The sequence below is a fragment of the Streptomyces sp. NPDC055243 genome (genome assembly GCF_044544025.1).
Taxonomy (GTDB): domain Bacteria; phylum Actinomycetota; class Actinomycetes; order Streptomycetales; family Streptomycetaceae; genus Streptomyces.
Genome location: NZ_JBITWR010000008.1, coordinates 108,973 through 163,504 on the forward strand (window position 1 = coordinate 108,973; position 54,532 = coordinate 163,504).

At 70.1% G+C, this 54,532-nt stretch carries 59 protein-coding genes and 1 pseudogene; 35 read left to right on the forward strand and 25 right to left on the reverse strand.

Features of this window, described 5'->3' with window-relative positions:
• Positions 1-6: 6 nt before the first annotated feature.
• From ACIGXX_RS23635 to ACIGXX_RS23655, 5 genes are all read right to left on the reverse strand, one after another.
• Entirely contained in the window at positions 7-501 is a 495-nt protein-coding gene (locus ACIGXX_RS23635; protein ID WP_361471289.1) for a MarR family transcriptional regulator, read from the reverse strand.
• Between the two features lie 58 nt (positions 502-559).
• Positions 560-997, reverse strand: coding sequence for an STAS domain-containing protein (locus ACIGXX_RS23640; RefSeq protein WP_383822096.1), 438 nt, complete (start codon positions 995-997; stop codon positions 560-562).
• On the reverse strand, positions 994-2,088 hold the full coding sequence (locus ACIGXX_RS23645; protein ID WP_351168148.1) for a cobalamin-dependent protein: 1,095 nt from the start codon (positions 2,086-2,088) through the stop codon (positions 994-996). The genes ACIGXX_RS23640 and ACIGXX_RS23645 overlap by 4 nt, the downstream gene beginning before the upstream one ends.
• Positions 2,085-3,689, reverse strand: coding sequence for a SpoIIE family protein phosphatase (locus ACIGXX_RS23650; protein ID WP_351168281.1), 1,605 nt, complete (start codon positions 3,687-3,689; stop codon positions 2,085-2,087). Before ACIGXX_RS23650 ends, ACIGXX_RS23645 begins: the two co-directional genes overlap by 4 nt.
• 254 nt (positions 3,690-3,943) lie before the next feature.
• Positions 3,944-5,146 (reverse strand): erythromycin esterase family protein, encoded by a 1,203-nt coding sequence (locus tag ACIGXX_RS23655; RefSeq protein WP_399978448.1) that lies wholly within the window; start codon positions 5,144-5,146, stop codon positions 3,944-3,946.
• A 58-nt stretch (positions 5,147-5,204) separates the two neighbouring features.
• On the opposite strand from ACIGXX_RS23655, the gene ACIGXX_RS23660 reads away from it, so the two are divergent.
• A complete protein-coding gene (locus ACIGXX_RS23660) occupies positions 5,205-5,957 on the forward strand; it encodes a TioE family transcriptional regulator (RefSeq protein WP_399978451.1) in 753 nt (250 codons plus the stop codon).
• An 87-nt stretch (positions 5,958-6,044) separates the two neighbouring features.
• On the opposite strand, the gene ACIGXX_RS23665 is transcribed toward ACIGXX_RS23660, so the two are convergent.
• Entirely contained in the window at positions 6,045-7,055 is a 1,011-nt protein-coding gene (locus ACIGXX_RS23665; protein ID WP_399978454.1) for an NADP-dependent oxidoreductase, read from the reverse strand.
• Between the two features lie 115 nt (positions 7,056-7,170).
• Here ACIGXX_RS23665 and ACIGXX_RS23670 point away from each other — a divergent pair, with 115 nt between their 5' ends.
• On the forward strand, positions 7,171-7,740 hold the full coding sequence (locus ACIGXX_RS23670) for a TetR/AcrR family transcriptional regulator (RefSeq protein WP_351168156.1): 570 nt from the start codon (positions 7,171-7,173) through the stop codon (positions 7,738-7,740).
• Between the two features lie 99 nt (positions 7,741-7,839).
• Here ACIGXX_RS23670 and ACIGXX_RS23675 read toward each other — a convergent pair whose 3' ends face one another.
• Positions 7,840-8,232: a hypothetical protein gene (locus ACIGXX_RS23675; protein WP_351168283.1), complete on the reverse strand. Its 393-nt coding sequence runs from the start codon at positions 8,230-8,232 to the stop codon at positions 7,840-7,842.
• A 132-nt stretch (positions 8,233-8,364) separates the two neighbouring features.
• Entirely contained in the window at positions 8,365-9,660 is a 1,296-nt protein-coding gene (locus tag ACIGXX_RS23680) for a PAS domain S-box protein (protein ID WP_366463091.1), read from the reverse strand.
• A gap of 366 nt (positions 9,661-10,026) precedes the next feature.
• On the opposite strand from ACIGXX_RS23680, the gene ACIGXX_RS23685 reads away from it, so the two are divergent.
• From ACIGXX_RS23685 to ACIGXX_RS23705, 5 genes are all read left to right on the forward strand, one after another.
• Entirely contained in the window at positions 10,027-11,400 is a 1,374-nt protein-coding gene (locus ACIGXX_RS23685) for an acetyl-CoA carboxylase biotin carboxylase subunit family protein (RefSeq protein ID WP_399978458.1), read from the forward strand.
• Positions 11,397-13,421, forward strand: coding sequence for a PEP/pyruvate-binding domain-containing protein (locus ACIGXX_RS23690; protein ID WP_399978460.1), 2,025 nt, complete (start codon positions 11,397-11,399; stop codon positions 13,419-13,421). The genes ACIGXX_RS23685 and ACIGXX_RS23690 overlap by 4 nt, the downstream gene beginning before the upstream one ends.
• On the forward strand, positions 13,418-14,806 hold the full coding sequence (locus ACIGXX_RS23695) for an MFS transporter (protein WP_399978463.1): 1,389 nt from the start codon (positions 13,418-13,420) through the stop codon (positions 14,804-14,806). The genes ACIGXX_RS23690 and ACIGXX_RS23695 overlap by 4 nt, the downstream gene beginning before the upstream one ends.
• A gap of 164 nt (positions 14,807-14,970) precedes the next feature.
• Positions 14,971-15,705 (forward strand): hypothetical protein, encoded by a 735-nt coding sequence (locus tag ACIGXX_RS23700; RefSeq protein WP_366463094.1) that lies wholly within the window; start codon positions 14,971-14,973, stop codon positions 15,703-15,705.
• Between the two features lie 181 nt (positions 15,706-15,886).
• Positions 15,887-16,345: a nitroreductase family deazaflavin-dependent oxidoreductase gene (locus tag ACIGXX_RS23705; RefSeq protein ID WP_351168166.1), complete on the forward strand. Its 459-nt coding sequence runs from the start codon at positions 15,887-15,889 to the stop codon at positions 16,343-16,345.
• An 87-nt stretch (positions 16,346-16,432) separates the two neighbouring features.
• Here ACIGXX_RS23705 and ACIGXX_RS23710 read toward each other — a convergent pair whose 3' ends face one another.
• Together ACIGXX_RS23710 and ACIGXX_RS23715 are read right to left on the reverse strand one after the other, a co-directional pair.
• Positions 16,433-17,359 carry a bile acid:sodium symporter family protein gene (locus ACIGXX_RS23710; protein WP_351168168.1) on the reverse strand — a complete coding sequence of 309 codons (927 nt, stop codon included), beginning with the start codon at positions 17,357-17,359 and terminating at the stop codon, positions 16,433-16,435.
• A gap of 221 nt (positions 17,360-17,580) precedes the next feature.
• The gene (locus tag ACIGXX_RS23715) at positions 17,581-18,240 is read right to left on the reverse strand and encodes a hypothetical protein (RefSeq protein ID WP_399978468.1); all 660 of its coding nucleotides are present in this window, start codon (positions 18,238-18,240) and stop codon (positions 17,581-17,583) included.
• Between the two features lie 300 nt (positions 18,241-18,540).
• Here ACIGXX_RS23715 and ACIGXX_RS23720 point away from each other — a divergent pair, with 300 nt between their 5' ends.
• From ACIGXX_RS23720 to ACIGXX_RS23735, 4 genes are all read left to right on the forward strand, one after another.
• The gene (locus ACIGXX_RS23720; protein WP_399978471.1) at positions 18,541-19,125 is read left to right on the forward strand and encodes an RNA polymerase sigma factor; all 585 of its coding nucleotides are present in this window, start codon (positions 18,541-18,543) and stop codon (positions 19,123-19,125) included.
• Complete coding sequence (locus ACIGXX_RS23725; RefSeq protein ID WP_399978474.1) at positions 19,122-19,928, forward strand: hypothetical protein; 807 nt, start codon at positions 19,122-19,124, stop codon at positions 19,926-19,928. The genes ACIGXX_RS23720 and ACIGXX_RS23725 overlap by 4 nt, the downstream gene beginning before the upstream one ends.
• A gap of 56 nt (positions 19,929-19,984) precedes the next feature.
• Entirely contained in the window at positions 19,985-20,368 is a 384-nt protein-coding gene (locus ACIGXX_RS23730; protein ID WP_399978477.1) for a hypothetical protein, read from the forward strand.
• Between the two features lie 233 nt (positions 20,369-20,601).
• On the forward strand, positions 20,602-21,390 hold the full coding sequence (locus ACIGXX_RS23735; protein WP_399978480.1) for a sulfite exporter TauE/SafE family protein: 789 nt from the start codon (positions 20,602-20,604) through the stop codon (positions 21,388-21,390).
• Positions 21,391-21,486: 96 nt separating this feature from the next.
• Here the strand turns inward: ACIGXX_RS23735 and ACIGXX_RS23740 are convergent.
• The 3 genes and pseudogenes from ACIGXX_RS23740 to ACIGXX_RS23750 all read right to left on the reverse strand — a co-directional run.
• Positions 21,487-22,637: pseudogene (locus ACIGXX_RS23740) on the reverse strand (MFS transporter); the annotation flags it as partial.
• Complete coding sequence (locus ACIGXX_RS23745; RefSeq protein WP_399978484.1) at positions 22,634-23,992, reverse strand: NAD(P)-binding domain-containing protein; 1,359 nt, start codon at positions 23,990-23,992, stop codon at positions 22,634-22,636. The pseudogene ACIGXX_RS23740 and the gene ACIGXX_RS23745, both read right to left, overlap by 4 nt.
• A gap of 33 nt (positions 23,993-24,025) precedes the next feature.
• On the reverse strand, positions 24,026-24,163 hold the full coding sequence (locus ACIGXX_RS23750; protein ID WP_399978487.1) for a hypothetical protein: 138 nt from the start codon (positions 24,161-24,163) through the stop codon (positions 24,026-24,028).
• Positions 24,164-24,221: 58 nt separating this feature from the next.
• Here ACIGXX_RS23750 and ACIGXX_RS23755 point away from each other — a divergent pair, with 58 nt between their 5' ends.
• Positions 24,222-24,587: a metalloregulator ArsR/SmtB family transcription factor gene (locus ACIGXX_RS23755; protein WP_351168182.1), complete on the forward strand. Its 366-nt coding sequence runs from the start codon at positions 24,222-24,224 to the stop codon at positions 24,585-24,587.
• Between the two features lie 31 nt (positions 24,588-24,618).
• On the opposite strand, the gene ACIGXX_RS23760 is transcribed toward ACIGXX_RS23755, so the two are convergent.
• From ACIGXX_RS23760 to ACIGXX_RS23770, 3 genes are read right to left on the reverse strand one after another with little or no spacing between them, the layout of a single operon-like run.
• The gene (locus ACIGXX_RS23760; RefSeq protein ID WP_351168184.1) at positions 24,619-24,750 is read right to left on the reverse strand and encodes a hypothetical protein; all 132 of its coding nucleotides are present in this window, start codon (positions 24,748-24,750) and stop codon (positions 24,619-24,621) included.
• Complete coding sequence (arsB, locus tag ACIGXX_RS23765; RefSeq protein WP_351168186.1) at positions 24,747-25,862, reverse strand: ACR3 family arsenite efflux transporter; 1,116 nt, start codon at positions 25,860-25,862, stop codon at positions 24,747-24,749. The genes ACIGXX_RS23760 and arsB overlap by 4 nt, the downstream gene beginning before the upstream one ends.
• Entirely contained in the window at positions 25,862-26,167 is a 306-nt protein-coding gene (locus ACIGXX_RS23770) for a metalloregulator ArsR/SmtB family transcription factor (RefSeq protein ID WP_351168188.1), read from the reverse strand. Before ACIGXX_RS23770 ends, arsB begins: the two co-directional genes overlap by 1 nt.
• 241 nt (positions 26,168-26,408) lie before the next feature.
• Here ACIGXX_RS23770 and ACIGXX_RS23775 point away from each other — a divergent pair, with 241 nt between their 5' ends.
• A complete protein-coding gene (locus tag ACIGXX_RS23775) occupies positions 26,409-26,828 on the forward strand; it encodes an arsenate reductase ArsC (protein WP_351168190.1) in 420 nt (139 codons plus the stop codon).
• A gap of 50 nt (positions 26,829-26,878) precedes the next feature.
• On the opposite strand, the gene ACIGXX_RS23780 is transcribed toward ACIGXX_RS23775, so the two are convergent.
• On the reverse strand, positions 26,879-28,354 hold the full coding sequence (locus tag ACIGXX_RS23780) for an FG-GAP-like repeat-containing protein (RefSeq protein ID WP_399978494.1): 1,476 nt from the start codon (positions 28,352-28,354) through the stop codon (positions 26,879-26,881).
• 424 nt (positions 28,355-28,778) lie between these two features.
• Positions 28,779-29,639: a sigma-70 family RNA polymerase sigma factor gene (locus ACIGXX_RS23785; RefSeq protein WP_399978971.1), complete on the reverse strand. Its 861-nt coding sequence runs from the start codon at positions 29,637-29,639 to the stop codon at positions 28,779-28,781.
• Positions 29,640-29,818: 179 nt separating this feature from the next.
• Between ACIGXX_RS23785 and ACIGXX_RS23790 the strand changes: the two genes are divergently transcribed.
• From ACIGXX_RS23790 to ACIGXX_RS23815, 6 genes are all read left to right on the forward strand, one after another.
• A complete protein-coding gene (locus ACIGXX_RS23790) occupies positions 29,819-30,268 on the forward strand; it encodes a carboxymuconolactone decarboxylase family protein (protein WP_399978497.1) in 450 nt (149 codons plus the stop codon).
• A gap of 355 nt (positions 30,269-30,623) precedes the next feature.
• Positions 30,624-31,097: a DUF6174 domain-containing protein gene (locus ACIGXX_RS23795; protein WP_399978500.1), complete on the forward strand. Its 474-nt coding sequence runs from the start codon at positions 30,624-30,626 to the stop codon at positions 31,095-31,097.
• 323 nt (positions 31,098-31,420) lie between these two features.
• Entirely contained in the window at positions 31,421-33,469 is a 2,049-nt protein-coding gene (locus ACIGXX_RS23800) for an ATP-binding protein (protein ID WP_399978503.1), read from the forward strand.
• A gap of 437 nt (positions 33,470-33,906) precedes the next feature.
• Positions 33,907-34,341, forward strand: a complete 435-nt coding sequence (locus ACIGXX_RS23805; RefSeq protein WP_399978506.1) for a hypothetical protein — start codon at positions 33,907-33,909, stop codon at positions 34,339-34,341.
• Between the two features lie 129 nt (positions 34,342-34,470).
• Complete coding sequence (locus ACIGXX_RS23810; RefSeq protein WP_399978509.1) at positions 34,471-35,610, forward strand: PLP-dependent cysteine synthase family protein; 1,140 nt, start codon at positions 34,471-34,473, stop codon at positions 35,608-35,610.
• Positions 35,607-36,863, forward strand: coding sequence for an MFS transporter (locus ACIGXX_RS23815; protein WP_366463108.1), 1,257 nt, complete (start codon positions 35,607-35,609; stop codon positions 36,861-36,863). Before ACIGXX_RS23810 ends, ACIGXX_RS23815 begins: the two co-directional genes overlap by 4 nt.
• A gap of 111 nt (positions 36,864-36,974) precedes the next feature.
• Here the strand turns inward: ACIGXX_RS23815 and ACIGXX_RS23820 are convergent, their stop codons facing one another.
• Positions 36,975-37,868: an NADP-dependent oxidoreductase gene (locus ACIGXX_RS23820; RefSeq protein WP_366463109.1), complete on the reverse strand. Its 894-nt coding sequence runs from the start codon at positions 37,866-37,868 to the stop codon at positions 36,975-36,977.
• Between the two features lie 70 nt (positions 37,869-37,938).
• Here ACIGXX_RS23820 and ACIGXX_RS23825 point away from each other — a divergent pair, with 70 nt between their 5' ends.
• The 8 genes from ACIGXX_RS23825 (at position 37,939) to ACIGXX_RS23860 (ending at position 43,239) form a co-directional block, all read left to right on the forward strand.
• A complete protein-coding gene (locus ACIGXX_RS23825) occupies positions 37,939-38,556 on the forward strand; it encodes a helix-turn-helix domain-containing protein (protein ID WP_361471242.1) in 618 nt (205 codons plus the stop codon).
• A 132-nt stretch (positions 38,557-38,688) separates the two neighbouring features.
• Positions 38,689-38,871: a hypothetical protein gene (locus ACIGXX_RS23830; RefSeq protein ID WP_399978514.1), complete on the forward strand. Its 183-nt coding sequence runs from the start codon at positions 38,689-38,691 to the stop codon at positions 38,869-38,871.
• A gap of 125 nt (positions 38,872-38,996) precedes the next feature.
• Positions 38,997-39,359, forward strand: a complete 363-nt coding sequence (locus ACIGXX_RS23835; protein WP_351168212.1) for a DUF2089 domain-containing protein — start codon at positions 38,997-38,999, stop codon at positions 39,357-39,359.
• Complete coding sequence (locus ACIGXX_RS23840) at positions 39,356-39,616, forward strand: hypothetical protein (RefSeq protein WP_351168214.1); 261 nt, start codon at positions 39,356-39,358, stop codon at positions 39,614-39,616. The genes ACIGXX_RS23835 and ACIGXX_RS23840 overlap by 4 nt, the downstream gene beginning before the upstream one ends.
• A 41-nt stretch (positions 39,617-39,657) precedes the next feature.
• Entirely contained in the window at positions 39,658-40,092 is a 435-nt protein-coding gene (locus ACIGXX_RS23845; protein WP_399978519.1) for an SHOCT-like domain-containing protein, read from the forward strand.
• Between the two features lie 378 nt (positions 40,093-40,470).
• The gene (locus tag ACIGXX_RS23850) at positions 40,471-41,457 is read left to right on the forward strand and encodes an ATP-binding cassette domain-containing protein (RefSeq protein ID WP_399978974.1); all 987 of its coding nucleotides are present in this window, start codon (positions 40,471-40,473) and stop codon (positions 41,455-41,457) included.
• Positions 41,454-42,245, forward strand: coding sequence for an ABC transporter permease (locus ACIGXX_RS23855; RefSeq protein WP_366463112.1), 792 nt, complete (start codon positions 41,454-41,456; stop codon positions 42,243-42,245). The genes ACIGXX_RS23850 and ACIGXX_RS23855 overlap by 4 nt, the downstream gene beginning before the upstream one ends.
• 169 nt (positions 42,246-42,414) lie before the next feature.
• Positions 42,415-43,239, forward strand: a complete 825-nt coding sequence (locus ACIGXX_RS23860; protein WP_361473916.1) for a DUF3592 domain-containing protein — start codon at positions 42,415-42,417, stop codon at positions 43,237-43,239.
• A gap of 136 nt (positions 43,240-43,375) precedes the next feature.
• On the opposite strand, the gene ACIGXX_RS23865 is transcribed toward ACIGXX_RS23860, so the two are convergent.
• Positions 43,376-44,488, reverse strand: a complete 1,113-nt coding sequence (locus ACIGXX_RS23865; protein ID WP_399978524.1) for an ABC transporter substrate-binding protein — start codon at positions 44,486-44,488, stop codon at positions 43,376-43,378.
• 261 nt (positions 44,489-44,749) lie between these two features.
• Between ACIGXX_RS23865 and ACIGXX_RS23870 the strand changes: the two genes are divergently transcribed.
• Positions 44,750-45,628 (forward strand): endonuclease/exonuclease/phosphatase family protein, encoded by an 879-nt coding sequence (locus ACIGXX_RS23870; protein WP_399978527.1) that lies wholly within the window; start codon positions 44,750-44,752, stop codon positions 45,626-45,628.
• A 62-nt stretch (positions 45,629-45,690) separates the two neighbouring features.
• Entirely contained in the window at positions 45,691-45,882 is a 192-nt protein-coding gene (locus ACIGXX_RS23875) for a hypothetical protein (protein ID WP_351168224.1), read from the forward strand.
• Positions 45,883-45,968: 86 nt separating this feature from the next.
• Here ACIGXX_RS23875 and ACIGXX_RS23880 read toward each other — a convergent pair whose 3' ends face one another.
• On the reverse strand, positions 45,969-46,100 hold the full coding sequence (locus tag ACIGXX_RS23880; protein WP_366463117.1) for a hypothetical protein: 132 nt from the start codon (positions 46,098-46,100) through the stop codon (positions 45,969-45,971).
• A gap of 213 nt (positions 46,101-46,313) precedes the next feature.
• On the opposite strand from ACIGXX_RS23880, the gene ACIGXX_RS23885 reads away from it, so the two are divergent.
• From ACIGXX_RS23885 to ACIGXX_RS23910, 6 genes are all read left to right on the forward strand, one after another.
• A complete protein-coding gene (locus ACIGXX_RS23885; protein WP_399978532.1) occupies positions 46,314-46,832 on the forward strand; it encodes a hypothetical protein in 519 nt (172 codons plus the stop codon).
• Between the two features lie 206 nt (positions 46,833-47,038).
• Complete coding sequence (locus ACIGXX_RS23890; RefSeq protein WP_399978535.1) at positions 47,039-47,809, forward strand: methyltransferase domain-containing protein; 771 nt, start codon at positions 47,039-47,041, stop codon at positions 47,807-47,809.
• Between the two features lie 152 nt (positions 47,810-47,961).
• The gene (locus ACIGXX_RS23895) at positions 47,962-48,219 is read left to right on the forward strand and encodes a hypothetical protein (protein WP_366463120.1); all 258 of its coding nucleotides are present in this window, start codon (positions 47,962-47,964) and stop codon (positions 48,217-48,219) included.
• Between the two features lie 179 nt (positions 48,220-48,398).
• Positions 48,399-48,857 (forward strand): SRPBCC family protein, encoded by a 459-nt coding sequence (locus tag ACIGXX_RS23900; RefSeq protein ID WP_351168232.1) that lies wholly within the window; start codon positions 48,399-48,401, stop codon positions 48,855-48,857.
• Between the two features lie 179 nt (positions 48,858-49,036).
• Positions 49,037-50,212: an acyltransferase family protein gene (locus ACIGXX_RS23905; RefSeq protein ID WP_399978539.1), complete on the forward strand. Its 1,176-nt coding sequence runs from the start codon at positions 49,037-49,039 to the stop codon at positions 50,210-50,212.
• Positions 50,213-50,417: 205 nt separating this feature from the next.
• Positions 50,418-51,278 carry a SigB/SigF/SigG family RNA polymerase sigma factor gene (locus ACIGXX_RS23910; protein WP_399978542.1) on the forward strand — a complete coding sequence of 287 codons (861 nt, stop codon included), beginning with the start codon at positions 50,418-50,420 and terminating at the stop codon, positions 51,276-51,278.
• 73 nt (positions 51,279-51,351) lie between these two features.
• Here ACIGXX_RS23910 and ACIGXX_RS23915 read toward each other — a convergent pair whose 3' ends face one another.
• From ACIGXX_RS23915 to ACIGXX_RS23930, 4 genes are all read right to left on the reverse strand, one after another.
• Complete coding sequence (locus tag ACIGXX_RS23915) at positions 51,352-51,705, reverse strand: STAS domain-containing protein (protein ID WP_351168235.1); 354 nt, start codon at positions 51,703-51,705, stop codon at positions 51,352-51,354.
• Positions 51,702-52,979 (reverse strand): SpoIIE family protein phosphatase, encoded by a 1,278-nt coding sequence (locus tag ACIGXX_RS23920; protein WP_399978546.1) that lies wholly within the window; start codon positions 52,977-52,979, stop codon positions 51,702-51,704. The genes ACIGXX_RS23915 and ACIGXX_RS23920 overlap by 4 nt, the downstream gene beginning before the upstream one ends.
• Positions 52,979-53,782, reverse strand: coding sequence for an alpha/beta hydrolase (locus tag ACIGXX_RS23925; protein WP_351168239.1), 804 nt, complete (start codon positions 53,780-53,782; stop codon positions 52,979-52,981). Before ACIGXX_RS23925 ends, ACIGXX_RS23920 begins: the two co-directional genes overlap by 1 nt.
• 342 nt (positions 53,783-54,124) lie before the next feature.
• The gene (locus tag ACIGXX_RS23930; RefSeq protein ID WP_361473889.1) at positions 54,125-54,328 is read right to left on the reverse strand and encodes a cold-shock protein; all 204 of its coding nucleotides are present in this window, start codon (positions 54,326-54,328) and stop codon (positions 54,125-54,127) included.
• Positions 54,329-54,532: the final 204 nt, after the last annotated feature.

Sequence of the window (54,532 nt, forward strand, 5' to 3'; positions counted from 1 at the left end):
TCAGGGTCAGGCCACCGTGACGAAGCCGGGTCTGCTCTCGTCGGCGTCCGCGGTGAGTTGGGTGTGGAGTCCTGCGAGTCCCTTGGCCAGGGCGCGGCGGTCGGCCGGGGTCAGGGCGTTGATGGCGTGATGCAGGGTCTTCTCGCGCTGCTCGCGGATGCGTTGCAGGTGAACCTTGCCCTCGGGGGTCAGCCGCAGGGTGACTTCCCGTCCGCTGGCGGGAGACGGCAGCCGCTCCAGGAAGCCGATGGCTTGCAGGCGGTCGCACATGCGGGTGACGGAGGGAGGGGCCGTGGCGAGCCGTTTGCACAGAGTCCGCATGCGTATCCCCTCGTCGCGGTCGACGAGGTACATCAGGCGCAGTTGCGAGGTGGAGGCGGGGGCGGTGGTGGTGGATTCCCTGGCGTGTTCCCACATCACGTCGAGGAGTTCGACGATGTTGCTGGCGGACCGGGTGGCCTCGTGGGAGAACCGGCGTGAGGTGGACTCTGATGCTGGCATGTGCGCCCCGTCAGTGGGTCTGGCTCCCTCCCCGTACCTGGTCGGGGATGGAGTGGCGTCAGGTGGTGCGATCCGGTCCTGTGGGGCGGGCCGGTCTCGCTTCCCCGCTGGTCATCGGGGGTTCTGCCGTACTACTGCCGAGGGGGGAGTTCGCGGTGTCGGTGAGGGGCGCGGTGAGGTGGTCCAGGGTACCGGTGAGCCGCAGGAGCCGGTCCAGCTTGGCCGTGCGGTCGTCCAGATGGAGCCGGACGGCGGCGGCGCTGGTCTTGCGGTGGATCATCAGCAGGATCGAGAGACCCATGGAGTCGACGACATCGAGCCCCGCACAGTGCAGATGCAGATCGCGCAGGCGCGGGTGTTGCGCGATCTTGGTGGTGACGGCGTGCAGGAGGTGGTCGGCGTTGTCGTAGTCGAGGTCCCCGTGCACCTCTATGCGAACGGTGTCCTCGGTGTCGACGGTGGTCAGGCGCAGGGGGGAGGGGGGCGTCGTGGTCATGCGGAGTTCCCGGCGGTGGTGCGGTGGTGGGGGGTGAGGGCGTCGATGCCGTGTTCGAGGATGCGGGTGGCTCTGGGGAAATCCTTGAGTTCGCGGGCCAGGATGGCCAGGGCCGGCGGCAGGCTGTGGGCGGGCACGCCGCGCGCGGTGAGGATCTGGGAGGTCCAGGTGATGAACCAGGTGAACAGGTCCTCGTCGCCGAGGTACAGGGCGGTGGCGAGGAATTCGACGATGTGCGCGAGGTCTTCCGCGGTGCGTTCACGCTGCTGGTCGCTGTAGGTGCGCATGGCGGGGAAGGCGTCTTCGAGGGACGTGAAGACGGTGCGGACCAGGGACGTCGTGCTGCGCGACACCAGGGTGTATTCCTGGTCGTCCAGGTGGGGCAGGTCGTCGATGGGCTGGTGATCGGGCTGTGGGCGCGGCAGCGGCTGCCGGGCGAGCCGGTCGGCCGCGGCACGGGCGTCGGGGGCCCAGGCGTCGGCGCCCAGCAGGCGGGCGTAGCGGCCGTCGGGTCCGAAGGCGGCTCCGCCGGCGAGTACGGGTACGCCGATGGCCTGGCAGGCGGTGATCGCGGCGTGCGCGGTGGGCAGCCGGGCCGCGATCGAGCTGGAGAGGGCGACCGCGTCGGCGTCGGTGCGGTGCAGATGGGCTATGAGGTGGGCGGCGGGGACCTGCGCGCCGAGGTAATCGACGTGCCAGCCGCGCAGTTTGAGCACCTCGGCCAGCAGGCGTGCGGGCAGCGCATGCCATTCGCCGTCCACACAGGCCACCGTGATCCTGCCCCGGTCCGGGGTGGTGCGCGCCGCCGGATGCACGGACAGTGCCGCCACGGCCCGCTCGTTGATGGCGGTCGCGGCGTGCTCCTGGGCCACGCTGAGGCGGTTGGCGGCCCACTCCTCACCGACCTTGCCCTGCACCTGCGCGATCACATTCAGCAGCACGCTCTCCGGTGCGACGCCCTCGTCCAGAGCGCGCAGCACCACGCTGGTGGCCGCGTATTCGTCGGCCACGGCGACGGCGTCCCACAGTGCGTCGGCCAGATCCTGGACTGCTATGTCGGGCGGAGTTCGGTGTGGAGTACGGATGCTCATGCGGTGTACCTGCCCCGAGTGTGGCCGTCCACCGCACTGAGATGGTGGGTGCGGGGCGCGGAGATCACCACGACGGCCATGTCGTCGTGCCGGCCCTTGCCCACCCACTGGGAGGCGAGCATCTGGACGCGTTCCACGATGCTCTCGGACGGCATGCCCGCGCACTCGGTCAAGACGCGCTGGAGGCGCTGCTCCCCGAACTCGGCCCCGCCCATCGGTCCGCCCTTGGCTTCGGTGATCCCGTCGGTGTAGAGCACGCAGGACTCGCCGGGCGCGAGCGTGACGGCGGCGGTGTGGGCCCGGGCCTCGGGAATCGCCCCCACCAGCGTGCCGCGCGTCTCGGCCTCCTCCACCGCACCGCTGCTACGGATGATCAGCGGAGCGGGATGACCGGCGCTGGTCAGCCGCAGGCTCACCTCGTTGCCCTCCCGCATGGCAGAGGCCAGGACCAGCGTCGCGAACCGGGTGTGGTGGGAATTGACCAGAGCGGTGTTCAGCAAGCTGATCATCCGCTGGTGGTCGTCCGCCATGGGCAGCAGGGCATGCAGGGTGTTGCGGATCTTGCCGGTCAGCACGGCGGCTTCCAGCCCCTTGCCGCAGACGTCACCCAGCGCCACCAGGGACGCGTCGCCCTCGACGACGGCGGGGTGCACGTCGTAGAAGTCCCCGCCGATCCGTTCGTGGTCCTCCGACGGGCGGTAGCCGCCGGCGAAGTCCACCCCGGAGATCTGGTGCAGCGCGGGGGGAAGCAGCTCGCGCATCAGGACCTCGGTGATCGAGGTCTGCTCCGCGTACAGGCGTGCGGCCGACATGGCCGCCCCGGCGCGCGTGGCGAACAGCCGGGCGAAGACCTCCTCGCCATCGGTGAACGCCGCCGTGCTGGAGCTGCGCAGGAGGACCAGAGCGCCGGCCGCGACGCCGTGACCGGGCAGCGGGGTGATCACTATGGAGCCGACCGGCCCGAAGCCCTCGGGCACCATCCAGTCCGGTGCGACCGAGGGGTCGATCCATCGTGACGGCACCGGCGGGAAGCCGCGCAGGGCCTCGCCGAGACCGGGCACGTCGTCCGGGTCCGCCGACTCCTGGGAGCGGACGGGGCTGTGGCCGTGCAGGCAGGTCATCACCGGCAGCCGCTGCCCGCGCGAGGGCGCGATGACCAGCGCGGCGTCGGCGAGGTACTCCGCGGCCAGCTCCGCCGTCACGTCCATGCAGCGCTCCAGGTTCAAGGAGGAGAGCAGCAGGTTGGACGCTTTGGCCAGGAACTCGGTCCGCTCACGCTCCATGTGCAGGGCGTCCCGCACCAGCTGGTGGTCGGTGTCGTCGACCAGCCACCACACCACGGTGCCATCGCCCTGCGCGCTGGGGTGCGCCTCGAAACTGCGGTCGCCGATCACGCCCGAGACCGGTGTGCCCGCCGTTTGAGCAGGGGGCCGGCCGGGCACCCGCAGTGCGTCATGCGCAGCGGAGAGCCACTCGGGCACCACGTCCGTGAACGCGGTTCCGGGGCGGGCCCCGGGCAGGAGCAGGGCGGCCGCCTCGTTGCGCAGCAGGACGGCGCCCTTGGCGTCAGCGACGAGGACGGGGTAGGGCGCATGGCCCAGCGGAGAGCTGAGCGTGGAACTGGCGGCGGTCTGCGCTCGGGTAGCGACCAAAAACGGAGGACTCGCTGGGCGAATCCCTCACCTCATCAACTCGTAGAAACATTGCCTTTAGGCAACCATCCCCCAAGTCGCACCCTTCTGGCAACCGCCCCCCGCACCGGCGAAATACTCTGACTGTCCGACAGCACCGCTCCTGCCCAACGCCTTTCCCCGGCTTCCCCGGCACGCTGACCGGCTGCCCCGCGGCGCCGGCTTCAGGCCTGTGCAACGTCCTTGACGAACACGATCCCGTCGCTGTCCGCCAGGTGAGCCGGGTCCAGCGGGGCATAGCCGAACCAGGGAGATACGCGCTGTGCGGGCAGCGCGTCGCCAAGAGTGGCCGCCAGCCGCGGGGCGTCGATGACGCTGCGGTCCTCCGGGAGCGCGTACAAGAGCCCTTCGACGCTGTCCGGCGACGGGGCCTCCACTCCCTGGTGCCGGATCGTGCCCAGGGCCGTGGCCACGACGGCGTACTCCTCGCCGAGCCGGGCGCTCACCAGCGCACCGGCGCCCCACCACGACAGCGGCAGCCCGCCCATGCGCATCGTGCTCTTGTTCCGCTGGAGATGACTGTTGTGGGCGTGGATGAGGGCCGGGTCCCGTTCGGCGAGGGCCAGGAGGTTGTGGGCCATCATCTGGTCGCGCAGGCCCGCCAGTCGGGTCAGTCGGGCCGGTGAGGTGTCGGCCATCCAGTGGTGGTAGCGCAGCAGGCCGGTGGCGGTGCGTGCGTACAGACACGCCCGCTCCCAGCCGTCGCGCGACGTCGCCGTGCTCAGCTGGGGCCGCTGTGCTTCGAGCAGCGCCGCCAGTTCGTCGGCGAGCAGCCGCAGCCGAGCGGCCTCGGCCGACTGCCCCACGGACTGGGCCGGATCCATCATCGCGGCGGGGTCGGTCCACCGGTCGTCGGTGCCGAGCAGGCCGTCGAGTGTCTGCGCGGTGCAGGCGAGCAGGTCCGCGTCCACCCGGTCGGCGAGGTAGGCGTGGAGGGCGGTGAGGGCCTGCCGCGGGCTCGCCGCACCGGTCATCTCCAGCGGGCCGTCGAAACCGGCGAAGCGGACCTGCTCGGAGGCGGGCCGCCCCTGGTTGTGGGCCCGTATCCAGCGCACGAGCTCGCGGTTGGCCGCGGAGGCGCCCCAGCCGTGGCTGAAGCCGTGCTCCATGGCCTCGTCGATAGTGCCCGTACCCGAGGTGACGTAGTCGTCCACGACCAGGCCCATCATGCAGTCGCTCTCGATCGCGATCGCCCGGTAGCCCTCCTGCTCCACGAGTTGCCGGAAGAGGTCGTTGCGCAGCTCGAGCAGAGCGTCCTCGCCGTGAGTGGGCTCGCCCAGCGCGAGCAGCCTGGGTCGGGCCGCAAGCAGCCTCATGACGGCGGCAGCCTCGACGGCGTGGACGGTGTCCTGGATGTCAGTAGCCATGCCTTAAACGGTATCGTTGAACCCTCGGTTGAAACTTCTCCGCGATATCGGCAGGGGCATGGGACAAAACCTTCAAAGTGGTGGGCGACTCCGGCCGATCGACCTGGCGCGCGGCCACGGCCTGTCCACGCAGGCGGTCAGGAACTACGAGGAGGCCGGCATCCTTCCGGCCGCCGAGCGCACACCCCACGGCTACCGCACCTATACCGCGCTGCACGCCGGGGCCCTGCGCGCGTTCCTTGCCCTGGTTCCCGGCCACGGCCACGCGACGGCGACGGCGATCATGCGGGCCGTGAACCAGGGCGCGGCCGACGAGGCGTTCCACCGCATCGACGAGAGTCACGCCCAGCTCCTCGACGACCGGCGGACCCTCCAGGCCGTGGAGAAGGCCCTGCGCGATCTGGAGCCCGCCCCGGCGCCCGGGCCCGGTGCGGGACCGGAGCCGGCCGCGGTGTCCGGGCCGCCCGGCTCCACGTTCATCGGGCCGCTGGCCCAGCAGCTCGGCATCCGGCCCGCGACGCTGCGCAAATGGGAGCGCGCCGGTCTGGTGCGCCCGCGCCGCGATCCGCGGACCGGATACCGCGTCTACGACGAGGCCGACGTACGAGACGCCCGGCTGGCCCACCAACTCCGGCGGGGCGGCCACCTGCTGGAGCAGATCGCCCCGCTGATCGCCCAGGTGCGGGCGGCCGGCGGGCTGGAGCCGCTGGAGGCGGCACTGCGCGACTGGCACGGCCGGCTGTCCGCCCGCGGACGGGCGATGCTGGCCGGGGCCGCGCAGTTGGAGGCGTACCTGCACGAGCACGGCTGAGCCGGTGTCCGTCAGCCGTCGGCGCGGCTCCGGGGGCCGGGCCGCTGCTCGCGCGCCCGAGGGGCGCGTCGGTCGAGCAGCTCGCCCCTAAGCGACCGTGAGCACGATCTTGCCCTGGATGTGCCCTCGGGCAGCGCGTTCGTGCGCGGCCCGGGCATCCGCGAGCGCGAACGTGCTGTCGATCGCGACGCGAACCGTGCCCGCGTCGAGCAGGCTTCCCAGTTCGGCGAGTTGCGCGCCGTTCGAGCGGACCTGGGTGGCCGTGACGGTGACGCCCAGCTTCGCGGTCTCTTCGTCGTCGAACTCGCCGAAGAACACGGGGAACTGGGAGCCGCCGCGCTTGAGCGTGCGCAGGAAGCGCCTGCTGTCGGGGCCGCCGACGGCGTCGAGTACGAGGTCGACGCCGCGCACGAGTTCCTCGGGGCGCCTCTTGGTGTAGTCGATGAACTGGTCGGCGCCGAGCTCGCGCAAAAACGATTCATGGGCGCCCGATGCCACCGCGATGACCTGTGCACCCTTCCATTTCGCCAGCTGGAGCGCCAAGTGCCCCACGCCGCCCGCGGCGCCGTTGATGAGCACCGTCGTGTCGGTGTCGAGTGGCACCGGGCGGTGCTTCGCCGCCTGGAAGGGCGACGGGTGATCGTGTCCGAGCTCGATCAGGAACTGCCATGCGGTGAGCCCGGCCATGGGCGCCCCGGCGGCGTGCACGTGATCGATACCGGGCGGCTTGAGTGCGAGGTCCGACGCGGGCGCGGCCACGTACTCGGCATAGGTGCTGCCGTCGAAGCTGGGGAAGCGAAGGAGGCCGAAGACCTCGTCACCGACGGCGAGACCGTCCACGTCCGCGGCGACGGCCTCGACGACACCCGACAGGTCGGTCCCCGGAATCACGGGCAGGCTGAACTTCGGCCTCGTCTCCTCAGGCAGATTGGACATCCCGTCGCGCAGGTACCAGTCGGGAGGATTGATGCCGGCCGCGTGGACGCGAACGAGCACCTCGCCCGGCCCCGGCTCGGGAATCGGCACCTCGTCGTAGCGCAGCACCTCTGGGCCGCCGTGCTCGTGGAGCCGGATCGCCCTCATCGTGTGTGTCGGCATCGTCTTCTCCTGCCCGCGCTGCGGGATAGGCTTATTCGGATCAGCGATCCACATAAGTGGACCACTGATCCGAATATATGGACCACTGATCCGGATAGTCAAGCAAGAGGGACAGATGCGGGCCGACGCCAGGAAGAACCGCGACCACCTGCTCGCAGTAGCGGGCACCGCCATCACCGAGCAGGACGTCGACGTGTCGCTGCGCGACATCGCGCGCAGGGCCGATGTCGGGCTCGCGACTCTGCTGCGGCACTTCCCCACGCGCGAGGCCCTGCTCGAGGCCCTGCTCCGCACGAGCTTCGACGAACTGACGGCCAAGGCAGCCGAACTCGAGACGTCGAACTCGCCCGAAGACGCTCTCGCTTCATGGCTGCGCGACTGCGTCGCGTGGACGACCGAGTACCGGGGCGTGACCGTGCTGATGGCAGCCGCCATCGAGGACACCGAATCAGCGCTCCACGCCTCGTGCGTCACCCTGCGCGCGGCCGGAGCGCGTCTCCTCACCCGCGCCCAGGCCGCGGGCACGGCGCGGACCGACATCGACGGCACCGATCTGTTCGCGCTGATCGCGGCGCTCGCCTGGCTCGGCGATCAGCCTTCGCTCGCGTCCCGCGCCGATCGCCTCTTCGCGGTTGTCGCGAGCGCGATTCTGACGTCCGCAGAGGCGCCACCACCGGCACAGTGATCTGCCCGGCCGGACAGCAGGGGGCGATGTGCGTCAGTTGGTGCCGGCGACCCACACGCGCACGGGGACCAGATCTCACCTGGACCGGGAACGCGGGATCTACGGCGCTGCCACCCGGGTGAGCACCAGGGACGGCGGCTTGTCCGGCGTGCGGAACTCCACCGTCTCCCGGCCGCCCGGGTAGAGCTGGATGCCGCCGATCTTGCCGAGTCCGCCGTCGTCGACCGTCAGGTAGACGAAGTCGCTGGACGCGTCGTTGTCGACGAACTCCCAGCGGCCGCTGAAGTCGGCGGGGCCGGGGAGCACGCCGGTCGACACATCAGTGGCGGAGAACGCCCCGTCGGACTCCAGCTGGATCTCGCCGCCGGTCGCGTCGTTGCGGTACACGCCGGGCAGTTCGTCGGCGTCGACCGAGTCCGTACACCCTGAGGCGAGTACCGCACAAGCGGTCAGGGCGGCGACAAGCCACTGCCCGCCCTTCCCCCTGATCATCACGGACTCAGCATATCGGCGTCGCGAACAGCCGGATCGTCGCTCTGGTCACGCCCCACCAGGCGGAACCAGGCCGGGCCGACCAGCCTCTCCTCCCCGTCAGGTCCCCGTCAGGTCCCCGTCAGGTCCCCGTCAGGCCGTACTGAGCGGATGCGCCGCCGTGGCCGAGCGCGGGGGCCAGGCGCGGGGGGCGAGGATGCCCAGGACGTAGGCGCGGGCGACGAGGGCGGGGCGGGTGGCGGCGCCCAGGATGTCCCGCAGGCGGCTGAGGTGGTAGTCGACCGTCTGCCGGGACAGCTTCAGCGAGGCGGCGATATCACTGTTGCTGCTGCCCTCCGCCAGGAGGGACAGGATGCGGATCTGGGCGGCGGTCAGCGAGGGGTGGGCCTCGTGGGCCAGGCTCTGATGGGTGACGACGGCCCAGACGTGCCGGGCGCGGGCGGCGGTATGGCCGACCGTGGTGAGGTGGAGCTGCGCGCGGCGCTGGCGCCCCTGGGCGTCGACGAGCACGGCGGAGGTCTCCACCCGTCTGGTGCGGCGGGCTATCAGGCCGTTCCATCCGCGGCGCAGCCGGTCGAGCTCGGGAGTGGGGGCGAGCAGGGTGTGCGCGCGGCGGCCGACCAGGTGGGGCAGGCTGAGCTGGACCAGCTCGGCCGCCGCCGCGCTCGCCTCGAGCACGCGCCCGTTGGCCGAGAGCAGTGCGCAGGGCACGCCGCTGTGGTCGCGCAGCGCCTGGAGGTTCTCCTCGGCTTCCCGCCGTTGGACCATGGCGCGGAGGTGGTCGGTGATGTCCACGTAGATCCCGGCGACGCAGGTCTGCGCGTTCTCCCGTACGGGGAAGCGGTGGCCCACCGCCTGGCCGACGCTGCCGTCCGGGCGGCGGTAGCCGAGGGTGTGGCGTACGGGCGTGCCCCGGGTGAGGATCTCCTGGTCGAGGGCGCGGAACTGGACGGCCTCGGCGGGGGCGTCGAAGTCCTCGATGCACTTGCCGGCGAGCTGTTGGGGCGTGGTGCCGTAGAGGTGGGCGTAGGCGTGGTTGGCCCACAGGTAGCGTCCGTGCCGGTCCCGGATGAAGGCGGCGGCCGGGGCCAGGTCGACGAGGTCCGCGAAGGCGGCGTACCGGCGCGGGGCGGTGGGGTGGGCGTCGACCTCCACCGCGAGGCCGCGCGTACGGCTGGGGGCGTGGTTCTCGTCCAGTGACGAGCTCACGTCGAAGGTGCGGCCGTCGAACCGGGCCTGCCAGCAGCCCTGCTGCGGTGGGTGCCCCGGGGCCGAGAGTTCCTGGTGCATCCGCTCCAGGAAGCGCTGCGCCGTGCCGGTGTCGGCGAAGGCGCCGCCTCCCCTCTCCAGCACCTGCCACGGCTGATCGACCTCCCACCAGAACACGGGAAGGTTCTCGAGCAGCGCCTTGAGGTTGGCATCGTCCACAGCGGTCTCTCCGTCCGTATACGGCTGGTTGACGCACAGTCACCACGCGATGCGTATCCCGTCCCGGTCGCGCACATGCTCGGTTCTCGGCCGAAGTGGCGGGCCGCCCGAGTGCGACGGCGCGACCGCGCGTCGGCCCGTGATCCCTCGCGCACCCCGCGGGCGGCCCAACGCGTGCTGGTACTCAGGCATTTGCCTGAGTCCACGGAGTCCCCCGTGGCGCCGCGGGCGCCTGTCGCCTGGTCTCCTTGAGTGTGCGGGTGAACACGCCCCGCGATGGACACGGGGTGATCTCCCCCGCGCTCTACGCGCGTCACCGACCCGTACGACGAGACGCACCAACCGGACGAATGGAGACGAACTTCAGTGAGCAAGGTGCTGTTAGTGCATGCCAAGGGTGGTCCGCCGCTCGGTCACGTCCTGTCCCGGACGGCCGCCAGGGCGGAAGTGCACCTGCTGGCGCTCAGCGCTCTTCCTCCCTCCGTGGCAGGCGCCGCCCACAGCCTGTGCGCCACGGTGGTGACACCGACCGATGCGCAGCGCTCCGACCTGGTGTCCCTGATCGTCTCGCAGGCCAGGGCCGTGGGCGCGGACGCGGTGCTCACCTTCTCCGAGTACGCGGTCGTGGCCGTCGCCGAGGCCTGCGAGGCGCTCGGCCTGGCCGGGGCCGGCAGCGCCGCCGCGCTCGCCCGCGACAAGCGTCTGATGCGGCGCACCTGGCAGCGACACGCCCTGCCGCAGCCCGCGTTCCGCCCCGTCGCCACGGAGGCGGACCTGCACGCGGCGGCCGATGCCCTGCCCTTCCCGCTGCTCCTCAAGGCGGCCTGGAGCGCGGGGTCCACCGCGCACCAGATCATCCGCTCCCCCCACGAGGTGTCCGGCGCCTGGCACCGCTCGCGGGAAGTGATGGCCGAATCGGCCCAGTTGGGGTACGCGGAGCTGCATGTCGCCGAGGCCGACACGGACTTCGTCGTCGAGCAGATCGTGACCGGCACCGCCGCGGACTGGTTCGACGAACCCGGCTGGGGCGATTACGTCAGCGTCGAGGGCGTCGTGGCGGACGGCGTCTTCCACCCGGTGTGCCTCAGCGGCCGGATGCCCACCGTCGAGCCGTTCACCGAACGCGCGGGCATCACCCCCGCCCTGCTGCCCCCGGACGCCCAGGACCGGATCGTGGCCCTGGCCCGGGAGGCCGTCGACGCCCTCGGCCTGCGCGACTGCGGCATCCACACCGAGATCAAGCTCGGCGCGGACGGCAGCATGTGGCTGATCGAGACGGCCGCCCGTTTCGGCGGCGCGATGACGGTGCCGCAGATCGAGGAGGTCTTCGGGCTGGACCTGGTCGGCATGCTCGTCGACCACCTCCTCGGCCACCGTGTCGCGTGGCCCGAGCAGGCCCTCACGCCGGAACAGGCACGCGGCGCGGCGGGCTCCCTGGTCGTCCTCGCGGTCGACGGACAGGGGAAGGCCTGGCCGGGCCGCAAGGTCTGGGACTTCTCCGCGGTCACCGCGGACGTGGCACTGAGCGGGGGCAGCGAGCTGTCGGTGGTCGCGGAGAGTTCGCTCGCCGACGGCGACGTCGTGCCGGTCTACGACCCTGCGGCGGGCGCCAACACCATGGCGGCCCTGTGCCTGCTCTCCGCCACCGACCCGGCCACCGTGCTGCGCGACTTCGAGACCTTGGTGGACGCCCTGCCCCGCGTCCTGCCCGCCGCACAGCCCGCGCAGGTGTCCCGATGACCGCCCAGCTGTTCAGCGGCGCCGCCGAACCGGTCGCGGACCGCACGGTCGTCGGCGAGAACCTCTCCCTGCCGCTCTTCCGTACGCTCTCGGGCGTCCTGGCCGGTCACCCCTACCTCAAGGTCGTCGTCGACCGTGCCGAGAACACCTGGCACCTCCTCGACACGGCCGCACACCCCTTCCACGTCAACTACATCGCCACCCGCATCCTGGGCATGGACCTGGCCGCGCTGGACGCGGAGTTGGACGCGTTCAACACCTCCGTCTACATGGACCCCGGGCGCCGCTTCCTGCTCGGCGTGCTGTCCCTGCACACCGAGCAGGACGCGGAGGGCCCCGAGCGCACCTTCCTCGTCCTGGAGACGACCGAAGCCGACACCATGCACGGCGAACTGCTCTGCCTCTTCTACGAGTTCGTCCGGGTCCGGGTCGACGGCAGGCTGCCGGTCCTGCTCAAGCCCGCCAACCACGGGCAGGAGGAGGCGCTGACGGCGATCAGCGAACTGCGCGTGCCGCGCATCCTGAGCCATGAGCTCTTCGGCTCCAGGACCCGCACGCCGCTGAACGTCGGCGAGGCCACCGGGCGACTGCGCTACTTCCGTACGCCCGAGCAGTACGCGGCGGCGGAGGACCTGCTCGGCTGGGCGGACATCGTGGCCATGCCATGCCTGCCCGACGACGTGCCCCGGGTGGCCGGTTTCCTCAACACCGCGCCGATCACCCCGCTGTCGCACACCAATGTCCTGGCCTCCGGCTGGGGCATACCCAACGCGATCGTGCGCGACCTGGACCACCTCGTCGAGCGGGACGGCCTGGACGAGGCGTGGGTGCGCTACCGCGTGCGCGAGGACGAGATCTCCCTGGAGCGGCTGGACCACGAGCCGGACCTGCAGGCCCCGGCCTGGCACCAGCAACGCATCCGCCTCGAACCGCCCCTGCTCGACGACACCCCGGTCCTGTCCCTGCACCGGCTGCGCAGTAGCGACCGGGACCGGTACGGCACCAAGGCGGCCAACCTCGGCGAGCTGCACCACGTACTCGACAGCAGGACGGCCGATCTCACCGCCTTCTACGGCCGGCCCCGCCCGCCGCGCCAGGACCTCCACGGGCACCTCGCGGCCCGGCTGGGCCTGCACGCGCCCTCCACGGCCGAACTGCGCGCCGGTGCCGCCGACTTCGTGGCCCGGACGGTCGGCGCGCCGGACGGCGTCGCGCTGCCCTTCGCGCTCCAGCAGCGTTTCCTCGCCTCCTCCCCCGCCCTCCAACAGGGCATCGGCAAGCTCAAGATGGCGCTCGAACTCGATGCCACCGACGTCCTGGACGCGCTGTGCCTGCAACTTCAGCACCTGATCCGGCACACGCCCCTCCCCGAGACGGTCGCCCGACAGATCAGCCAGGCTTTTCCCGCCAGCGAAGGCGCGCGTCCGCGTCTGGTGGTGCGCTCCTCGTCCAACGCCGAGGACCTTCCGGGCTTCTCCGCGGCGGGCGTCTACGACTCCGTCACCACCGTGCACGGCACCGGCGAACTCCTGGACGCCGTACGGCAGGTGTGGGCCTCCCTGGTGTCGCCCCGCAGCGTGCGCCTGCGCCACCAGGTGGGCATCTCCCTGGACGACACCTACATGGGCGTGATCATCCAGAAGTACGTGCCCGCCTCCCTCGGCGGTGTCCTGGTGACGTGCAACCCCACCCGCCGCGAGGACTTCCGCAACGTCTACCTCAACTGCTCCCCCGGCTCCCCCGAGCAGGTGGTCGACGGCTCGGTCCTGCCGCAGCAGTACCTCTACAACACGGTGGAGGGCGGCGGCCGCACCGTCGCCCTGGGCTCCTGGGGCGACGCGCTGTCCGCCGCCACCCGCGCCCGGCTCGCCGACCTGTCCCTGACCGGGCGGCTGTTGCAGTCCCACTTCAGCGGGCCGGACCTCGGTGGTGGTGAGGTGGACAAGCCGCTGGACATCGAGTGGCTGATGACCGAGCGGGGCGACTTCCGCCTGGTCCAGATCCGCCCGTACGCGCTGTGAGCCCGCGACCTGGGCGGGCGCGTCCCGGCAAGGAGGGGGGCGGCGGCCTGACGGACACAGCCCGCCGCATCATCCGGCTCAACTACGGCTTCCAGCTGCTCTTCAACCTGCTGTGGTGGATGCCGGTGTTCTACGCCTACCAGAAGGCCGCCGGCCTGACGGACGCGCAGATCTTCGGCATCCAGAGCATCTACTACGTGGCCTTCTGCCTGTTCGAGATCCCGACCGGGCTGATCGCCGACCGGATCGGCACCCGCAACTGCCTGCGGGCCGGGGCGGTGGTCATGACGGCGGCGAACCTGGCACCGGTGATCAGCGCCTCGTACACCGGATTCCTCGTCCACTTCCTGGCCATCGCCGCGGGCCGTTCGCTCACCTCAGGCGCGGCGAGCGCCTATCTGTACGACGGACTGCGGGCCGAGAACTGCGACGAGCACTACCTCAAGGCCGAAGGCACCGCGCGGGCCCTGGGCCTTGCCGCGAAAGTCGTGTGCTGGCCGCTGGTCGGCCCGTTGATGGCCCTCGCCCACGGGGCGCCGTACGTCCTCAGCGCCGCCAGCGCGGCGGGCTCCCTCGCCTGCGCCATCGCCCTGCCCCGGCTCGCGGGGCCGGGCCGCGGCGCGGAAAAGGCCGCGGCAGGGCGCAGGGGCGGCGCTTTCCTGCGGGACGCGGGCTCCGCGCTGCGCTGCGTCGCCTCCTCACGGTGGCTGGCGCTGGTGATGGTGCAGGGCGTCGCCGTCTTCACGCTCTCGCGGATCTGCCAGGTCAACCTCTTCCAGCCGATCCTGCTGGACCACGGCATCGCGGAGGCCTCGCACGGCGGCGTGCTTGCCGCGATGACGGTGGCGGAGGCGGTGGCCTCGGCCCGCCCCCAGTGGCTGAGCCGCCGTCTGCCACCGGTGGCCTGGGTCTCGATCCTCAGCCTCGCGCTCGCGGGCACGTTGGCGGCCATGACGCTCGGCGGGCCGTGGGCCGTGGTCGCGCTGCTCTGCCTGTTCGCCGCCGCGACCGGCTTCGCGTACCCCATCCAACGCAAGCTGGTGAACGACGCGGTGCCCGCGCACGCCCCGCGCGCCACGCTGCTGTCGATCGAGAGCATCGTGGACCGCGCGGTGTGCGCCCTGGCCGCGGTCGCCGCGGGCGCCTACCTCTCCGCCGGACACCTGGACGCCCTGCTGTGGCACAGCGCGCTCGCGACGGCGGTACTGCTCGGAGCCTTCCAACTGCTGCTGCGCAGCGGGGTGGTGAAGCGGGGCCAGGAGCCGCCGGTACCAACGGAGCTCCCGGCCGAGACCGGGGTGCCCGACACAACTGCCGTGGATGACGCAGCCGACGCGAACCGGCTGGCCGGAGGCGGGCGCGGCAGACCGCGGTCGGACATGTAGCCGCGGCGTGGATGCCTGCCCCGCTGACGTAAGCGCCCTGGGGGAACGTGTGTCAGCGGGGCAGGGTCATCATGACCCTGTCGGGGCTTACGCGGCCCCGTTTGGAGCGCCGGTAGGAACCCGGGTCTTGCGGGCCGCACATCGCGCCATCGATCGTCGTGTCCATGGAGATGCTGATGACCTGCCTGGTCTCGCTGGCCGGCGTGAACATCGTGCTGGGTCTGGTGACGCGGCCGTGGCGGCGGTCGGTGGAGGCTCGGACGGTCCGGCAGGTGCGGGCCTGGCCGGGGCTCGACGCGTACCACGCGGACCTGCTGAGCACCTCCGAACCGTTGTGCTCGACCGACCACCAACCCGGCAGGCTGCTGCTGAACTCCTCTCGCGCGGCCGCGGTGGCCGTCCGTCTGATGAGCGAGGACAAGCTGCTCGACCGGGACGGCATGAAGCTGACGGAGACCGCGGCTGAGCCGGCGCACCCGGTCACCGCGGCCGCGTTCCGCGCCATCGGCCGGTACCAGCATGTCCGCGACCGCACACGCGTCGGCGACATCGGCCGCGACCCCGCCTTCCAGACGGCCGTCCGCACTCATCTGAACGACCTCTTCGCCCACGCTCCCGCTGCCCGTCGCCACTTGGGCACCACGGTCAACCACCTGGCTCTCTGGTGCTACGGCCTCGGCGCGGCAGCCCCCGCCGTGCACGCCTTCTTCCTGCTGCGCCGCACCGACCCCAACGACCCCTACGTCCTCCAGGGCTCCTTCGTGCTGGCCTCACTCACCTTCGTGGCGGCGCTGATCGTGCTCACGGCCCAGGCCGGCAACACGTGGCACCCCCTCGGAGGCCTGGAAACCCCCACCGCCCTCAAGGACCTGGCCCACCCCGCGTCGCAGACCCCGTAGAGCTCACCGAAGGCGCCGGGGAGAGCCCCGGGGGGATGACGTCGGGGAAACGTGGGCCTGGTGCGGGTCGGGCAGAGTCTGGCGCGGGTCGGACAGAGCGGGAACGGCGGTCTCCCCTTCGCGCGAAGCTTGTGTTGGACTGTCCCGAGATAATCCGCACACGACAACGGCGGTGAATGCGATGCCTCTTGAGGGCCCGTACGACCCGAGTCCGGCGCAGTGGATACGCGAACAGGTCGAGCTGTATGAGAGTTCGGGTGGCACAGAGGGCACGACGCTCTGGGACACGGGCCTGCCGGTCGTCATCGTCACGATGCGCGGCGCGAAGAGCGGCAGGATCCGCAAGATTCCGCTGATGCGCGTGGAGCACGAGGGGCGGTACGCGGCGGTGGCGTCGAAGGCGGGCTTCCCGCGCCATCCGGTCTGGTACTTCAACCTCAAGGCCGCCCCGCAGGTGGATCTCCAGGACGGCCCCGAACGCCAGGGCATGATCGCCCGTGAGCTCACCGGGGACGAGAAGGCCCTGTGGTGGCAGCGGGCGGTCGCCGCGTATCCGCCGTACGCCGATTACCAGGAGAAGACCGACCGCGTGATCCCCGTCTTCGTACTCGAACCCGAGCACCTGGCCGGGCAGGCTTAGGCTCCGGGGCCGGGGCCGGGGCCGGCTCGTGTGAGGCGGGGCAACACTTCCGCCTCCACCGCCAACCCCCACCGCATGCGCACCCGCCTAGTCGGCTTCAGGCTTTCGGAGGGGCGCCGGAGGTGCTCCCGCGACGGCGGCGGCAGTCTCGGCCGGGGCGATGCGGCGCAGCAGGAAGCCGGCGGTCAAGGCCATGGCGAACATTCCCACCGCGTACACCGCGGAGGGAATGGCCATCCGGGTGCTGTCCAGCAGCGAGGGGCTGAGGGCGATCGCCATCGACAGCGTGGTGTTGTGCATGCCGATCTCGAAGCAGGTGGCGACGGACTGCCGGTGATCGCCGCGGGCCAGCCGGGTCGCGCCGTAGCCGACGGTCAGGGAGATCGCGCCGAAGAGGAAGACGACGAGGCCGACATCGGCGAGATAGCCGAGCACGTTCTCCCGCTCGGCGGCCAGCGCGGCGATGATGATGCCGACGAGCGCGGCGACCGCCGTCACCTTGACCGCCCGCGTGGAGCGCTCCGCGAACTCCGGACGGCGATGGCGGACCAGCATCCCCGCCGCGACCGGCACCAGCACGATGAGGAAGACCTGCAGTGTCTTGTCGAAGCGCAGTCCCAGCGCCTCGTCCGTGCCGGTCATGAAGTGGTCGAGCGAGAGATTCACGACGATCGGCAGGGTGACGACGGCGATGACCGAATTGATGGCGGTCAGCGTGATGTTGAGGGCGACGTCGCCGCCGAACAGATGGCTGAAGATGTTGGCCATCGTGCCGCCGGGAGAGGCCGCGAGCAGCATCATGCCGACGGCGAGCGCGGGACCCAGGTCGAAGGCCAGCACCAGGCCCAGACAGATGGCCGGCAACAGCACCAGCTGGCAGACGAGCGCGACGGCCACCGGCCGCGGATACGCCGCGATCCTGCGGAAGTCGGCCACCGTCAGGCCGAGTCCGAGACCGAACATGATCACGGCGAGGACGGCAGGCAGCAGATAGGTGGTCAGCGGCGAATCCACGGGAACAGACTCCGGGAGGCCGCGCGAAAAGTCCACGACCTTACCGAACGGCTCCCGCACGCTCGCCGCGGCACAGAGCGTGCGGGGCCCCGCGCCCGGAAGTTGAGTGAGACCGCCGTGGCGACCGATTTCGCCCGGTGCGCGGGGGTCGAGGGTGAGGGGGTCGTTCCGTCACAGCCCCGCCGGGTGCCACAGACCCTCCGGGAGCGTACGGACGTCGGTCAACGGGTCCGGTGGCCGAGGAGTTCGATCAGTCGGACCGGGAGGAACGCGGGCCTGTGGGGCCGGGCGACCTGGTACGGCACATAGCCGAGCGAGGCCGCGACGTTGACCTCTTCGGCCGTCTCCGCCTGGTAGACGAGGCGGCAGCGGCCCGAGCCGGCCTTCGCACGTTCCCAAAGGGCGGGCGCCGGTTTGCGTTCCGCCTCCGTGCGGGGCGTGAGAATCCGGTCGCCGAAGTCCCTCCAGGCGAAGGGCGCCGAGCCCCGCCACGTGGCATCGACCTCCTTCTTCAGCCGTGCGGCACGCTCGGCGTCGGTCGCGCCCCAGGAGGACGGAACGTTGGTGATCAGGCCGATCCTGATGTGCCGTTCACGCAGAGCTCGCAGATAGGAGGCCGCGCCGGGCTGATAGCTGGTACTGCCGGCGTCGGCGGTGTGCACCAGGGTCTCGCCCAGGTCGAAGTACACGACGGGGCAACCGCGTTCGGTACCCGCACGCGCGACGGCGGCCGTACCCGCACGCGCGACGGCGGTCGTTTCCGTGCCGCCGTCCGCCGCAGGCACAGCCGCACTCGCCGTGGCGCACAGCACGGTCGACGCCAGGGCCGTGCCGAGTGCGAGACTCGTGCGGACCGCCCCTGTGAAGACTGATCTGTTCATGGCGTCATCGCCCCTCTCCTGACGCACCACAAGAGTGCGGATGTCCAGTTCATGACATCCAGCCGCCGCAGGTGTCCCCTACGGCGCCCGAATGCCCGGCAGTTCTCTCATCGCTTCGCCGGTCTACCCCTGAACACCACGTACCACTCGGGCCCCGCATCACCGCCCTTGGAGGAGTTTCATCGCGAGTGCACCCCTGAAGGCACCCGCCATCGACTACTTGAGTGAAGGGGCCCTCTGAGGCCCGCCCCCCGAGACCACCGGAGCGAAGGCGATGATCGGATCAGAGAGCGAGGGCGAGTGACCGGCCACCCACCGGCGGAGCAAGATCCCGCCTTCCTCCGCTTCTTCCGCCGGCACCTTCGGGTCGGCATCGCCATCGGGCTGCGGCTGGGGCTGCGGCAGGCCGATGCGGAGGAGGCCACGAACGACGCCCTGGCCACGATCCACGACGGCTGGTGGATGTTCGAGAGCCCGGGGGCGATGTTCCACACCGTGCTGCGCCGCAGGGCCATCGAGCGCCTGCGCCAGGAGAACCGCAGGCTCGGCAAGGACAACCCGCACCGCAAAGTCGAGGACACCGGCGACCGGGGCGCCCTGTCCGCGCACATCATCGAGGACCCGCTCGCGCTCATCACCACACGGCAGCAGTTGTACGAAGTCCTCGCCCGGCTTCCGCACTCACAGCGGGTGAGCCTGTACCTCGGCTCCTGGGGATACGGGCCCGAGGAGCGAGCAGCCATCAAAGACATCCCCGTCAACACCGAGAAGTCGCACTACCGAAGGGCGACCGCCAGGGCGCGCACCATCATCACCGCCCACTACCCGGACTTGATAAGGGAGCCACGCACCCCCAGGACAACGCATAAGGAGGCAGGAGAATGACTTCGGACAGCGATTTCCCGCGTCAGGACGGCACCACCCCTGAACTCCCGCGCATCGTCCCGCCCGTCCAGATCCCGTTCCCGAAAGGCCGTGCGGAGGAGGGCCGTGCGGAGGATCCTGACCACTGCGACGCGGTGATCGAGGACATGCTGTTCCCCATCGTCCAAGAGCATCTGCTGGAGGAGCCGGGATTCGACGAACTCCCCTACGTCGACTACGACCGGCACTTGGCCGAAGTCCTGCGTCGGAGCGCGGGGCAGCGAGCGCGCAGGGAGGAGACCCAGGCTCTCGAGGAGGCGTTCGCCGCCCCGGCTGCCGAAAGCGAGATCCCCAAGCAGCAGCCGAGCGACCGGTTGATCATCACCCTGGACTCCACGAAGTACCCCGACCCTGCCCCCTTCGAGCGGACGGGCGGGCGCTCGAGGCAGTCGCGCAACGCCAACACGGTTCCCGGCACGGGCCGTTGGAGGCGCACGGTGCGTTTCGGCCTCAGCCTCGGTTGCGTCCTCGTCGCCGTAGCGGCCCTGGTGTTTTTCACCGCTCCGGGAGGGATCTTCCCCGTGGCGGCCCTGGTGGTCGCCAGCATGTGGTTCGGCGTGGCCTTTCGGAGGGCCATGGCGTCCATCCGGGCCACGGCCCGCACGGCCCGAGCAGCGCGCTACCTGCACGACGAGCAGAGCCGGAACGCGCGAAGCAGCCAGCTGATGCACGCCCGCCTCCTGCGTGAGATTCGCGAGCGGTCCCGCACGCGCCGCACCGTGCGCATCGTGACCGGAGAGAGCAACGTGAAGAAGCGGCCGTAGCAGACCGCTCCCTGCCCCAAGGTTCCCTACAGGACGAGCCGTTGAAGGAGACCGCTATGCCGTCCAAGCGTCGGGCGAAGCAGGACGCCGAGGCGATGGCGCAGCCCGACAAGTGCCATCTCCCCGCCCACGTCGCGGGCCCTACCACCACCCTGTTGAGAGGCGACGGCATGGGCGGCGCCACAGGAGGCGGCGCCGGGGCGCGACGGGTCGAAGTGAGCTTCCCCGCCCCGCGTTCCACCATCATTTCCGGAGGCAGCGCCGTGACGGGCGGCACCGGCCTCACCGTGGCCATCGCCACCGGCAACGTCGAGCCGGTCTATGTCTGGCCGTGCATCGTCCTGATCGCACTCGGCATGGCCTACGACCTCGGGCGCCGCGTGATCGACCGCTGGAAGAACGACAAGGACTCCCGTCAGGCCGCCCCAGCCAACCGGTAGCCCCCCGTACCAGCAGATGGTCCCGTAACGGAGCCCCGCCACAACGGCGGGGCTCCGCTGCCGAGCAGATCCGAAGGACCGCATCGGGGACGCGGACGCATGCGGCTGCGAGCAGGGCTGCACCTGCTGCTCGTGAACATCTCGTTGCCGGCCCACGTCCGCGCGGCCCCATCCGTCGATACTGACCGGGCGATCGAGGAACGGCGGCAGCGTCGGGAGCGGCAGGAGCGGCGGTGGACTGGACGATCTGGGCAGGGCTCGCGGCCGGCCTGCTGATCTCGACGCTGACCGCGCCCGTCGGTGTCTCCGGTGCGGTCTTCCTCCTCCCGGTCCAGCTCAGCGTCCTCGGGGTGCCCAGCCCCGCGGTCACACCGACGAACCTGCTGTTCAACGTGGTGGCCGGTCCTGGCGCCCTCTGGCGCTACCGTCGCGACGGCGCTCTGCGCGGCCGCCTCGCCCGGCGCCTCGTCGCCTGGACGCTGCCCGGCGTCATCCTCGGCGCCGCCATCCGGGTCTTCGCCCTTCCCGGCCCGCACGTCTTCCGCATGCTGGTCGCCGCCCTCCTGCTGCCACTGGGCACCTGGCTGTGTCTGCGCACCCTGCGTCCGCCCCCCGCCCGGCGGCATCCCCGCGCGGGCGAGCCGTCGGCGCCCGCGCTCGCCGCCCTGGCTCTGGCCGTCGGGGTGGTGGGCGGCATCTACGGGATCGGCGGCGGTTCCCTGCTCGGTCCCCTCCTCGCCGCGCGCGGCATGCCACTGGCCCGCCTCGCACCGGCCACGCTCGCCGCGACGTTCACCACCTCCGTCGCCGGGGCTGCCGCGTACGCCGTACTGGCCCCGGCGAGCTCCGGAGCCGTCGCACCGGACTGGCGGCTGGGCCTGGCCTGCGGCCTCGGCGGTCTGATCGGCGGCTACCTAGGCGCCCGCCTGCAACCTCGGCTCCCGGAAACCGCGTTGCGCCTGCTTCTGGGCCTCCTCGCCGCCGCCCTCGGCGCGCTGTACGCCGCCCAGAATCTGAACTGAGGCCGCCTACCCCGCCGTCGGCGTACGTCCCCCCTTCCGACACTCACACCGACCGGCCGAGGGGAAAGAGACCCGCCCTCAAGCGTCCGGTGGTGCCGGGTATCCGCCAAGTTCCGCCGCCAGTGCGGCTCCGGCGAAGGGGGCCGGCGCACCGGCCACCGTGACCGGTGCCGCCAGCAGGCCGGAGAGGCGGCCGCAGTGCGTGGCGCCCCAGCGGTCGGTGACCGCGGTGGCCTGGAGGAGGGTGAGGTTGCCGCGCACCGTGCCGGCGAGGACCGCCAGAACCACGAGCAGCGGGATCGGTCCGGGAACGAGGCCGAGGGCAGCCGTGGTGGCGCCGCCCAGCGCGATGAGGGCGACCGTGCGGTGGGTGACTCCCGTACACGAGCCAGAGTTGCGTACATCGTTCGGCCGAGGGTCTGGCCCGCGCCGCCCAGGCCGAGCGCCCACGCGGCGACGGAGGGAGCTGGCGCCGCGTTCTGTCAGGAGAGGTACGAGGGCGATGACGACCGCGTAGATCGCGAAGCCGTTGAGGGTGAGGGCGGCGGTCAGGAGCAGGGAGGGGCGGCTGCGGATGATCGACGCGCTGGTCGCGGTCTCCCGGTCGAACCGTGGCGCGGGGGTCGGCGGCCAGGGGGCCCGCAGGGCGAGGGCGTGGGCAGGGATGGTTACCGCGGCGAGGATCAGTGCCAGGAGGGCGTACGTCGTGCGTCAGTCGAAGTGGGCGGCGAGCGCGGCGGTGAGCGGGGCGAAGACGGTGGAGGCCAGCCCCCGGCGAGGGTGACGACGGTGAAGGCGCGGATTCTCTGCTCGCCCCACCAGCGGGTGATGGCGGCGAACGCGGGCTGGTAGAAGGTGGCGGCCATCGCGACTCCGGCCAGCAGCCACGCGGCGGTGAACGCGGTGGGGTTGGGCGCGCAGGCGATCGCGAGGATCGCGGCGACGGCAAGCACCGATCCACCGGTCATCACGGCGCGTGGGCCCCGCCGGTCCAGGGCGCGGCCCACGGGTATGTCGACCATCGCGGACACCAGCAGGGCTGCGGAGAATGCGGCGGTCGTCGAGGTCGTGGACCAGCCGGTGTCCGCCGGTCTACGGGAGTTGAGCACCGGGAAGGCGCAGTAGACGATCCCCCAGCTGGTGATCTGGGTGGCGCACAGCGCGGGCAACACGGCGCGCGGCCGCGACCGTTCCGGAACCGCTGTTCCGGCATCGGCCGCGGTCGCGTTCGCGTCGGCGTCGGTCAGCAGCCGCCCGATGTGGCGGCCGGGGCTCCGATGCCGATCTGGACGGTGGACGGGGTCGCGCAGCAGCCGCCGGACTCCTGGGCCTCGGCCGGGGCGGGCTCGTCGAAGAGGCCCGCGCCTCCGCAGACCCCGGTTTCCGGCAGGGTCAATTCCACGCGCTCTGCGGCCTCCTTGTCGCCGGCGAGGGCTGCGGCGATGGAGCGGACCTGCTCGTAGCCGGTCATGGCCAGGAAGGTCGGGGCGCGGCCGTAGCTCTTCATGCCGACCAGGTAGACGTCCTTCTCCGGGTGGGAGAGCTCACCCACGCCGTGCGGGTAGACGGTGCCGCAGGAGTGCTGGTTGGGGTCGATCAGCGGGGCCAGCTCGAGGGGGGCCTGGAGGCGCTCGTCGAGGCCCAGGCGCAGCTCGTCGAGGAAGGACAGGTCGGGGCGGAAGCCGGTGAGGACGATGACCTCGTCGACCGGGTCGAGACGGCGTCCGTCCTCGGCCACGAGCACCAGCTGCTCGCCGCGCCGCTCGACGGCGTCGGTGCGGAAGCCGGTGACGGCATCGGCGTGACCGTCGTCCACGGCTGCCTTGGCCGCCAGGCCCAGCGCGCCGCGGGCGGGCAGCTGGTCCGCCTCGCCGCCGCCGAAGGTCGAGCCGCCGATGCCGCGCCGCAGCACCCAGACCGCATGGGTGCCCGGGGTCTCCTTGGCGAGGTCGGCCAGGTAGGCGAGCGCGGTGAACGCGGAGGCGCCGGAGCCGATGACCGCGGTGTGCTTGCCCGCGTAACGGGCCCGGACGGCGGGGTCCTTGAGGTCGGGCACGCGGTAGGAGACGCGCGCGCCCGCGGTGCGCTCGCCGAGGGCGGGCAGGCCGTCGCCGCCGATGGGGCTGGGCGTGGACCAGGTGCCGGAGGCGTCGACGACGGCGCGGGCGACGAGCCGCTGCTCGCTGCCGTCGGCGTTCTGGATGTGCACGGTGAAGGGCTGCTGGTCGCGGTCGGCGTCGACGACACGGTCACGGCCCTGGCGGGAGACGCCGGTCACCGTCGCTCCGAAGCGGACCTTGTCGCCAAGGACGTCGGCCAGCGGCTGCAGGTACTTCTTGGCCCAGTCGCCGCCGGTGGGATAGGTCGCGCCGTCCGGCTTCACCCAGCCGGTGGGGGCAAGGAGCTTCTCGGCGGCGGGGTCGACGACTTCACCCCAGGTGGAGAACAGGCGCACGTGGCTCCACTCGCGCACAGCCGCACCAGCGCTGTCGCCCCCTTCCAGGACCAGGGGCTCGATGCCGCGCTCGACGAGGTGTGCGGCGGCAGCCAGTCCGATGGGGCCGGCGCCGATGACGATGACGGGGAGCTGCTGGATGCTCATGATGCTCGGTCTCCTCAAACGGGGTGGACTGGGTCAGCGTGCGTGAGGGAAGGCGGCCAGCTGGGTGCGCCGGCGGATCTCCGCGACTCGGGCGGCACGGTCGCTGACCTGGGCGAAGCTGTCGCAGAAGCTGACTCCGGCGAGGCGGCGCCCCCTTGTTTCGACATCCATCGATGTCATTCGATGCCTGGAGCTTGCCACTGGTATCGATGGGTGTCAACATAGACACATGTCGAAGTCGAAGGTTGTCGAACTGCCGGTGCTGGACACCGAGGCCGTGGTGCCGTGCTGCCCGCCGATCACCGCCGGGGAGCTCTCCCCTGAGGACGCCGAGCGAATGGCCGCCATGTTCAAGGCACTGGCCGACCCGGTGCGGCTGCGCCTGTTCTCCAAGGTCGCCTCGCATGCGGGCGGCGAGGCGTGCGTGTGCGACATCTCCGACGTCGGCGTCTCCCAGCCGACCGTCTCCCACCACCTGAAGAAGCTCAAGGACGCGGGCCTGCTGACCTCCGAGCGTCGCGGAACCTGGGTGTACTACAAGGTGGCGCCCTCCGTGGTCGCGGCGATGTCCGCCATGCTCGACCTACGCGTCTGACCCCAGCCGCCGGTCAGCTGCGGCCCGGCGGTCAGCAGCGCGCCAGGTAATCCTTCAGCGCGTCGAGGACGACCAAGTCGAGCTTCTTGCGGCGCAGGTGGCGATCGGCGGCGAACCCTGCCTGCCCGCCGCCGATCACCACCACGTCCGCCGTGTGCGTCACGGGGCCGTCGTCAGGCCTTGAGTGTTGAACTTCTTGCGCCAGGCCAGGGCGACGTACACCAGGCCGATCAGCACCGGGACTTCGATGAGCGGGCCGACCACGCCGGACAGCGCCTGGCCCGAGGTGACACCGAAGGTGGCAATCGCGACGGCGATGGCCAGCTCGAAGTTGTTGCCCGCGGCCGTGAACGCGAGGGTCGCGGTGCGGTCGTAGGCCAGGCCCAGGCCTTTGCCCAGCAGGAACGTGCCGAAGAACATGACGGCGAAGTACACCAGGAGCGGCAGCGCGATCCGTACGACGTCCAGCGGCTGCGAGGTGATGGTCTTCCCCTGGAGGGCGAAGAGGATGACGATGGTGAACAGGAGTCCGTACAGCGCCCACGGGCCGATCTTCGGAAGGAAGTTGGACTCGTACTTCGCCCGGCCCATCTTCTTCTCGCCGATGCGGCGGGTGAGGAATCCGGCCAGCAGTGGGATGCCGAGGAAGATGACGACGTTCAGCGCGATCTTCCACATGGAGATGTCGAGGTGCTCGCCGTCGCCCAGACCCAGCCAGCCCGGCAGCAGGTCGAGGTAGAGCCAGCCCAGCAGGCCGAACGCGATGACCTGGAAGACGGAGTTGAGGGCGACCAGGACGGCCGCGGCCTCGCGGTCGCCGCAGGCCAGATCGTTCCAGATGATGACCATGGCGATGCAGCGGGCCAGGCCGACGATGATCAGGCCGGTGCGGTATTCGGGCAGGTCCGGCAGGAAGATCCACGCGAGGGCGAACATGACGGCCGGGCCGACGATCCAGTTGATGACCAGCGAGGACGCCATCAGCTTCTTGTCGCCGGTGACCGTGTCGAGCCTGTCGTAGCGGACCTTGGCAAGGACCGGGTACATCATCACGAGCAGGCCGAGCGCAATCGGCAGCGAGATGCCGCCGACCTCGATCTTCGCCAGAGCGTCGTTCATGCCCGGGACCAGTCGGCCAAGGCCCAGGCCGACGGCCATGGCCAGCAGGATCCATACGGCCAGATAGCGGTCCAGGGTGGAGAGCTTGGCGACGATGCCGTCGCCGGACGGTGCCGCTGCCTGGTCGCTCCGCGGCGCCGTGTCGGTGCGGCTCATCAGCAGGCCCTCTTGTTGTCGGCCGCGGTGCGGGCGGAGGCGGCCAGCTCGGCGAACCGCCCGGAGAGAGAGGTCAGAACCTCGGGGCGCAGTTTGTAGTAGGTGAAGCGGCCGCACGGCTCGGTCTCCACCAGACCCGCCTCACGCAGCACCTTCATGTGGTTGGAGAGGTTGGTCTGCTTGGCGCCGGTCTCTTCCACCAGGTGGGTCGTGCAGAGCGTCTCCTGGGCGAGGAGGGTCACGATCTGCAGGCGGAGCGGGTCACCCAGCACCCGAATCACATCAGCATCGACTGAAGTCAGCATGGACTGATACTGTCACATCAGTTGGAGCTGATACCAGTCTAGGCTGAACCGTAGGGCCCGCCGGAAGGGGCCCCTGATGAAGGGTTCCCTGGTGACCGTCTCCCCCTCTTCCACGCACCTGCCTGGTGGGTGCTGTCCGAGCGGTTCGCCGGTGAATGCCTGGATGTCCTCGCCCATGCCTGGGGCACAGAAACCCGTTGACCACTCATAGCTACCGCTCATGCTTGTGAAGGAAGACGCCATGACCACCTCCCCTCTCGCCTCCGTGCTCTTCGTCTGCGTCCACAACGCAGGCCGCTCGCAGATGGCCGCCGGATTCCTCGACCACCTCGCGGGCGACCGGATCGAGGTCCGCTCCGCCGGGTCCGTCCCCGGCAACCAGGTCAACCCGGCGGCGGTCGAGGCCATGAGGGAGGTCGGTGTCGACATCTCCGCCCAGCAGCCGAAGGTCCTGACCACCGAAGCCGTTCAGGCGTCCGACTACGTCATCACCATGGGCTGCGGCGACGCCTGCCCGATCTTCCCCGGCAAGACGTACCTCGACTGGGCGCTGGATGACCCGGCCGGCCAGGGAGTCGTCGCCGTCCGCCCCATCCGCGACGAGATCAAGACCCGCATCGAGGCCCTCATCGCCGAGATCGACGCGCAGCGGACGGCGTAAGTCCGCTCTGTGTCAGTCAATTGTCGGCCGAAGGCCTTCTGTGGCGCGCACTAGGGGATCACCGTTCCGGGGCCGTTGTCGCCGCTCAGGTTCGCGCCGAACAACGCCTTCGCCGCCGGGGCCCCGATGTCCGTCGGGTTCTGCGCGGCCGAGTTCGAGGCCGTCGCGCCGGAGGCGGTGCCGCGCAGCAGCCACACCGCGCCGCCGTTCACGACGGTACCCAGGTTCTCGCCCGGCGCCCCCGCGAGCAGGTCCGCCTTGCCGTCCCGCGTCACGTCGAGCAGTCGTGCCGACCCGCCGAACACGTCGCCGGACTCCGCGACACCCGGTACGCCCGCCGTGTCCTGGTGGAAGGCCTGGGCGCCCTTGCCGGTGAGCCCGCCCTTGGCGCCCTTGAGCAGCACCACGGCGCCGGCCTTCGCCTTCGAACCGATCGCCTCGCCGGGGACGCCGACGGCCAGGTCGGGGTATCCGTCGCCGTTCGCGTCGCCTGCGCTCAGCCGGCCGCCGAACTGGTCGCCCTTCTCGTTGGCCCCGGGCACACCCGCCGTGTTCTGCGTGATCGTCTGCGTGCGGGTCTGGCTGGGGCCGGACGGCGAACCGTAGTAGATCTTGACGGTGCCGGGGTCCTCCTCGGTGCCCTCGGTGTCACCGTTGGGGAAGATCCGGGTGGCGAGGTCGGCGTAGCCGTCTTGGTCGAAGTCGGCGACGGCGGTGCCGGCCGAGGAGTTCAGGCGCTGCGGAACGGTGGAAAGGCCGTCCTTGGTGCCCAGCCACAACTTGCCGCCCTCGGCGTGGTTCTCGTAGACGTAGAACGTCGCGAGGTCCTCGATGCCGTCGCCGTTGAAGTCGCCCGCGGCGGTCGAGTTGATGGAGTTGTCGGTGCTGTACACCTTCACCTGCTGATCGCGGGTGGGGAGACCGTCCCGGCCGAAGGGGCCGTAGAGCACGTCGTGGTAGTCGTAGTCCTCGCCGTTGCCCATGAACAGATCCGGCTGCCCGTCGGCGTCGAAGTCGCCCGTGGTGATGTCGTCGCCGACCTGGGCGTTCGCCGGTGCGCCGATACGGACGGCGCCCTGACCGGAGATTCCGGCCTTTGCGCCCCACAGGACGATCACCGATCCGTTGACGTTGTTCTCCGGGCGGTAGTCACGGGCGACCGCCGCCAGGTCGGTCAGGCCGTCGCCGTCCAGGTCGCGGGAGATCATCTCGTAGCCGAAGACCTGGTTGTCGCCGGAGGCGCCGGGCACGCCGGGGGTGTCCTGGGTGATGACCGTGGTGCGCGCGGGGTCGAGGCCGTGCGCCGAGCCGTAGCTGATCGTGATGTAGCCGGCCGAGGCATGACCCCCGACCTTCGCGCCGGGAGCTGCGACGGCGACGTCCTGGTAGCCGTCGCCGTCGAAGTCCTCGCGCACGGTGGCGGCGGTGTCCTTCGCAGATGCGGTGCCGGCAACGATCGGCACGCTGAACGACCCGATCAGGGCGGCGGCCACGGCGGTCGATATGGCAGGTCGGCGGATGCCCACGGTTCCTCCTCGAAGCGCGAGCGATGTCGAGACGCGTGCGCGCAAATGTGATTCACCTGCGAGACACGCGGAAACGGCCGATGGTTGTGCGCTGAACGGCATTTGAACGGACCGGTGACCGATGAGGCTGGAGGAGGCAGGACTGATGCTCTGGTGAGGTCGTTGTGTCGCGCGCTGCGCCTCGACCGGCAGTCTCCCTCGGTGCTGCTGTTGCCGAAGGCCTGCTCGGCCGCCGTTGCCGCTGAGCGAGGTGGTGCCGGTGTCGTCGCCGATGGCGGCTTGTTCGCCCGTCGGCGGAGTGTCGGCGTACCGGAGCTGACGGCAAGCGACCGCGGCTGCACCTGCGGCGCCGGGCGCCTGCGGATCGGCCTGCCCGGAGGGCATCGCAGGGACCCGCATCGGGCCGGCAAGGACTCGCGGAGACTCACCTCGGGTCCGGCAGGTCCATCAGCGCGAGCTTGGCCGGGTCGATCGCCACCGTGATGTCGGTGATCCGGCCGTCGACGACGGTGAACGCGAGGACCGAGAGCGGGGTGCCGTCCTCGTGCCAGGACATGACCCCCGGGAGGCCGTTGACGAGCACCGTCCGCCCCTGTGTGGCTGCGCTGGCCGACAGTCGCGCACCGGCCGCGACCTTGGTGGCGCCGAGGGCGACCACGACGCCGGACGGGGTGTCGACGGTCAGTTTCACCTCGGGGTCGAGTACCCGCAGCAATCCCTCGAAGTCGCCGTGGCGAGCCGCCGTCAGGAACGCCTGGACCACCTCTCGCTGCTCGCGTCCGACTCCGTTCGGCCGCTCGACCGTCTGTACCTTCCTGCGGGCGCGGCTGGCGAGCATCTTGGTTGCGGCGGTGGACCTGCCGAGGATCTGGCCGATCTCGTCGAACGGCACCGCGAACAGGTCGTGCAGGACGAACGCCAGCCGCTCGCTCGGTCTCAGCGACTCCAGGACGACGAGCAGCGCGAGCCCGACCGAGTCGGCGAGCACCGCGTCGTCCTCGGGGGCAGGGCCGTCGTCGAGCGTCACGACGAGCTCGGACAGGCCGTCGTCGTAGGACGCCTCCGGGCGTGCCTGGCGCGAGCGCAGGACGTCGAGGCTGATCCGGCCGACCACCGTGGTCAGCCAGCCGGCGAGGTTGTGGATGGTCGCCGCGTCCTGGCGCGAGAGCCGCAACCACGCCTCCTGGACCACGTCCTCGGCATCGGCGTGCGATCCGAGCATGCGATGGGCGACCGCGCGCAACCGCTCGCGCTGGGCCTCGAACGTCTCGGCCACCGGGTCCATCGGGTCCACCGGGTCCACCGGGTCTATCCGGTCCACGGGGTCCCTCGGGTCCACCGGGCTGTCCATCGGGCTGGTGTCGGACATGTTGTTACCTTCCTCGGCTCTGCTCCGTCATGGGTGATGACGGGCCCGGAGGGGCGCAGGTAACCGAGCAGGCAACCGATGAAGGAGCAGGTCCGATGGAAGCACGCATGACAAGCCCGGCCAATCCCGATGTGATCACAGCGATCCAGCACCTCTACAAGGCGGTTCACGCCGGGGGCGTGGACGAGCAACTGCTGTCCCTGGTCCACTTGCGCGCCAGCCAGATCAACGGCTGCAGCCCCTGCGTCTTCGCCGGAATACAGTCGGCGAAGAAGGCCGGTGAGACAGAGGAGCGACTGCACAACGTGGTGGCGTGGCGCGAGACGCCCTTCTACACCGATGAGGAGCGCGCGGCCCTCGCCCTGACCGAGGCGGCCACTCGGCTCCAGGACGGAGCACCGGGGGTGACCGACGAGATCTGGGACGCCGCCGCCGACCACTTCAGCGAGGACCAACTGGGCGCGATCACCCTGGTGATCGCGATGACCAACTTCTTCAACCGGCTCAACCGGGCGGTCCGGGAGCAGGCCGGCAAGACCTGGTGAGTCGGGCGGGGCGTCGTCCCGCGACCGCGAACAGCCGTCGGTCGGGGCGCGGGATGTGTGGCCGGGTGGGGCGCCAGCGCTGTATCGCACCGGGTAGTGCCGTCTGTTGGGGCGGGTTGCGGCGCAGGCGAAACCGCATCACGGCCGTCACCCGCCTCGGCGCCCGGGGCATCCCCCGCCTCCAGCACGCCGTCGAGATCATCACCGCCATCGCGACCGCGTCTCTCCCGGCCTCCGGTTGGCGCCACATCGGACAGCCGCCAACGCGCCGGCCGCAGGCCGCCTCGGAGACACCGACCGAACGTTGCCGGGCCGATCAGCGTCGTAGTGGTAACCGTTCGTCAAGGGAGCCACCATGCCTGCCGCACGCTTCAGCCTCCACGCCGTGTCCACTGTGGCCCTGATCGCAGGGCTCATCGGCGCGACTGCCGCTTGCGGCACGGAGGCCTCCACCTCCACGCGCTCAGCGACGCAGAGCGAAGCCACCTGGAAGCAGCCCTCCTCGTACACCTACACGTTGAAGTCGAGCGAGGGGGAACGCTCCCTGCTCGGCACTCTCCGCGTGACCGTGCGCGACGGCAAGGTGACCAAGTCGGTCGGTCTCGACGAGAGCGGTCGGCGAGTGGTGAAGCAGCTGCCCGGTGAAGTACCCACCATCGCCGAGCTGTTGCGCGAGATGGAACAAGCCCGGCGCGACGGGGCGCACACGGCGGAGGCGAAGTACGCGGCCGACGGACACCCCGTGCGGATCTCGCTGGACTGGGACGAGAACGCGATCGACGACGAGGCCTTGTACGTCATCACCGCCTACGCACCCAGCGACGGCTAGGGGAGATGGGGCCCGAGAGGTATCCGGCGAGCCGCGAACGGTCACCGGCCGGGTCGATCGCTTTGGATCAGGTCCGGTGCCGACCCGACGACGCTTCCGCCGCCGGTCGGTCGTAGTGCACGAGGCGCCCGGAACCTTCCACTTCTGTACTGCCGTGATCCGATTCCGACGTCATCGGAATCTTTCTTGCCGGTCGGCACGTGGCGCGGCGGAGGGCGGCAGACTGCGGGTCCGTACCGCGTGGGGGTGTACGAAGCGCAGGAAGGGCGATCGTGGCGGTTGGGCGGCGACAAGTGGGCAACCTTCCGGCAGCGGCGGCGGGGATGGTGGGTCGCCGTACCGAGCTGGCGGAGGTCGTGCGGTTGGTGAAGGGGCCGGCGCGGCTGGTGACCCTCACGGGGGTGGGCGGGGTGGGCAAGACCCGGCTGGCGCTGGAAGCCGCGGCTCGGCTGCGGCCCGCCTTCTGGGACGGCGTGTGGCTGGTGGAACTGTCGCCGCTGAGCCAGGGTGAGGCGCTGCCGTACGCCATCGTCGAGGCGCTGCCGCTGGTCGACCAGACCACCCGCCCGATGCTCGACGTGCTGGCCGAGTATCTGGCCGACCGGGAGCTGCTGCTGGTCCTGGACACCTGCGAGCATCTGGCCGACGAATGCGCGCTGACTGTCCAGGCGCTGATGCGGGCCGCGCCGGGCCTGCGGATCCTGGCCACCAGCCGACGTCCGCTGAACGTTCCCGGCGCGGAGGTGCTCACCGTCGAGCCGCTGCCGATCCCGGGCCCCGGCGATCCTGCGGCGGCGGCCGAGGCGGATGCGGTGGTGCTGCTGGCCGAGCGGGCCGCCCAGAGGGTTCCCGGCCTCGCGGCCGACGCTGCCGGACGGGCCGATCTGGTCGGCCTGGCCCGGCGGTTGGAGGGTCTGCCGCTGGCCATCGAGCTGGCCGCGGCGCGCCTGGGCGAGCTGTCAGTACGGGAGCTGACCGAGCGCCTCGACGACCGGTTCGCCGTCCTGGGGGACACCGACAAGGTGGTGCACGGGGCGCAGCCGCCCTGGCACCAGGCGCTGCGGACCGCGATCGGCTGGAGCCACCAGCTGTGCAGCCCGGCCGAACGGCTGCTGTGGGCCCGCCTGTCGGTGTTCGCCGGGACCTTCGACGCCGAGGCGGCCCGTATGGTGTGCGCCGACTGGCACCTGCCTGCCGACCGCATCACCGGCCTGCTGGCCGCGCTGGTGGACAAGTCGATCGTGACCTGGCAGCCCACCGCCGGCGGGGAGCGGTACCGGATGCTGGACACGCTGCGTGAATACGGCGCCGACTGGCTGCGCCGCCTGGGCGAGGCGGAGGAACTACGCTGCCGCCACCGGACCCACTACCGGGCGCTGGCCCTGCGCGCGGACGCCGCCTGGATGGGGCCCGACCAGCTCGCCTGGTACGAGCGAGCCTCCGCCGACCACTCCAACTTCCGCACCGCCCTGGACTTCTGCCTCGGCGAAGGGGACGACGGAGACGCCGCGCTGGAACTGGCCGGGGCCCTGTGGTTCCTCTGGCTCGCCTGCGGTCTCCAGCACGCAGGCCGCCACTACCTCGACCGCGCCCTGCAGCAGTACCCGACGCCAAGCCCGGCCCGCAGCAAGGCGGTATGGGCCTGCGGCGCGATCGCCCTGGGCCAGGGCGACCTCGACACCGTCGCGGTGAGGGCACAGGAGCTCCGTGCTGACGCCGAGGCATCGGCCGACCCGGCCATGCTGGTCGCCGCCGCTCACCTCGAGGGCGGATACCTGGGCCTGAGCGGACAGCCCGCCCAGGCCGCCGCTGTCTTCGATGCCGCGCCCTACACCCGCGACCACGGCGCGGCCTACAGCGGGGCCCGCTTCCTGGTGTGGACGATCCGCGTGTTCGCCCACACCAACCTGGGGGAGTTCGCACAAGCCGCCGCGGCAGCCGATGCCATGCGCGCGCAATGCCTCACCTGTGGCGACCGGTGGGCCCAGGCCTTCGCCGACTACGTACGAGGGCTGGCGGCACTCGGCCTGGGCCAACTGGACGAGGCGACCGCGTATGCCCGCGCTTCCCTACAGGCCAAGGCCCTGCTACGCGACAGCATCGGTATCGGCACGTCGATTGACCTGCTGGCCTCGATCACCGCCGCCACCGGCCGGGGCGAGCCGGCAGCTCGCCTCCTTGGCATCGGCCAGCAGGCCTGGAACGCCATCGGCCGCAACCAACTGGGCGTCCCCGAACTCCTCGCCGCCCGCAAAGCCTGCGAACGCCAAGCACGCGAGAGCATCGGCGACGACGCGTACGAGGCCGCCTTCCGTAAGGGAATGGAAGACAGCATCGACGACGGCATCACCTACGCCCTGCACCAGACCTGAACCCGCACCTGCTCCCGCTGGCGAACGCCCGACCGGGCCGCCGGCCCTGAACCCCGCCATCCCCGGCGGCTTCACCCTCGACGACTTCCACATCGACACGACGGCCGGCACGCTGACCTGCCTGGGCGGCCACACCACCGTCCTGCTGCCACCCGGCGGCAGTCACCACCAGCGCAAGGCCTGGTTCACCGCCAACCACCAATCAGTGCACCACTTGTCCGCTCACGTCCCGCTGCACCACCGCGAACGGCGGCCGGGCCGTCAACTGGCGCCCCCACCACGACCTGCAGCAAGCCGCCCGCCTGTCTTGCCCTGCCCCTGCCCCTGCCCCCGCCCCTGCGGACCGTCCCAACACACGCCAAGGAGGGGGCCGTTCCAGCCACCCTCCGTACACCTCACACGCACCTTACGTAACTCATCGATTACTGTGTGGCTTCATGACGGCTCGGTCGGAATCCCGCGGCGGCCGCTCCGTGTCCCGCACCGGAGCGGCGCTCGCGGTGCTGCTGGTCACGCTGGTCCACCTGCTGGCCTGTGCCCACGGACCGGCGCCGACCGGGGCGGCACGCGCCGATTCCCTCCTCGCCGCCACCGCGACCTGTACTCCGCCGTCCGAGCCCAGCGTCGATCCGGCCGCGCGACAGGCAGCGCCCGTCGAGAACAGCCCGGCGCAGTGCTGGGGTACGGACGAGCCGACGATCCAGCCACCCCGCGCCATCGCCCCGGACGCCGAGGCCGTGCAGGACGCGCAGGCGGCCCTGGACACCGGCGGGTCGACTCGCTCCGTACGCGAAGGCGCTCCCCCGCCTCCGGACACCGGCACCGCATCCGCCGGGCGGGAGCGGGCCCGCCTGGGCGTGTGGAGGACCTGATCGCCCCTTGAGCCACGGCCACGGGCACCGCTCGCAAGGCCGCGCGATGGCTCCCGATCAGTCACCCTCCTTCCACCCACAGAACGAGCGACAGCCTTCTGGCGCCATCGCTCGCGGGAGAAGCACGCCATGAACCAGCTCGCCACCGCCCTCAGTTCCCTCCCACCGGCCCAGTTGCTCAGCGGCACCAAACGCCCGGCACACACCCCCGCCGGCCTGGTCGGCGACACACCGGTCCTCTGGGTCGGCGCACCCTTCACCGCTGCCGGACGCGGCTTCTGGGCCAAGCTCGAAGGCCACAACCCCGGTGGCATCAAGGACCGCAGCGCCCTGCACATGGTGCGGGCCGCCCGTGAGCGCGGGCACCTGGCGCCCGGCGCCCGGATCGTGGAGTCCACCTCCGGCACCCTCGGGCTCGGCCTGGCCCTCGCCGGCAACGCCTTCGGACACCCGGTCACCGTCGTCACCGACCCCGGCATGGAACCGCTGATGACCGGCCTGCTCACCGCCTACGGAGCGCAGATCGAACTCGCCGACGCCCCGCACCCCACCGGCGGCTGGCAGCAGGCACGCCGCCACCGCGTCGAGGAACTCCTCGCCCTGCACCCCCACGCGTGGTGCCCCGACCAGTACAACAACCCCGACAACGTCGCCGCCTACGCCCCGCTCGCCCACGAACTGGTGGCCCAACTCGGCCGGATCGACACCCTCGTCGTCTCGGTGGGAACCGGCGGCCACTCCGCCGGCGTCGCCTCCGTCCTGCGCGCGTACTTCCCCCGCCTGCGGGTCGTGGGGGTGGACACGCCCGGCTCCACCATCTTCGGCCAGCCCGCCGCTCCCCGCCTCATGCGCGGCCTCGGCAGCAGCATCTACCCCCGCAATGTCGCCTACGACCTCTTCGACGAAGTGCACTGGGTCGCGGCGCCCGAGGCCGTCTGGGCCGCCCGCCAACTCGCCCGCCACCACTACGCCACCGGCGGCTGGAGCGTCGGGGCCGTCGCCCTCGTCGCCCGCTGGCTGGCCCGCACCCTGCCCGCCGAGGACCGCATCGTCACCGTCCTGCCCGACGGGCCGCAACGCTATGTCGGCACCGTCTTCGACGACGCCTACTGCCGCGAGCACGACCTGCTCGGCCATCTGCCGGCCGATGACCCGGACGACATCGACCGCCCCACCGACCGTGTCGTCACCCGCTGGACCCGCTGCGCGCGCATCACCGACCCCCTCGCCGACGCTCACGCGCACGAGCCCCTGGGAGCCACCCGATGAAGAACCTGTGGCAGCAGACACGCTCCTTCCCGCCCGCGGTACGCCTATTGATGGCCAATCAGTTCGCCATCAACCTCGCCTTCTACATGCTCATGCCCTACCTCGCCGCCCATCTGGCCGGTCGACTCGGGCTCGCGGCCTGGGCCGTGGGGCTCGTCCTGGGCGTACGCAACTTCTCCCAGCAGGGCATGTTCCTCATCGGCGGCACCATCGCCGACCGTTTCGGCTACAAGGCGCCGATCATGGCGGGGTGCCTCCTGCGGACCGCAGGCTTCGGCCTGCTGGGCTGGGTCGACAATCTCCCCGCGCTCGTCGCCGCTTCGGCGGCCACCGGCTTCGCGGGGGCTCTGTTCAACCCGGCCGTGCGCGCCTACTTGGCGGCCGAGGCAGGTGACAGGCGCGTGGACGCCTTCGCCACCTTCAACGTCTACTACCAGGCCGGCATGCTCCTCGGCCCGCTGGTCGGCCTCGCCCTGCTCGCCGCCGACTTCCGCCTCGTCTGCACGGCCGCCGCCGCGATCTTCGCCGCGCTGACCCTGCTGCAGTGGCGGGCCCTGCCCGCACGCCGCGGTGACGATTCCGCCGCCGGAGCCCGGCCGGAGGGCGTACTGGCACAGTGGCGCACCGTCGTCGCCAACCGGCCGTTCCTGCTCTTCGCCACCGCGATGATCGGCTCGTACGTCCTGACCTTCCAGGTCTACCTCGCCCTCCCGCTGGCCGCGTCCAACGCCCTGGGCGCGCGGGGCACATGGGCCACCAGCGGGCTCTTCGTCGTGTCGGCCGCGGTCGCCGTCGTGGGCCAACTGCGGCTCACCGCCTGGGCGAAGCGGCGGTGGGAGCCGGGGCAGGCGCTGAGCCGGGGACTGTTCGCGATGGGCATCGCCTTCCTGCCGCTGGCTCTCACCCCCTCCAGTGCCGCACCCGCGGTCCTGGCCGCCCTGCTGGCGGCCGTGGTCCTGCTCGCAGCGGGCAGCGCGGTGGTCTACCCGCTGGAGATGGACACCGTGGTCGCCCTCTCCGGAAACCGTCTCGTCGCCACCCACTACGGCCTCTACAACACCATTTCCGGCCTCGGCATCACCCTCGGCAATCTCCTCACCGGAGCCGTCTGGGACTTCGCCGAGCGGCACAACGCCCTGTGGATGACCTGGTGCGCCCTGACCGCCACCGGGCTCGCGTGCGCGGCCTCCGTCGCCGCTCTGGCACGCAGCGGACGCCTGACCGCGCGGGATCCGCAGCTCGCCGCCGCCTGATCCTGGCAAGGACAGCGGGAGCAGGGGCGGCGGCGCACCACGCCGCCGCCCCTGCTCCTCTGTGTTTCTCCAGGCGTCCTTACGCAATCGGCTCTCGGCTCTCGGCTCTCCTCAGATGACCACGACCCGGCGGCCACGCGAGTGGCCGGCCTGGCTGTCGATGTGCGCCGCCGCGGCCTCGGCGAGCGTGTACGACTTCTCGACCGGGATGTGGAGCCTGCCCCGCGCGATGAGGTCGGCGGCCTCGGCCAGTGCGTCCGGAACGCTCCCGGCCACGCCGGAGAAGCGGACACCGAGCTTGGGCGCATCCAGATCGGCGATGGATATCACCTTCCGCGGGTCCCCGGTCAGCTCGACGAGCTCGCGGATCACGCCCGAACCGGCCAGGTCGAGGGCTGCGTCGACTGGGCCGAGCTGCCGCACCCGCTGGGCCCAGCCCTCGCCGTACGTCGTGGCGAGCGCGCCCAGGCTGCGTAGATAGTCCTGGTTGGCGCTCCCAGCCGTGCCGATCACCGTGATGCCTCGGTCGCGGGCGATCTGCAGCACCGCCGATCCGACTCCCCCGGACGCACCGCTGACCAGCAGCGTCTGCCCGGGCTGCACACCCACCTCGCGGATGATGCGCAGCGCGGTCTCCATCACGGAGGGGTACCCGGCCGCCTCTTCGAACGTCAGGCCCTCGGGCATGCGGCCCCATGCCGACAGCACGGCGAACTCGGCGTAGGTGCTCGCGCCTTCGCCGAACACGTGGTCGCCGACCTTGATGCCTTCGACGCCCTCACCGACCTCGTCCACCACCCCGGCGGCGTCAAGACCGACTCCGGAGGGCAGCTCAATCGGATGGGCGCCCAGGACCTGGCCTTCACGGACCCGCCAGTCGACGGGGTTCACGCCCGCCGCCCGCACGGCGATGCGTACCTGGCCGGGACCCGCGTGGGGCTCCTCGGCATCGAGAAGTTGCAGGACATCGGGACCGCCGAATTCGGCGAAGCTCACTTTCTTCATGCCGAGGACCGTAGCACTAACGGTTAGTGTTTAAGAACGGTTTCTCTTTCGCACCTGGTAGCTTGAGGGCATGACCGTGCAGCCCGGACGTCGTGAGCGCAAGAAGGCGGCGACCCGCCAGAAGATCGCCGACACCGCCATGGAGCTCTTCCTGGAACGCGGGTACGACGCGGTGGGCATCCGGGATGTGGCCGCCGAGGCCGACGTGGCCGTCACCACGCTCTTCTCCCACTTCGCCTCGAAAGAGGCCCTGGTCTTCGAGCAGGACCAGGACTTCGAGCAACGCCTCACGCAGGCGGTCACCGACCGGGCGCCCCACGAGCCGCTCATCCCGGCGCTGCGCCGCGAGATCCTGGCCCTGGTGCGGCATTGCACGGCGGACAGCGCCGCCCCGATCTACCGCATGGTCGACGAATCACCCGCCCTGCGGGAGTACGAGGAGTCGATGAGGCTGCGTCATGCCGAGTCACTGGCGACGGCCATCGCAGCCGACCCCGACCTGCCCCAGTCCACAACGGCCTGCCGCACGATCGCGAGGTTCGCGATCGACGCATACGCACTGGCCCGCGAGACGGCCGATCCGGACGCCGCGGTGGACGAAATCTTCCAGATGATCGAGGCGGCCTGGGAGGCCGCTCTCCCTGCCGGACGCGCGCGAGGAACCGTTCCCGTCTCTACTCAGCCCTGAGAGGCGATGGACACGATCTGGCACCAGTGACCAGTGGCCCGCGCCGTGGCGGGCGGCCCGCCGTGATGGTCACGGCCCAGCCCGGGGACGGTAACCCGGCCCCACGCGTCGGGCCGCAGCCCGCTCGCCGACATGTCGCTAGCCAAGGTGCCGCATGAGAACGCCGGTTCCGCCTCGGGTCTGCCCAACACCGCCACGCATCTGGGCATCGCCCTCGGCACAGCACTGACCGCCCTTGTGTTCTTCTCCGCCACCGGCGGCCCACCCGACGGTGCGATCAACCGCGACGCGTTCACCGGCGGCCCCAGCACATGAGCAACCAGACCGACCACCGCCCCCATCAAAGTCGAGATTAAGAAACTCAAGATATGCGCGTTGACTCCTTAAGAATCTCAATCTATAACTGAACTGAGAGAGTCGCCGAGAGTAAGGAGTCCAGGGTGGACTGGCAGGAACTGACGGACCTGACACGCGGGCAGCCGTTCGTGGTCGAGCGGGTCCGCCTCGACGGCAGCGGCGTCGCGATCGAGGGGCAGTTCGAGCCGCCTCAGCTGGCCCAACTCGGCATCGACGACCAGGTGTTCGTGGCCGCGTTCGTGCGGTCGCACGGTTCGATCAAGGAGATGGAGCGCATCTTCGGGGTGAGCTACCCGACGATCAAGTCCCGGCTGAACCGCATCACCGAGCAGCTCGATTTCGTCGACACCGACCCGGCTCCTACCGGCGCGGACGTCGTCGAGCGCCTGCGGCGGGGGGAGATCAGCGCCGAAGAAGCCCTGGCCGAGCTGGAGAAATCGCGGTGATCCCGCAGCTGGTGACGGTGCGCCGCCGCCGTCCAAGCGGCCGCTGGCAGCGCCTGTACGTCCCGGTCCTGCCGGTGGTGCTGGTGCTTTCGCCGCTCCTGCTGCTCGCCGTGCTGGCCGGAGTAGTCGCCTGCCGCATCTACGGGGTGAGCCCGGCGGGCGCGCTGCGCGGCACCGGACAGCTGCTGTGGGCGCTGCCCGGCACCCGGTTCGAGCTCGCGTACGACCGCACGGCCGTACTGGTCAGCGTCAGATGAGTCAGATGAGTCAGACAAGCTCAGCGAAGCGAGGAGTAGCAGTGAACGAACAGCGCCGCCAGATCCTGGAGATGCTGGCCGAGGGCAAGATCACCGCGGACGAGGCCGAGCGGCTGATCGGGGCCCTGGAACGACAGCAGCCCGAGTCGCCGCCGGGAACCGCGTACCGCCATCCGAAAGCCCGAGCCAAGTACCTGCGCGTAATTGTGAACGCGACGGACGAATCCGGCGCCGAGGGGACGAGCAGGGTCAACATCCGAGTCCCGCTCCAGCTCCTGCGCGCCGGAGTCCGACTCACCAGCCTTCTCCCTCCGCAGGCGCTCATCAAGGCCAACGCGGAGCTGAACAAGGCAGGAGTACCCATAGACCTCACTGAACTCAAGCCGCAGCACCTCGAAGAGCTCGTCGAACAGCTCGACGAGCTCACCATCGACGTCGACGACCCCGACGCCCAGGTGCAGATCTTCTGCGAGTGATCCCGCCACGCACCGCCACGGCCTCGGGCACGGGCAGGGCACGGGCGTTCACCCGTCTCAGCAGGTGACGGCAGCATTCACCTGGGCCAGGCTGCCTGTGATGCGGCCGAACTCAGGACCGCGCACCGCGACTTGAAGGTCGGCATCGCGGCGGGCACCGCCGTCTGGCTCGATCCCCCCTCGCCGCCCCCTCCGGCTCCGGGCGGGCGCACGACACTCGACGCCTGCGGCCCCGGAACAGAAGACCGCGGACATTGTCGAGACCCACGCCGCGCCCGGCCCTGACTCCCGGCCTGCCAACTTCCCCACTCCCCCAGTCACTTCAGCCACCCCGGCGCTCCAGCCTCCGAAAGGGAGAGCTCCATGGCTTATTTTGTCATGCCCACATCCAAGCAGGCTGGTGGCCCTCAGCCGTCCGCCGCCATCTCAGCCGTCGGTCTGCGCAAGTCGTTCGGTGACAAGACCGTCCTCGACGGCATCGACCTGCACATCCCGGCCGGCAGCGTCTTCGCGCTGCTCGGCCCGAACGGCGCCGGCAAGACCACCGCCGTCAAGATCCTCTCCACCCTCATCAGCGCCGACGGCGGACAGGCCCAAGTCGCGGGCCACGAGATCGCCACCTCCCCGGACGGGGTGCGCGCCGCGATCGGCGTGACCGGGCAGTTCTCCGCCGTCGACGGCCTGATCACCGGCGAGGAGAACATGCTCCTCATGGCCGACCTGCACCACCTGCCCAAGCAGGAGGGACGCCGGGTAGCCGCTGAACTCCTGGCTCGCTTCGACCTGGTGGAGGCCGCGAAGAAGCCCGCCTCCACCTACTCCGGCGGCATGAAGCGCCGCCTCGACCTCGCCATGACCCTGGTCGGCAACCCGCGCATCATCTTCCTCGACGAACCCACCACCGGCCTGGACCCGCGATCGCGCCACAACATGTGGGGCATCATCCGCGAACTCGTCGCCGACGGCGTCACCGTCTTCCTCACCACCCAATACCTCGAAGAAGCCGACGAACTCGCCGACCGCATCGCCGTCCTCAACAACGGCAAAATCGCCGCCCAGGGAAGCGCCGAGGAGCTCAAGCGCCTGATCCCCGGCGGCCACGTCCGCCTCCGCTTCACCGACCCGACCGCGTACCAAGCCGCCGCATCCACCCTCCAAGGGACCGCCCGCGACGACGAAGCGATGTCACTCCAGATCCCCAGCGACGGCACCCAACGGGAACTGCGCTCCATCCTCGACTGGCTCGACTCGAAGGACATCGAGGCCGACGAACTGACCGTGCACACCCCCGGCCTCGACGACGTCTTCTTCGCCCTGACCAGCGGCACCGGCGTCCCCAACCAGACCAAGGATGACGCCCGATGAGCTCCCTCTCCCTCGCCGTCCGCGACTCGAACACGATGCTGCGCCGCAATCTGCTGCACGCGTGGCGCTACCCGTCCGCGACCCTGAATCTGCTGCTCACGCCGATCATGATGCTGCTGCTCTTCGTCTACATCTTCGGCGACGTGATGAGCGCGGGCATCGGCGGCGGCGGGGCCGACCGCTCCGACTACATCGCCTACATCGTGCCGGGCATCCTGATGATGACCATCGGCAGCACCGTGATCGGGGCCGCGGTGTACGTCTCCATGGATATGACCGAGGGCCTCATCGCCCGCTTCCGTACGATGGCGGTCTACCGAGGCTCCGTGATCATCGGGCACGTCGTCGGCAGCGTGCTGCAGTCGATCGCCAGCGCAGTCCTCGTCGGCGCCGTCGGTGTGGCCATCGGCTTCCGCTCCACCGACGCCACGGCCGTGGAATGGCTGGCGGCGTTCGGACTGCTCACGCTGTTCGCCCTGGCGCTGACCTGGATCGCGGTGGGGATGGGCATGGCCAGCCCCAACGCCGAGGCGGCCGGCAACATGGCCATGCCGCTGATCCTGCTGCCGCTCATCTCCAGCGCCTTCATCCCCGCCGACACGATGCCGGGCTGGTTCCAGCCGATCGCCGACTACCAGCCCTTCACCCCGGCCATCGAGACCCTGCGCGGCCTGCTGCTCGGCACCGAGATCGGCAACAACGGCTGGCTCGCGCTCGCCTGGTGCATCGGCCTCATCGGGCTCGGCTACCGCTGGTCGATGGCGCAGTTCAACCGCGACCCGAGGTAGCCGACGAGTGCGGGCTCCGGAGCCAAGGCCGACAAAGGTGAGAGGGCCGGCGACGGCGGCGCGGAACCGGGATCGGTAAACGTCCTGGTCCACCCACCGCATGACTCGATTCGGTCGGGAAAGGGCTCCTGAGGCTGTTAGGCCCTAAGATCCGCTCATGGGGCGGGACTTGAAGATTGTTCTGAAGGGGCGCGGTGGCGCCATGCGACTGGAGAGCGGGGAGGTCCGTGTGGTGCGGGGGCGCGCGACCTGGCGGATACCGCTGCGGGCCATCGGCGCCGTGGAGTGTGATGGCCGGAGCTCGGTGCGGCTGCGGATCAGCGGCGACACCTCGGGGGACGGCTTCCGGGTGAGCAGCGGCAACGGGAACGCCGTGGGCACGTTCGCCGAAGGGCTGCGGCAGGCCATGGAGGGCGTCACGCCGGTGGCGGACGGAGTGGCACTGGTGACCACCGGGCGCACACCCCGAGCGCCGCTCGCGCCGACCACCCGGGCGGCCCGGGTGAGCATGGGGGTGTGCGGCTATCTGCTGCTGCTCGTCCTGCTGTTCACCGTCCTCGACGCACCGGACCAACGGGGCTGGTTGAGCGCTGCCGCGTTCCTGCTGCCCCTCGGCGCCGGGCTGCTGGCAGTGGCCTGGAAATTCTTCCTGCGCGACCCGTGGATCCTGCGGCGCCGCGGAGTGACGGTGCCCGGTCAGATCGTCCAGTACCGCACGTCACCCAAGCAGCAGGCCATGAACCCGGTCCTGCGGTTCACGACGGCCGAAGGCCGCACGGTGACCCACGAGTCGTCGGTCACCGTGATGACGCGAGGCCGGAACCCGGCCGTGGACGTCACCTACGATCCGCAGGACCTCAGCAGGGTCCGCGGCGGCCGGGCGCTGGCCCATATGAGCATGGGCCTCATCCTCGCCGCATTCGGCGCGACCGCGACGCTCCTGCCACTGACCGGACTCATCACGAGCGTGCTGGGCAGCCTGCTGCAAGGCTGAGAGAGCATCCCGCCGACAAGCCGCCACCCGAGTTCGGACCGGCTACGTCTGCTCGGCACGTGTGATGTCTCAGACTGCTCAGATCAGCCCGACCCGGACCTCCGTGCTCCCTGCTCCCTGCTCCCTCCATGCTTTCTCAGCCGGTGTGGAGGATCCGGAAGCGGTCGGGTTCCTCCGGATCCCGATCAACTACTTGGACGGGCGGCCAAGCCCATTGCCAGACGCTGATGCCTGGCGTACGGGAGAACTGGATCTTCCCGCGGGTTCCTTCGACTCCGGCGTGCGGCCAGGATTCGGCGATGCGCGCCCGGTCCGTGCCGTGAGAGCGCAGCGCGTCGGCGAGGACGGTGATCGTGTCGTAGCCCTCGAAGGCGACGAAGCAGGGCGCCTCGGCCAGCTGCTCGCGAAGGGCCGTCTCGACTCGTACGCCGAGGGGACTGAGGCGTTCGGGCAGGTAGCGCAAGAACGGGATCGCGGCACTGTCCTCACCCAGCAACGTGGCCCATTCGGCGAATTCCGGCTGTCCGGCCGGCGCACCGATCAAGATGTCGGCGACACGGTGGTCCCGGCGGACGGACTTGACGATCGGCACCGCCGGTTCCGGGTGACCGACCAGAAGGAGGAGGGCTGTGGCGCGCTGGTCGACGAGTTCGTCGCACACCTCCGTGGGGGCGAGCGCACCCATGTCGAGTTCGATGACGGTGCCGCCGCGTGGAGCGAGGTAGTCGCGCAGAATGCGGGTCCCCGCTGCCCAGTAGACACTCGGCTGGGCAGCGACGGCGATACGGCTGTGCCCCGCGCCGATGAGGAAGTCCGCGTAGACCTGCCAGCCCCGGGACTGCGGCGGGGAGAGGCGCGCCACCCATTGCGTTGGCTGTTCGGTGAGCGCGTCGAGCACCGCCGACGAGCAGAGGAACGGCAGGCCAAGGGCATCCGCCCGGGCGGCAGCGGTGCGAGCGACGACGCTGTGATACTCCCCCACCACGGCGCTCACGCCCAGCTGAGCCAGCTCGTCCACGGCCGCCGCGGCCCTCTGTGGATCAGCCGCGGTGTCTCGGACCAGCAGCTCGAGCGGTCGTCCGCCGATCCCGCCGGAGTCGTTGACTTCGCGAACGGCCAACTCGAGTCCAGCGAGCACGTGCCGGCCTGCCTCGACCCAGCCGGGCCGGGTCAGCGGAACAAGGGCGCCGATCTGAACGGATGATCCGTCAGTCCGCGCCGCCCCAGGTGGCGATGGTGGCGTACTCATGAAGGTGGCGTCTCCCGGGGGGCGATGCGGTTGCGGCTTGCCCAGATCGCAGAGTGAACGACAGTGGCGCCGAGGGTAGCCGAGCCGCGAACTGCCTGCTTCGGCGCCCCGTCCCGTGGCCATCAGCGGCCACTCGCGCCGCCGATCGAGCCTGCGGGGCACGCGGAGCTGCCCGCCAGGGGCGCGACGGGAGCGGCGCAAAGAGACTGGTGAAAGATCAGAAGCAGGTGTTGTCGGCGCCCCCGTCCCATAACCTCGTGCATGGAGACGTCAGATGCCGTGGGTATCCACATAGAGGAGGCGATGGTGCTCGGAAGGAGCACGCGGTTGCTCGCGGGCGCCATGACGGTGGCCTGCCTGGTGCTCGTCGGCCCCAGCGCGCCGGGCGGTGCCCTCGTCGGCTGGTCGCTGCCCACCGCTGTCAGGGACGTCGTACCGAACCGGGTCATGACGTGGAACATCTGCAACCCCTGCGACGAAAGCAACGTCGACCGGGCCGCGGAGATCGCCACACGTGCGCCTCAGGTCATCGGCCTGCAAGAAGCATGCGTACGTGACGTCGAGAGAATCCGGGAGTACCTGCGGAACCTGCACGGCCTCGTCTACCACATCGAGTACGGGACGGTTCTGCAGAATTGGGGCCGCTGCGGTGGCGCCCCGTGGAGTCCGGGCGCCTTCGGCCAGGCGATCCTCTCGGCGGCACCGATGACCGACCACGACACAGCGGAGTACCCCGACGGCGGCTCCGAGGACCGCGGTTACATGGCCGTCACGACCAAGGTGGGCGGCGAGTCCGTCCGGGTCTTCAACACCCACCTCGCCCAGCGGCGTCAAGAATCAGTGCGGGCCGACCAGGTCCGCGTACTCGCCGCGGAGGTCACCCGGCACGACCGCGCGATCGTCCTGGGCGACTTCAACGCCGTGCCGGACACTCCCGAACTCGCTCCGATGTGGGCCCTGGCCGCCGACGCGGACCCCCAGTGTCATTCCGCGTCCACCGGCACCTGCGAGCCGACCACCGACTGGCACACCAAGTTCGACTACGTCTTCCTGCGAGGCTTCACCCCGATCAATCACCGCGTGCAACCCACCGCTGCCTCAGATCACCACATGTTGCAGAGCGATCTGGACCCGGCTTAGGGCGCTGTCTGAGGTGGACGTGCGCCTGGAGCCCTTCGAAGGTTCGACGTAGGGTCGAGGCCATGACATCCGATCTGCCCCAGACGCTGGCCATGGCGTTCCTGGAATCTCAGGAGATAACCACGACAGACTGCCGCCGGTGCGGCACCGAGGTGTCTGGCGTCAACGGCCGCTACGCGTGCGGGGTGTGCGGGTGGGTCAACAACTGGACCGAAGGCCACAACGAACTGCCCAGCGGCGACAGCGACGTCTAGCGCACGGCGCCGCGCGTATCCCGGAGCAAGTTGGATGCGCACTTCACAGGAACGAAGCGCTGGTTCAGGTCAGTTGCTGGTTCAGGTCAGTTGCAGGAGACGCGGCGCTGGATTGCGCTCATGATCAGTGACGCCGTACCGGCATCCTCCATGCAGCACATCGTCTTCATCGAGATCTCTGACGGGTCGTGGCTGGTGGAGGTGTGGTCGGCGCTCAAGCGAGTGACGGTCCGGATAACCACTGCGGAACAGGTACACGTTCAGCAGTACGTTCGTTGAGGCTTTCGCCGCGGGTCGCCGTGCCCGGCATGCGGCACGCGCGACGACACCGACCCCACCCGCCCCACCGGCCGCCCAATTCCTCGCCCTAACTGCCGGAATGCCGCATTCATACTAAAATCCGCGCGCTCGTGCGTCATGATGGTCCGGTGATGTCGGCCTTCCCTGCACTCGATCGCCACCGCTCGGCTCAGCGCCCCCACGCGAGTGGCGCTGCCGTCCGTGCGATCGCCCTTGCCCTGGCCGGCGCCGCGCTCGTCGCGGGACTGCACCTCGCGACGACGGACTACGCCATCCTGCAAACACTCCTGCTCGGCTGGCTGGAGCCGACCGGTGCGGTTATGCCCGCAGCCCGGCTGGATGACCACCTGCGGCTCCCGGCCGCCTGGCACCACAACCCTCTGGCCATGGCCGTGTTGAACCTCCTCGCCGGTCTCGCTCTGTTCCTCCTTTTCCGCAGCACGGCCAACCTGCCCGTGCTCCTGTCGTACGCAGCGGCCGGCACCGTACGCCGGTGGTGGGCGCGCCTGCTGTACGTCATCAGCCTCGTCCTGCACCGTACGGACAGGCCTCTGCCGGAGCCCCGACGGACGCCCAGACCGGCCGTCACACTGCCACGGCCGCATGCACTCGTGGTCCTGCTGCACCGCGCGCAGCCCTGCGCCCCGTAACTCCCGGGCACTCCACCGCACCACGCCATCACGCACGCCCATGACTTCGGCGTGCTCTCACCGCCACCGGATTGTCTGCTGCGTCCGCCGTACTCGCCATGGCCGCAAGCCACCTGCGCGCGGAGCCGAGCCCGTGCCCGCCGGCCGAGGCACTCACTACGCAATTCCGAGACCGAGACTCGAAACGACCTGGGGGGTCATGCCTGATGAGGGCAGCAGAGAAAGGAACGTCAGTGTTGAAGTCGGGGGTCAAGCGGCTCTTGGGGCGTGCCGGATTCGACATCGTGCGCAGCACCAACAACCGGGGTGGAGTGGACGATTTCATCCCGTTCGAGGCAGCGATGCGGGCTGCACGGGCGGCCGGTCTTCCGGTCGGGGACTACATCGACGAGGTCATGAACGGGACGCCTGGCGCCACCCAGACCACCATCGATGAACTAAGCGCTCTCGGCGTCTTCGCAGCCGATCCGGACACGGTGCTGGAGATCGGCCCCGGGTCCGGACGGTATCTGGAGAAGACGCTGAAGGAGTGTTCACCAGGGCGCTACGAGATCTACGAGACGGCAGCGCCCTGGGCCGACTACCTGGTGGACTCCTACGGCGTGGTCGCCCAACCCACTGCGGGATGCAGTCTCGCCCCGACACCCGACGGCAGCATCGACCTCGTTCAGGCCCACAAGGTCTTCAACACCCTGACCTTCCTCGGCACTTCCCGCTATTTCTTCGAGATGGCACGCGTCACGCGACCCGGCGGCCGGATCGTCTTCGACGTCATGACGGAGACCTGCCTGGACCCGGCCACGATGCGCGCCTGGGCGACGGAGGGCGGCGCGGGGCACGACTCCTACCCGGCCGCCATGCCTCGCCGGACATGCGTGGACCTCTTCGCGACCCTCGGCTGCGGCCTGGAGGCCAGCTTCCTTGCCCCCATGGGCTTCGCCTCCACTGAAGTACTTGTCTTCGCGAAGGGGGCCTGACCCTCGGAAGGCTTCGGCACATCGATGGGTGGGGCTTGCGTGACCACGCGGCTGCGAGGGCGAGGGTTCAACGGTCTCTCCGCGACGAGCACGTGCAGTCCCACTGCCTCCGGCCGGCAGTGACCTCGCGAACGGAGGTTCGTTGACAGCCCATGAAGAAGATCACCGCGGTTGCCGGACTCGTTCTCGGCAGCATCGCCCTGGCCGCTCCCGCCCACGCCGACAACGACAGCAACTTCGGCAGCGGCGTGAACGCCGCGAACAACTGGAACTTCACCGCAGCAGCCGTATGCCTGCAAGAGGTCGCTGTTCAGCCGGTGCTCGGCGACTACATGGCCGACCACACCAACAACTGCTCCAACGGAAACGTCATCGACCATGCGGAGAAGGCCTTGCCGCCCCTCCGCTAACCGGCCGTCCGCCAGCCCCGCGCCGATCAGGTGCGGGGCTTTCACATGTCGGGAGACACTCCTTATGGACCCCTCGGTCTACCAGCCACCGCCGGGGCCCAGCCGGAACGCGCCCATCAGCCCCGGCCGCTTGAGAGCCGGGACACGTGGTCGTCGGGCGCTCGTGCGAGCATTCCCGCATGCAGCGTTTCGAGACCGTCACACACATCGCCGCAGCTCCGGCGGCCGTCTTCGACCTGTCGTTGGACGTGGATCTGCACACCGCGTCCATGGCCGACTCCGGGGAACGGATCATCGGCGGCGTTCGGGCCGGACGTATGGCGCTCGGTGACACCGTGACCTGGGAGGCCCGGCACTTCGGCATGCGGTGGCGGATGACCTCACGCATCAGTGCCTACGAGCGGCCCGGAAGTTTCGTGGACGAGCAGGTGGCCGGGCCGTTCAAGCGGTGGCACCACACGCACTGCTTCGCGCCGGACGGGCGCGGGGGCACGGTGATGCGTGACGTGGTCGAATTCGCGGCGCCCTTCGGCCTGCTGGGCGCGGGCGTGGAGGCGGTGGCACTCGGCCGGTACATGCGCAAGCTCATCGAGGCGCGCAATGCGCACGTGACAGCGTGCGCCGAGGCAGCCGTCTGAGCCCCTCCCATCCAGACCCCGCCTGTCGGCACCCGTCAGATGAGTGAAATCTTCCGACAAAATGAGGAGCTCCTCGCGCGTACGTGCTGTCTCGGCTGCCGTACATGGTGCGGTCGTCCCTGATCTGTTCTCCGTCGCGAGGCCGTCGCGGCGTTGGTGACGAGAGCCGGGGCCACCTCATGCGCAGCCGCAATCGGCAGTACCTCGTGTCCGTTGACCATCTGCGTGCCTACGCGGCCTTGCTGGTGCTCTTCTGCCACGGTACGCACATGATCTCTCCGCACCTCAGGGAGATCGCGAACGGCGCCCCGAACAGTTGGCTGTACACGGAGAACCCGCTGGGCACGCTGGTGGTGGAAGGCCATACCGGAGTGGCCCTGTTCATGGTGCTGTCCGGATTCATCTTCACCATCGGCACCCTGGGCAAGGACATTCACTACGGCCGGTTCCTGGGCAACCGGGTACTGCGGATCTTCCCCCTGTACATCGCGCTGATCATTCTGGGGGTCGGGGCGTACAAGCAGCGTGCGGACCTGTCGGCCGTGTTGCAGTCCCTGATCGGGCTCGGAAATCTGCCCGGGTCTCTCGACCTGGGGGCCGTGTCGAGCATGTGGTGGGCCATCGCGGTCGAGTTGCAGTTCTATCTGCTGTTCCCGCTGTTCAGCAGGCTCCTCACCAAGAGCGGCCCGCTGGCTCTCTGCAAGCTCCTGGCCGCCGTCGCCGTCATCCGTACGCTGGTGTGGGCTTCGGCCGCCGGCGGCATCAACGTCAACTCGATGCTCTACTACAGCCTCGCCGGCAGGATCGACCAGTTCCTGATGGGAATGATGGCCGCCTGGTTCTTCGTGCACCATCGCAAGCGGTTCCAGGGGCTGCTGAAGGTCGGCCTCGCGACGGCCCTGGTGACAGGCGCGGTCTGGGCGTTCAACCAGACCCACTCCTTCCACGAAGGGCGCGCCAGCCGTCTGCTCTGGGTCGACGTCGAAGGAGCCCTCTGGGCCCTGGTGGTGCTGACCTATGTGGCCACCGTCTCCTCAACGGGGCGCGTGTCGCGCGGGATCGCCAAGGTCGGCGAGATGAGCTTCTCCGTCTATCTGCTCCACTACATGGTCGTCACCATGTTCGTCTCCCACCGCTGGGGCATCGAGCCGACCGGACGCCCGGTGGTGGATGCCTTCATCACCACGGTGGTGGCCGTGCTGCCCATCACCTTGATCACAGCTATGGTCACCTTCCACGGCATCGAACGTCCCTTCCTCCGATGGCGTCGCACCTACCTCTCCGTCGCCCAGCCCCCGGCCACCGCCGCCGCCCCCTCTCCCGCTCCCAAGGTCGAACTCGTCTCGCCCAGGTAGCCGTGCGCCCGAGCACCCTCCCATCTGTCCAGCGTGGCCGCTGGAGAAACCTTGAGTACACCGATATCCAATAGCTACTTTGGCCGTGATAGGTTTCCGCATGCTCGGCGACGAGGTAATCAATCAGCGAGGCGTAGTCATCGATCGTGGGGCAGTCGCCGGGTGTGAAGGAGCGCCAGCCAGCTGAAGACAAGGAGCGATAAGCATGAGTGCCGTGGCGACCAAGGGTCAGACGCGAGTGCAGGCGGCGGAGGACGAGCTCGCGGAGCTTGCGTACGCGGATCCGTCGTCGGTGACACCGATGGACGCGCGGGCCGTCTCTCAGCGCTTCTTCGACCGCTTGGGCGAGCTCGAGGAAGGCACACACGAGTATCAGTACGTGCGCAACTGCCTGATAGAGATGAACCTCTCTCTCGTTCAGTACGCCGCCTCGCGGTTCAAGCACCGCGGTCCGCAGGAGATGGAGGACATCGTCCAGGTCGGCACCATAGGGCTGATCAAGGCGATCGACCGGTTCGAGCTGACCCGCGGGGTGGAGTTCGCCTCCTTGGCCGTCCCGTACATCACGGGCGAGATCAAGCGGTTCTTCCGTGACACCAGCTGGGCCGTGCACGTGCCGCGCCGGCTGCAGGAAGCACGTATCGAACTGTCCAAGGCCACCGAGGAGTTGAGCACCCGGCTGGGGCGCTCCCCCTCGACCGCGGAACTCGCCGAGCTGATGCAGCTGGAGCCGGCCGAGGTCACCGAAGCCCAGCAGGCGTCCAACGGCTACAACTCCGTTTCCATCGATGCCGCCGTGACCGGCAAGGGCGATGAGTCCGAGACCGTTCTGGCCGACTTCATCAGCGTCGACGAGGACCGCTTCGAGCTGGTCGACAACTTCCATTCGCTGGCCCCGCTGATCGCTGAACTCGGCGAACGCGACCGGCAGCTCATCCATCTGCGCTTCGTCGAGGAGCTGACGCAGACCCAGATCGGCGAAGCGCTGGGCTGCTCGCAGATGCAGGTCTCCCGGCTCATCACCAAGGTCGTCGCCAAGCTCCGTGCGGGTCTGATCACCGACTGACGCCGATCTGGTCCAGGCGGCGGCCCGGCAACCGGTGCGTTGCCGGGCCGCGGCGCGACCGAGCCCGGTGTGATCAGGACGCTGTGGTGCCGGGAGTGGTGGCTGTTTCCGTGTCGGGGTGGAGGGTGAAGACCCGGTCCAGACCGGCGATGCGCAAGATCCGGACGGTGTTGGCGGGCACCGCCGCCAGGGCCATGTCGGCGCCTTGTTCCCTGGCCAGGTTGCGTGCCGCCAGGAGGACGGTGATGCCGCTGGAGTCGCAGAATTCCAGGCCGGCCAGGTCCAGGACCAGCAAGTGCCCGGTGTCCAGGGTGAGGCGGTCCACCTCCCGGCGGAGCGCGGGTGCCGTCCGGTGGTCGAGGTCACCGGTGATCGCCAGTACGGGACCGGTGGCCGCGGGTCGGGCAGTGATCGTCAGCGGGCTCATGTCGGGTCGTCACTCGCGGAGGCGGTAGAGGGGGCGGGCACGCCGAGGGCGAGCAGCGCGGTGTCGTCGTCGAGTCCGTCACCGAACCCGGCGAGCAGGCCGGTCAGGGCGGCGATCAGGGCCTGGGGTCCCGTGGCGGGCTGTTCGGCGGCGAAGGCACGCAGGGCGTCGTCACCGTAGAGCTCACGCTCGGGGCCGGTGCGCGCTTCGGTCAGGCCGTCGGTGTAGAGCAGCAGGGTGTCGCCGGCGAACAGCTGGGTGCGGGCGGGCGCGAACTGCGGCTGGGGCAGGACACCGATGAGCATGCCGCCGGGGGTGGGCAGGTAGTGGGCGGTGCCGTCGGCGCGCTGGACCAGCGCGGAGGGGTGGCCGCCGGAGGCCAGGTGTATGTCGGCGTGGTCGCTGCCCGGGCTCAGGACGCCGAAGATGGCGGTGCAGTAGCGGGTGTCGCCGCTGGTGTACCGCTCGTGCAGCACGGTGTTCAAGGTGGTCAGTACGGTGATGGGGTCGGCGTCGTGCAAGGCCGCCGCCCGCAGCGTGTAGCGGGTCAGCGAGGTGACCGCGGCGGCCTGAGGGCCCTTGCCGCACACGTCACCGAGGAAGAACGCCCACCGTCCGGCGCCGAGGGGGAACAGGTCGTAGAAGTCTCCGCCGAGAAGGTCCGGGGAGGCGGTGTGGTAGTGGGAGGCGGCTTCCAGGCCCGGAACCGTGGGGAGTTCGGCGGGCAGCAGGCTTCGCTGCAGCACGGCGAGGGCTTCCTGGAGCCGTTCGCGGTCGGCCTCGGCCTGCCGCCGCGCTTCTTCGGCCGCCCGGCGTCCGCGCAGCAGCTCGGTTTCGTAGGCGCGGCGATCGCTGGCGTCGAAGACGGTGGTGCGCACGAGCATCGGTTCGCCCTCCTCGCTGGTCTTCACCTTCGAGGTGACGAGCACCGGCATCCGCTGCCCACTGGTGGCCTTGATGTCCAGGGCGATGCCGCTGACCTCACCGTTCATCTGCAACAGCGGGGCGTAGTGCGTCTCGTGATAGAGCTTGCCGCCCACGGTGAGCAGATCGGTGAACCGCATCAATCCCACCACCTGGCCCCGGGACAGGCCCAGCCACTTCAGCAGAGTGGTGTTTATCTTCGCGATCGTGCCGTCCATCAGCGTCGACAGGTAGCCGCACGGAGCCTGCTCGTACAGCTCCTCCACGCTGTCCTCCAGCAAGGCGGTGAAGGCCACTCCCGTGGCGTTCACGTCGCGCTCCCCGTCCGGGTACTGATCGGTGCGGCACATCAACGGGCCACTCCCAGGAAGTCGGTGACCGCCTCAGCAGTAGCCTGCGGTGCGCTCAACTGCGGGCAGTGCCCCGTCGCCTCCAGCGTGACCAGACGGCTGCCGGGGATCGCGTCGTGGACGTAGGCGCCGACCTCGCGGGGAGCGATCACGTCCTGCGTGCATTCCAGCACCAGCGTCGGCACGGCGACCGTCTTGAGGTCGGCGCGGCTGTCGGACAAGAACGTCGTACGGGCGAACACCCGGGCCATGTCCGGGTCGGTCGCGCAGAACGAATTGGTCAGCTCCTGGCCGAGTTCCGGCCGGTCCCCGTTTCCCATGATCACCGGAGCCATCGTCGCCGACCAGCCCAGATAATTCGACTCCAGCGACTCCAGCAACTCGCCGATGTCGTCCGCGCTGAACCCGCCCCGGTAACCGTCCTCGTCGATGTAGCAGGGCGAGGGCGTCACCATCACCAGCCGGGCAAACCGCTGGGGCGCCCTGGCCGCCGCGAGGACCCCGACCATGGCACTGACCGAGTGCCCCACGAAGGTCACGTCCCGCAGGTCCAACCCCTCGCAGACCTCCAGCACATCGAGGGCGTAACCCTCCAAGGAGCTGTAGCGCTGCTCGCTCCAGGCCGCGGGGTCCGCGCGGCCGGAACCGACGTAGTCGAAGAGCACCACCCGGAAGTCCTCGGCCAGCAGGGGGACCACCAGGCGCCACATGTTCTGGTCACAGCCGAACCCGTGCGCCAGCAGGAGCACCGGCCCGTCCGCCCGGCCCGTGACGGTGACGTTGTTCCTGCGCCGGATATCCATGACCGCTTTTTGCCCGTTGCTCGGGGCGGGCGATCCTGAACGGTCACGGGAAGAGTGATCGTTCGTAGGTGCTTGGCTCATTCAGAACCTTCCTCGATACGGCACGTTTCGTTTTCTGGAATTCCCGCCGCGTACGAGAGCGGTGCGGGGGCCACAAGAACGAGCCGAAGCGAAAGAAAATCTGGCCTGCACTTAATTCGGTAGGGGCGCAGGCAACGAAAGGTGGCGATACGAGTGCGGAATACGGGACTCAGACGGACGGAGCCGCACGAGAGCCCCTCATCCACGGAAAAGAAACTGCGGGTGTTGCTGGTCCTGTGGCAACCGAGGTTGGCGACACTGTCAGGCGGGAACGATGTTCTCGGCCGTCGGGCCCTTCTGGCTCTGGGCGATGTCGAAGGTAACCTTCTGCCCCTCGAGCAGCTCACGGAAGCCGTCGGCGGCGATGTTCGAGAAGTGGGCGAACACGTCGACCCCACTCTCATCCTGCTCGATAAACCCGAAACCCTTTGCCGCGTTGAACCATTTCACGGTGCCAGATGCCATGCCATATCTCCTTTGGGGCAGTACGCCGCTATTCGCTAGCACGAATACCGGGTCGCCGCGATGATGCCCCTTCCGGAAGCAACCGGAAATAGAAAAACGCTCCCGACGGCTGACAATACCGTCGAAGGCGCTTTAAATTCGGGTACCAAGACTGCAACTGTCATGGAGACTAGCACGCCCTAGTGACCGGCGTGTCTTGCGTAA

Excerpts from the sequence above, each read along its gene's own strand:
- ACIGXX_RS23635 (WP_361471289.1), bottom strand. The coding sequence starts at position 501 with ATGCCAGCATCAGAGTCCACCTCACGCCGGTTCTCCCACGAGGCCACC.
- ACIGXX_RS23640 (WP_383822096.1), bottom strand. The coding sequence starts at position 997 with ATGACCACGACGCCCCCCTCCCCCCTGCGCCTGACCACCGTCGACACC.
- ACIGXX_RS23645 (WP_351168148.1), bottom strand. The coding sequence starts at position 2,088 with ATGAGCATCCGTACTCCACACCGAACTCCGCCCGACATAGCAGTCCAG.
- ACIGXX_RS23655 (WP_399978448.1), bottom strand. The coding sequence starts at position 5,146 with ATGGCTACTGACATCCAGGACACCGTCCACGCCGTCGAGGCTGCCGCC.
- ACIGXX_RS23660 (WP_399978451.1), top strand. The coding sequence starts at position 5,205 with ATGGGACAAAACCTTCAAAGTGGTGGGCGACTCCGGCCGATCGACCTG.
- ACIGXX_RS23665 (WP_399978454.1), bottom strand. The coding sequence starts at position 7,055 with ATGCCGACACACACGATGAGGGCGATCCGGCTCCACGAGCACGGCGGC.
- ACIGXX_RS23670 (WP_351168156.1), top strand. The coding sequence starts at position 7,171 with ATGCGGGCCGACGCCAGGAAGAACCGCGACCACCTGCTCGCAGTAGCG.
- ACIGXX_RS23675 (WP_351168283.1), bottom strand. The coding sequence starts at position 8,232 with ATGATCAGGGGGAAGGGCGGGCAGTGGCTTGTCGCCGCCCTGACCGCT.
- ACIGXX_RS23690 (WP_399978460.1), top strand. The coding sequence starts at position 11,397 with ATGACCGCCCAGCTGTTCAGCGGCGCCGCCGAACCGGTCGCGGACCGC.
- ACIGXX_RS23700 (WP_366463094.1), top strand. The coding sequence starts at position 14,971 with ATGGAGATGCTGATGACCTGCCTGGTCTCGCTGGCCGGCGTGAACATC.
- ACIGXX_RS23705 (WP_351168166.1), top strand. The coding sequence starts at position 15,887 with ATGCCTCTTGAGGGCCCGTACGACCCGAGTCCGGCGCAGTGGATACGC.
- ACIGXX_RS23715 (WP_399978468.1), bottom strand. The coding sequence starts at position 18,240 with ATGAACAGATCAGTCTTCACAGGGGCGGTCCGCACGAGTCTCGCACTC.
- ACIGXX_RS23725 (WP_399978474.1), top strand. The coding sequence starts at position 19,122 with ATGACTTCGGACAGCGATTTCCCGCGTCAGGACGGCACCACCCCTGAA.
- ACIGXX_RS23730 (WP_399978477.1), top strand. The coding sequence starts at position 19,985 with ATGCCGTCCAAGCGTCGGGCGAAGCAGGACGCCGAGGCGATGGCGCAG.
- ACIGXX_RS23745 (WP_399978484.1), bottom strand. The coding sequence starts at position 23,992 with ATGAGCATCCAGCAGCTCCCCGTCATCGTCATCGGCGCCGGCCCCATC.
- ACIGXX_RS23750 (WP_399978487.1), bottom strand. The coding sequence starts at position 24,163 with ATGGATGTCGAAACAAGGGGGCGCCGCCTCGCCGGAGTCAGCTTCTGC.
- ACIGXX_RS23755 (WP_351168182.1), top strand. The coding sequence starts at position 24,222 with ATGTCGAAGTCGAAGGTTGTCGAACTGCCGGTGCTGGACACCGAGGCC.
- arsB (WP_351168186.1), bottom strand. The coding sequence starts at position 25,862 with ATGAGCCGCACCGACACGGCGCCGCGGAGCGACCAGGCAGCGGCACCG.
- ACIGXX_RS23770 (WP_351168188.1), bottom strand. The coding sequence starts at position 26,167 with ATGCTGACTTCAGTCGATGCTGATGTGATTCGGGTGCTGGGTGACCCG.
- ACIGXX_RS23775 (WP_351168190.1), top strand. The coding sequence starts at position 26,409 with ATGACCACCTCCCCTCTCGCCTCCGTGCTCTTCGTCTGCGTCCACAAC.
- ACIGXX_RS23785 (WP_399978971.1), bottom strand. The coding sequence starts at position 29,639 with ATGGACCCGGTGGCCGAGACGTTCGAGGCCCAGCGCGAGCGGTTGCGC.
- ACIGXX_RS23790 (WP_399978497.1), top strand. The coding sequence starts at position 29,819 with ATGGAAGCACGCATGACAAGCCCGGCCAATCCCGATGTGATCACAGCG.
- ACIGXX_RS23795 (WP_399978500.1), top strand. The coding sequence starts at position 30,624 with ATGCCTGCCGCACGCTTCAGCCTCCACGCCGTGTCCACTGTGGCCCTG.
- ACIGXX_RS23800 (WP_399978503.1), top strand. The coding sequence starts at position 31,421 with ATGGTGGGTCGCCGTACCGAGCTGGCGGAGGTCGTGCGGTTGGTGAAG.
- ACIGXX_RS23805 (WP_399978506.1), top strand. The coding sequence starts at position 33,907 with ATGACGGCTCGGTCGGAATCCCGCGGCGGCCGCTCCGTGTCCCGCACC.
- ACIGXX_RS23810 (WP_399978509.1), top strand. The coding sequence starts at position 34,471 with ATGAACCAGCTCGCCACCGCCCTCAGTTCCCTCCCACCGGCCCAGTTG.
- ACIGXX_RS23815 (WP_366463108.1), top strand. The coding sequence starts at position 35,607 with ATGAAGAACCTGTGGCAGCAGACACGCTCCTTCCCGCCCGCGGTACGC.
- ACIGXX_RS23820 (WP_366463109.1), bottom strand. The coding sequence starts at position 37,868 with ATGAAGAAAGTGAGCTTCGCCGAATTCGGCGGTCCCGATGTCCTGCAA.
- ACIGXX_RS23825 (WP_361471242.1), top strand. The coding sequence starts at position 37,939 with ATGACCGTGCAGCCCGGACGTCGTGAGCGCAAGAAGGCGGCGACCCGC.
- ACIGXX_RS23830 (WP_399978514.1), top strand. The coding sequence starts at position 38,689 with ATGTCGCTAGCCAAGGTGCCGCATGAGAACGCCGGTTCCGCCTCGGGT.
- ACIGXX_RS23850 (WP_399978974.1), top strand. The coding sequence starts at position 40,471 with ATGCCCACATCCAAGCAGGCTGGTGGCCCTCAGCCGTCCGCCGCCATC.
- ACIGXX_RS23855 (WP_366463112.1), top strand. The coding sequence starts at position 41,454 with ATGAGCTCCCTCTCCCTCGCCGTCCGCGACTCGAACACGATGCTGCGC.
- ACIGXX_RS23865 (WP_399978524.1), bottom strand. The coding sequence starts at position 44,488 with ATGAGTACGCCACCATCGCCACCTGGGGCGGCGCGGACTGACGGATCA.
- ACIGXX_RS23870 (WP_399978527.1), top strand. The coding sequence starts at position 44,750 with ATGGAGACGTCAGATGCCGTGGGTATCCACATAGAGGAGGCGATGGTG.
- ACIGXX_RS23875 (WP_351168224.1), top strand. The coding sequence starts at position 45,691 with ATGACATCCGATCTGCCCCAGACGCTGGCCATGGCGTTCCTGGAATCT.
- ACIGXX_RS23885 (WP_399978532.1), top strand. The coding sequence starts at position 46,314 with ATGTCGGCCTTCCCTGCACTCGATCGCCACCGCTCGGCTCAGCGCCCC.
- ACIGXX_RS23890 (WP_399978535.1), top strand. The coding sequence starts at position 47,039 with ATGAGGGCAGCAGAGAAAGGAACGTCAGTGTTGAAGTCGGGGGTCAAG.
- ACIGXX_RS23895 (WP_366463120.1), top strand. The coding sequence starts at position 47,962 with ATGAAGAAGATCACCGCGGTTGCCGGACTCGTTCTCGGCAGCATCGCC.
- ACIGXX_RS23900 (WP_351168232.1), top strand. The coding sequence starts at position 48,399 with ATGCAGCGTTTCGAGACCGTCACACACATCGCCGCAGCTCCGGCGGCC.
- ACIGXX_RS23905 (WP_399978539.1), top strand. The coding sequence starts at position 49,037 with ATGCGCAGCCGCAATCGGCAGTACCTCGTGTCCGTTGACCATCTGCGT.
- ACIGXX_RS23910 (WP_399978542.1), top strand. The coding sequence starts at position 50,418 with ATGAGTGCCGTGGCGACCAAGGGTCAGACGCGAGTGCAGGCGGCGGAG.
- ACIGXX_RS23915 (WP_351168235.1), bottom strand. The coding sequence starts at position 51,705 with ATGAGCCCGCTGACGATCACTGCCCGACCCGCGGCCACCGGTCCCGTA.
- ACIGXX_RS23920 (WP_399978546.1), bottom strand. The coding sequence starts at position 52,979 with ATGTGCCGCACCGATCAGTACCCGGACGGGGAGCGCGACGTGAACGCC.
- ACIGXX_RS23925 (WP_351168239.1), bottom strand. The coding sequence starts at position 53,782 with ATGGATATCCGGCGCAGGAACAACGTCACCGTCACGGGCCGGGCGGAC.
- ACIGXX_RS23930 (WP_361473889.1), bottom strand. The coding sequence starts at position 54,328 with ATGGCATCTGGCACCGTGAAATGGTTCAACGCGGCAAAGGGTTTCGGG.